54 protein-coding genes, 1 pseudogene and 1 riboswitch (2 of these 56 cut by a window edge) are annotated in these 57,671 nt (G+C 45.9%); of the genes and pseudogenes, 38 read left to right on the forward strand and 17 right to left on the reverse strand.

Going from position 1 to position 57,671, the window contains the following annotated elements:
- The 6 genes from MKY52_RS14195 to MKY52_RS14220 form a co-directional block, all read left to right on the forward strand.
- A protein-coding gene (locus MKY52_RS14195; protein ID WP_341051873.1) for a glycosyl hydrolase family 8 crosses the window boundary here: on the forward strand, window positions 1-1,440 show its end. Its footprint begins 3,720 nt before the window's first position; 1,440 of the gene's 5,160 nt are visible here — the last part of the coding sequence; its start codon lies beyond the left edge, outside the window; the stop codon is at window positions 1,438-1,440.
- Window positions 1,441-1,643: 203 nt separating this feature from the next.
- Window positions 1,644-1,931, forward strand: coding sequence for a hypothetical protein (locus MKY52_RS14200; RefSeq protein ID WP_042191504.1), 288 nt, complete (start codon window positions 1,644-1,646; stop codon window positions 1,929-1,931).
- Between the two features lie 24 nt (window positions 1,932-1,955).
- Window positions 1,956-2,300, forward strand: coding sequence for a hypothetical protein (locus MKY52_RS14205; RefSeq protein WP_042191502.1), 345 nt, complete (start codon window positions 1,956-1,958; stop codon window positions 2,298-2,300).
- Window positions 2,297-2,599, forward strand: coding sequence for a hypothetical protein (locus MKY52_RS14210; RefSeq protein ID WP_042130853.1), 303 nt, complete (start codon window positions 2,297-2,299; stop codon window positions 2,597-2,599). The genes MKY52_RS14205 and MKY52_RS14210 overlap by 4 nt, the downstream gene beginning before the upstream one ends.
- 4 nt (window positions 2,600-2,603) lie before the next feature.
- On the forward strand, window positions 2,604-3,020 hold the full coding sequence (locus tag MKY52_RS14215; protein WP_094876886.1) for a hypothetical protein: 417 nt from the start codon (window positions 2,604-2,606) through the stop codon (window positions 3,018-3,020).
- A gap of 206 nt (window positions 3,021-3,226) precedes the next feature.
- Window positions 3,227-3,754 carry a GNAT family N-acetyltransferase gene (locus tag MKY52_RS14220; protein WP_341051876.1) on the forward strand — a complete coding sequence of 176 codons (528 nt, stop codon included), beginning with the start codon at window positions 3,227-3,229 and terminating at the stop codon, window positions 3,752-3,754.
- Between the two features lie 61 nt (window positions 3,755-3,815).
- Here MKY52_RS14220 and MKY52_RS14225 read toward each other — a convergent pair whose 3' ends face one another.
- On the reverse strand, window positions 3,816-4,295 hold the full coding sequence (locus MKY52_RS14225; protein WP_341051878.1) for a DL-endopeptidase inhibitor IseA family protein: 480 nt from the start codon (window positions 4,293-4,295) through the stop codon (window positions 3,816-3,818).
- 258 nt (window positions 4,296-4,553) lie between these two features.
- Window positions 4,554-4,652, forward strand: a riboswitch (purine riboswitch).
- Window positions 4,653-4,719: 67 nt separating this feature from the next.
- Here MKY52_RS14225 and MKY52_RS14230 point away from each other — a divergent pair.
- From MKY52_RS14230 to wsfD, 3 genes are all read left to right on the forward strand, one after another.
- Complete coding sequence (locus MKY52_RS14230) at window positions 4,720-6,057, forward strand: 5'-deoxyadenosine deaminase (RefSeq protein WP_341051880.1); 1,338 nt, start codon at window positions 4,720-4,722, stop codon at window positions 6,055-6,057.
- A gap of 198 nt (window positions 6,058-6,255) precedes the next feature.
- Entirely contained in the window at window positions 6,256-8,148 is a 1,893-nt protein-coding gene (locus MKY52_RS14235) for an LTA synthase family protein (RefSeq protein ID WP_341051881.1), read from the forward strand.
- Between the two features lie 8 nt (window positions 8,149-8,156).
- Window positions 8,157-9,572, forward strand: coding sequence for a glycan biosynthesis hexose transferase WsfD (gene wsfD, locus MKY52_RS14240; RefSeq protein WP_341051883.1), 1,416 nt, complete (start codon window positions 8,157-8,159; stop codon window positions 9,570-9,572).
- A gap of 147 nt (window positions 9,573-9,719) precedes the next feature.
- On the opposite strand, the gene MKY52_RS14245 is transcribed toward wsfD, so the two are convergent.
- The gene (locus MKY52_RS14245) at window positions 9,720-10,481 is read right to left on the reverse strand and encodes an AAA family ATPase (protein WP_149644975.1); all 762 of its coding nucleotides are present in this window, start codon (window positions 10,479-10,481) and stop codon (window positions 9,720-9,722) included.
- A 436-nt stretch (window positions 10,482-10,917) separates the two neighbouring features.
- Here MKY52_RS14245 and MKY52_RS14250 point away from each other — a divergent pair, with 436 nt between their 5' ends.
- The 11 genes from MKY52_RS14250 (at window position 10,918) to MKY52_RS14300 (ending at window position 22,496) form a co-directional block, all read left to right on the forward strand.
- Window positions 10,918-12,012 carry a CgeB family protein gene (locus tag MKY52_RS14250; protein WP_341051888.1) on the forward strand — a complete coding sequence of 365 codons (1,095 nt, stop codon included), beginning with the start codon at window positions 10,918-10,920 and terminating at the stop codon, window positions 12,010-12,012.
- A gap of 51 nt (window positions 12,013-12,063) precedes the next feature.
- Window positions 12,064-13,179 (forward strand): CgeB family protein, encoded by a 1,116-nt coding sequence (locus MKY52_RS14255; RefSeq protein ID WP_341053421.1) that lies wholly within the window; start codon window positions 12,064-12,066, stop codon window positions 13,177-13,179.
- A 446-nt stretch (window positions 13,180-13,625) separates the two neighbouring features.
- Window positions 13,626-15,089, forward strand: coding sequence for a glycosyltransferase family 4 protein (locus MKY52_RS14260; RefSeq protein WP_341051889.1), 1,464 nt, complete (start codon window positions 13,626-13,628; stop codon window positions 15,087-15,089).
- 433 nt (window positions 15,090-15,522) lie between these two features.
- Window positions 15,523-16,617, forward strand: coding sequence for a non-hydrolyzing UDP-N-acetylglucosamine 2-epimerase (gene wecB / locus MKY52_RS14265; protein ID WP_341051890.1), 1,095 nt, complete (start codon window positions 15,523-15,525; stop codon window positions 16,615-16,617).
- Window positions 16,607-17,593 carry a polysaccharide biosynthesis protein gene (locus MKY52_RS14270; protein ID WP_076285977.1) on the forward strand — a complete coding sequence of 329 codons (987 nt, stop codon included), beginning with the start codon at window positions 16,607-16,609 and terminating at the stop codon, window positions 17,591-17,593. The genes wecB and MKY52_RS14270 overlap by 11 nt, the downstream gene beginning before the upstream one ends.
- A complete protein-coding gene (locus tag MKY52_RS14275) occupies window positions 17,590-18,429 on the forward strand; it encodes a dTDP-4-dehydrorhamnose reductase family protein (RefSeq protein ID WP_341051891.1) in 840 nt (279 codons plus the stop codon). Before MKY52_RS14270 ends, MKY52_RS14275 begins: the two co-directional genes overlap by 4 nt.
- Entirely contained in the window at window positions 18,426-19,409 is a 984-nt protein-coding gene (locus MKY52_RS14280; RefSeq protein WP_341051892.1) for an NAD-dependent epimerase/dehydratase family protein, read from the forward strand. Before MKY52_RS14275 ends, MKY52_RS14280 begins: the two co-directional genes overlap by 4 nt.
- The gene (locus MKY52_RS14285) at window positions 19,406-20,122 is read left to right on the forward strand and encodes a glycosyltransferase (RefSeq protein WP_341051894.1); all 717 of its coding nucleotides are present in this window, start codon (window positions 19,406-19,408) and stop codon (window positions 20,120-20,122) included. Before MKY52_RS14280 ends, MKY52_RS14285 begins: the two co-directional genes overlap by 4 nt.
- 7 nt (window positions 20,123-20,129) lie before the next feature.
- Window positions 20,130-20,705, forward strand: a complete 576-nt coding sequence (locus MKY52_RS14290) for a class I SAM-dependent methyltransferase (protein ID WP_341051895.1) — start codon at window positions 20,130-20,132, stop codon at window positions 20,703-20,705.
- Window positions 20,706-20,736: 31 nt separating this feature from the next.
- Entirely contained in the window at window positions 20,737-21,459 is a 723-nt protein-coding gene (locus tag MKY52_RS14295) for a glycosyltransferase (RefSeq protein WP_341051896.1), read from the forward strand.
- Complete coding sequence (locus tag MKY52_RS14300; protein WP_341051897.1) at window positions 21,456-22,496, forward strand: glycosyltransferase family 4 protein; 1,041 nt, start codon at window positions 21,456-21,458, stop codon at window positions 22,494-22,496. Before MKY52_RS14295 ends, MKY52_RS14300 begins: the two co-directional genes overlap by 4 nt.
- 66 nt (window positions 22,497-22,562) lie before the next feature.
- Here the strand turns inward: MKY52_RS14300 and MKY52_RS14305 are convergent, their stop codons facing one another.
- Complete coding sequence (locus MKY52_RS14305) at window positions 22,563-23,633, reverse strand: glycosyltransferase family 4 protein (RefSeq protein WP_341051898.1); 1,071 nt, start codon at window positions 23,631-23,633, stop codon at window positions 22,563-22,565.
- Window positions 23,634-23,834: 201 nt separating this feature from the next.
- Between MKY52_RS14305 and MKY52_RS14310 the strand changes: the two genes are divergently transcribed.
- Complete coding sequence (locus tag MKY52_RS14310; RefSeq protein WP_341051900.1) at window positions 23,835-24,938, forward strand: YhcN/YlaJ family sporulation lipoprotein; 1,104 nt, start codon at window positions 23,835-23,837, stop codon at window positions 24,936-24,938.
- A gap of 88 nt (window positions 24,939-25,026) precedes the next feature.
- Here MKY52_RS14310 and nagA read toward each other — a convergent pair whose 3' ends face one another.
- The 8 genes from nagA to MKY52_RS14350 all read right to left on the reverse strand — a co-directional run bounded on the left by nagA (window position 25,027) and on the right by MKY52_RS14350 (window position 34,145).
- Entirely contained in the window at window positions 25,027-26,214 is a 1,188-nt protein-coding gene (gene nagA, locus MKY52_RS14315; protein WP_341051901.1) for an N-acetylglucosamine-6-phosphate deacetylase, read from the reverse strand.
- Window positions 26,202-26,930: a glucosamine-6-phosphate deaminase gene (gene nagB / locus MKY52_RS14320; RefSeq protein WP_076119467.1), complete on the reverse strand. Its 729-nt coding sequence runs from the start codon at window positions 26,928-26,930 to the stop codon at window positions 26,202-26,204. The genes nagA and nagB overlap by 13 nt, the downstream gene beginning before the upstream one ends.
- Complete coding sequence (locus MKY52_RS14325) at window positions 26,930-27,808, reverse strand: MurR/RpiR family transcriptional regulator (RefSeq protein ID WP_341051903.1); 879 nt, start codon at window positions 27,806-27,808, stop codon at window positions 26,930-26,932. The genes nagB and MKY52_RS14325 overlap by 1 nt, the downstream gene beginning before the upstream one ends.
- 236 nt (window positions 27,809-28,044) lie before the next feature.
- Window positions 28,045-29,022 (reverse strand): LacI family DNA-binding transcriptional regulator, encoded by a 978-nt coding sequence (locus tag MKY52_RS14330; protein WP_341051905.1) that lies wholly within the window; start codon window positions 29,020-29,022, stop codon window positions 28,045-28,047.
- 290 nt (window positions 29,023-29,312) lie between these two features.
- Window positions 29,313-31,112 (reverse strand): FTR1 family iron permease, encoded by a 1,800-nt coding sequence (locus MKY52_RS14335; protein WP_341051906.1) that lies wholly within the window; start codon window positions 31,110-31,112, stop codon window positions 29,313-29,315.
- A gap of 58 nt (window positions 31,113-31,170) precedes the next feature.
- On the reverse strand, window positions 31,171-32,502 hold the full coding sequence (efeB, locus tag MKY52_RS14340; protein ID WP_341051909.1) for an iron uptake transporter deferrochelatase/peroxidase subunit: 1,332 nt from the start codon (window positions 32,500-32,502) through the stop codon (window positions 31,171-31,173).
- Between the two features lie 5 nt (window positions 32,503-32,507).
- On the reverse strand, window positions 32,508-33,413 hold the full coding sequence (efeO, locus tag MKY52_RS14345) for an iron uptake system protein EfeO (RefSeq protein WP_341051911.1): 906 nt from the start codon (window positions 33,411-33,413) through the stop codon (window positions 32,508-32,510).
- A 564-nt stretch (window positions 33,414-33,977) separates the two neighbouring features.
- Window positions 33,978-34,145: a hypothetical protein gene (locus MKY52_RS14350; RefSeq protein WP_179085837.1), complete on the reverse strand. Its 168-nt coding sequence runs from the start codon at window positions 34,143-34,145 to the stop codon at window positions 33,978-33,980.
- Between the two features lie 246 nt (window positions 34,146-34,391).
- On the opposite strand from MKY52_RS14350, the gene MKY52_RS14355 reads away from it, so the two are divergent.
- From MKY52_RS14355 to MKY52_RS14390, 8 genes are all read left to right on the forward strand, one after another.
- Entirely contained in the window at window positions 34,392-34,616 is a 225-nt protein-coding gene (locus MKY52_RS14355) for a helix-turn-helix domain-containing protein (RefSeq protein WP_019908812.1), read from the forward strand.
- 317 nt (window positions 34,617-34,933) lie between these two features.
- Window positions 34,934-35,923, forward strand: coding sequence for a LacI family DNA-binding transcriptional regulator (locus tag MKY52_RS14360; RefSeq protein WP_341051913.1), 990 nt, complete (start codon window positions 34,934-34,936; stop codon window positions 35,921-35,923).
- Between the two features lie 21 nt (window positions 35,924-35,944).
- Window positions 35,945-36,922: an N-acetylglucosamine kinase gene (locus MKY52_RS14365; protein ID WP_341051914.1), complete on the forward strand. Its 978-nt coding sequence runs from the start codon at window positions 35,945-35,947 to the stop codon at window positions 36,920-36,922.
- A complete protein-coding gene (locus tag MKY52_RS14370; RefSeq protein ID WP_341051916.1) occupies window positions 36,919-38,217 on the forward strand; it encodes a 6-phospho-beta-glucosidase in 1,299 nt (432 codons plus the stop codon). Before MKY52_RS14365 ends, MKY52_RS14370 begins: the two co-directional genes overlap by 4 nt.
- Window positions 38,218-38,241: 24 nt before the next feature.
- On the forward strand, window positions 38,242-39,168 hold the full coding sequence (locus MKY52_RS14375) for an ABC transporter permease (RefSeq protein ID WP_042191444.1): 927 nt from the start codon (window positions 38,242-38,244) through the stop codon (window positions 39,166-39,168).
- Window positions 39,169-39,263: 95 nt separating this feature from the next.
- Window positions 39,264-40,154: a carbohydrate ABC transporter permease gene (locus MKY52_RS14380; protein ID WP_042191442.1), complete on the forward strand. Its 891-nt coding sequence runs from the start codon at window positions 39,264-39,266 to the stop codon at window positions 40,152-40,154.
- Window positions 40,155-40,188: 34 nt separating this feature from the next.
- Window positions 40,189-41,835 (forward strand): extracellular solute-binding protein, encoded by a 1,647-nt coding sequence (locus tag MKY52_RS14385; protein WP_341051918.1) that lies wholly within the window; start codon window positions 40,189-40,191, stop codon window positions 41,833-41,835.
- A 37-nt stretch (window positions 41,836-41,872) separates the two neighbouring features.
- On the forward strand, window positions 41,873-43,606 hold the full coding sequence (locus tag MKY52_RS14390) for a family 10 glycosylhydrolase (protein ID WP_341051920.1): 1,734 nt from the start codon (window positions 41,873-41,875) through the stop codon (window positions 43,604-43,606).
- Window positions 43,607-43,864: 258 nt separating this feature from the next.
- Here MKY52_RS14390 and MKY52_RS14395 read toward each other — a convergent pair whose 3' ends face one another.
- Entirely contained in the window at window positions 43,865-44,185 is a 321-nt protein-coding gene (locus tag MKY52_RS14395; RefSeq protein WP_042191436.1) for a hypothetical protein, read from the reverse strand.
- 237 nt (window positions 44,186-44,422) lie between these two features.
- Here MKY52_RS14395 and MKY52_RS14400 point away from each other — a divergent pair, with 237 nt between their 5' ends.
- From MKY52_RS14400 to MKY52_RS14410, 3 genes are all read left to right on the forward strand, one after another.
- Window positions 44,423-45,448 (forward strand): helix-turn-helix transcriptional regulator, encoded by a 1,026-nt coding sequence (locus MKY52_RS14400; RefSeq protein WP_341051921.1) that lies wholly within the window; start codon window positions 44,423-44,425, stop codon window positions 45,446-45,448.
- 171 nt (window positions 45,449-45,619) lie between these two features.
- The gene (locus MKY52_RS14405; RefSeq protein WP_341053422.1) at window positions 45,620-47,401 is read left to right on the forward strand and encodes an ABC transporter ATP-binding protein; all 1,782 of its coding nucleotides are present in this window, start codon (window positions 45,620-45,622) and stop codon (window positions 47,399-47,401) included.
- Window positions 47,398-49,137, forward strand: a complete 1,740-nt coding sequence (locus tag MKY52_RS14410; protein WP_341051922.1) for an ABC transporter ATP-binding protein — start codon at window positions 47,398-47,400, stop codon at window positions 49,135-49,137. The genes MKY52_RS14405 and MKY52_RS14410 overlap by 4 nt, the downstream gene beginning before the upstream one ends.
- Window positions 49,138-49,372: 235 nt before the next feature.
- Here MKY52_RS14410 and MKY52_RS14415 read toward each other — a convergent pair whose 3' ends face one another.
- The 3 genes from MKY52_RS14415 to MKY52_RS14425 all read right to left on the reverse strand — a co-directional run bounded on the left by MKY52_RS14415 (window position 49,373) and on the right by MKY52_RS14425 (window position 52,389).
- On the reverse strand, window positions 49,373-50,542 hold the full coding sequence (locus tag MKY52_RS14415; protein WP_341051923.1) for a DUF4179 domain-containing protein: 1,170 nt from the start codon (window positions 50,540-50,542) through the stop codon (window positions 49,373-49,375).
- Window positions 50,529-51,062 carry an RNA polymerase sigma factor gene (locus MKY52_RS14420; protein ID WP_341051924.1) on the reverse strand — a complete coding sequence of 178 codons (534 nt, stop codon included), beginning with the start codon at window positions 51,060-51,062 and terminating at the stop codon, window positions 50,529-50,531. The genes MKY52_RS14415 and MKY52_RS14420 overlap by 14 nt, the downstream gene beginning before the upstream one ends.
- A 283-nt stretch (window positions 51,063-51,345) precedes the next feature.
- A complete protein-coding gene (locus tag MKY52_RS14425) occupies window positions 51,346-52,389 on the reverse strand; it encodes a helix-turn-helix domain-containing protein (RefSeq protein ID WP_341051925.1) in 1,044 nt (347 codons plus the stop codon).
- Window positions 52,390-52,660: 271 nt separating this feature from the next.
- Between MKY52_RS14425 and MKY52_RS14430 the strand changes: the two are divergent.
- The 5 genes and pseudogenes from MKY52_RS14430 to MKY52_RS14450 all read left to right on the forward strand — a co-directional run.
- Window positions 52,661-52,849 (forward strand): annotated as a pseudogene (locus tag MKY52_RS14430) (alpha/beta hydrolase); the annotation flags it as partial.
- Window positions 52,850-53,440: 591 nt separating this feature from the next.
- Window positions 53,441-54,085 carry a hypothetical protein gene (locus MKY52_RS14435; protein ID WP_341051926.1) on the forward strand — a complete coding sequence of 215 codons (645 nt, stop codon included), beginning with the start codon at window positions 53,441-53,443 and terminating at the stop codon, window positions 54,083-54,085.
- A 150-nt stretch (window positions 54,086-54,235) separates the two neighbouring features.
- Window positions 54,236-54,793, forward strand: coding sequence for an RNA polymerase sigma factor (locus tag MKY52_RS14440; protein ID WP_341051927.1), 558 nt, complete (start codon window positions 54,236-54,238; stop codon window positions 54,791-54,793).
- On the forward strand, window positions 54,790-55,737 hold the full coding sequence (locus MKY52_RS14445; protein ID WP_341051929.1) for a hypothetical protein: 948 nt from the start codon (window positions 54,790-54,792) through the stop codon (window positions 55,735-55,737). The genes MKY52_RS14440 and MKY52_RS14445 overlap by 4 nt, the downstream gene beginning before the upstream one ends.
- 103 nt (window positions 55,738-55,840) lie before the next feature.
- Entirely contained in the window at window positions 55,841-56,164 is a 324-nt protein-coding gene (locus MKY52_RS14450) for a hypothetical protein (RefSeq protein WP_076300430.1), read from the forward strand.
- 89 nt (window positions 56,165-56,253) lie between these two features.
- Here MKY52_RS14450 and MKY52_RS14455 read toward each other — a convergent pair whose 3' ends face one another.
- Window positions 56,254-56,976 (reverse strand): YheC/YheD family protein, encoded by a 723-nt coding sequence (locus MKY52_RS14455; RefSeq protein ID WP_341051931.1) that lies wholly within the window; start codon window positions 56,974-56,976, stop codon window positions 56,254-56,256.
- Window positions 56,977-57,212: 236 nt separating this feature from the next.
- Here MKY52_RS14455 and MKY52_RS14460 point away from each other — a divergent pair, with 236 nt between their 5' ends.
- On the forward strand, window positions 57,213-57,605 hold the full coding sequence (locus tag MKY52_RS14460) for a hypothetical protein (protein ID WP_042130783.1): 393 nt from the start codon (window positions 57,213-57,215) through the stop codon (window positions 57,603-57,605).
- A gap of 50 nt (window positions 57,606-57,655) precedes the next feature.
- Here MKY52_RS14460 and MKY52_RS14465 read toward each other — a convergent pair whose 3' ends face one another.
- Window positions 57,656-57,671, reverse strand: the 3' portion of a protein-coding gene (locus tag MKY52_RS14465; RefSeq protein ID WP_341053423.1) for a DUF421 domain-containing protein. The gene runs 677 nt beyond the window's last position; the window shows 16 of its 693 coding nt (coding positions 678-693); its start codon lies off the right edge, out of view; it ends in the stop codon at window positions 57,656-57,658.

Raw genomic sequence — 57,671 nt, forward strand, 5'->3', positions numbered from 1 at the left:
TTGTTGCCGGATTTTGTATTCAAGGATGATACGGATGGGCAATACAAACCAGTAAGCCAGAAGATATGGGATACCCCGGATGGATACTTCCTGGAATCGGAAAATGACGGGGATTACAACTACAACTCTTCCCGTATTCCCTGGCGGATCAGTACGGATTATCTCCTGACAGGTGATAACCGGGCTAAAGAGCAGCTCACCACGCTGAACCGCTGGATTCGGGCCAAGGCGGATAATGATCCGGCCAAGATCCTTGCGGGATATAAGCTGGACGGCACGGAAGCAATCAATGATTATGCAGACACATCCTTCTCCGCACCGATGATGGTCAGCGCCATGATCGATTCATCCAATCAGGAGTGGCTGAATAAATTATGGGATTATAATGCGGCCGTTTCCACTGAAGACGATTTATATTTTGGCAATAATCTGCGTCTGCTCAGCATGATTGTGGCATCCGGCAACTGGTGGACACCAACCATCGTTGATACTGAGGCTCCCATGGAACCAACAATAGAGAGAGCGGAAGCGGTATCCAGCTCTGCCATTGATCTAAAATGGACACCTTCCACGGATAATTTGGGAGTAACGGGATACAGGATTTACCGCAATGACGTTGAAATCAAGACACTGGAGGCAACAGAATACAGAGATAGCGGTTTATCTGCGGATACCCAGTACAAATACTATATTATAGCTGTTGATGCAGCAGGAAATACGTCCAAGATAAGCAATGTGAGAATCGTATCTACATTAAAGGCCAGCGGGGACGGTAGCTCGGGCAGCGGCGGAGGTGGTAACCCGACTCCAACGCCAACGCCGGCAGCTCCGAAGCCAAGTGAAGGTCCGTCGACAACACCGGCACCAACACCGGAACTGCAGCCAAAGAAACCTGTTTTCAGTGATATCGGCAGCCATTTGTGGGCCAAGGAGGCTATTGAAGCTCTGGCGGCTAAAGGAATCGTTCAGGGAACGTCGAGTACTTTCTTTGAACCGGGCGCCAAGATGAAAAGAGCGGATTTTATATTGCTTCTGGTCAGAGCGTTTAATTTAAAGGCTGGTTTTGAAGTGAGCTTCGCGGATGCCGATCAGGACGCATACTATTATGAAGCGCTGGGAATCGCCAAACAATTGGGCATTGCCAGCGGAGTCGGCGGCAACAGGTTCAATCCGGGAGCAGAGATTTCCCGGCAGGATATGATGGTATTCATCGTAAGAGCATTGCAGAAGTCAGGAAAATTAGCAGAGGCCGGTTCTATCTCCGACCTTGGCAAATTTGCGGATGCCTCTAAAGTGGCTGATTACGCCGTGAAGGCAGCAGCCGTACTGGTCAGGGAGGGCATTGTCCTTGGTGAAGGGAAATTGCTCCATCCAACGGGAGCTGCAACCCGCGCCGAAACGGCGGTTCTCTTTTACAGAATCATCAATAAATATTATTAATCCAAAAGGCCAACAGCCCGTTCCAATGGACCGGGCTGTTGGCCTTTTATTTTCCATTTACACGGCCTGTTGCAATTTTCTAAAGTATCCAGTGTCCGCCAATCCGCTTGTTTAGACACGTAACTTGCCTTTATATCCTCGGCACCGTCCCGGCTTCTGCCGCATATGCTGTAGCAGGGCGTTTGAGCAAAGGAGACATGAAGGTGCAGAATAAAATAACAAAAGTCCTGCAGCACATGGCCCATACGCACGAACAGATGGCGCGGATATTAGATGCCGAGCGCCACGTGGCTGTCCGTATGTCGCAAATTGTCCACGATCTGCCAGATGCAGATCCCGGTTTTGACGGTATCAGCGGGATGATCGAAAGCTCAACTCAAGTAAACAAGAATATTATTGCTTACTTGAACGCACTTGCAGATCTGGAAGAAGCGATGGCTGAAGGGGTAGGCAGAGTAATTAAGGAATTGAACGGCCAAGAAGAAGAGTAACGCTATAGGAGCAGGAGGCGGATGATGAGCAGAGAAAAGGCTTATCTGCAAATGCTGGAGTCGACCGCCACTATCCAGTGGAACATTGCAATGATTCTGGAAGCTAAGGCGGTTGAAGCTGAAAAGGTAAAACAGTGGGCACAACATCATATCCACGCTAGAGCTTTCGAATCTCATGAAGAGCAGCTGAAGGAATCCCTCTCCATTCACGAAGTTATCGTGGAAATGGTCGAAGGGCTGACTAAACTGGAGAATGGACTCTACAGCAATTTAAAAGCAGTGCTGGGCAGTGGTGAAGATGATGGTGGCGGGGAAGGTTTTGGAGACATGTCAGGTGATGGGTTCAGTTTTGGAGAAGACAGCAAATGAGCGGGGACCGTCTCTCTGAACATGCCGTCAAGCTGGAGATGATCCGCTCCATTTCGCGCAGTCAGGCTGCTTTGGCGGCCATCTTGGAGAGCATCGCCGAATTGACGGGGCAATCTGAGCTGACGGCCCGCAAATTGAGCGACAATATCAGAATCTTAAGTGGGTATCAGAGCGCGATGTGCCGGATGATGTCCGGGATTTCACTACATCAACCGAAACGGGGAATTCCTGCTGCGCCATGGCTGAGCAAGGCATACGCCGTAGGAACCTCCAGAGATCATGGAGCACAGGAGGAATAGAAGCATGAAGAAAAAGAGCCTTAGAACATTACGTTCAGGCAGAACCCGCAGACGCACACTACTTCTCTCGCGGAAAACGAAAGTGCGTAGAGGTCTAGCCCGCAAACCCCGCAGAGGACTTTCTCGGAAAATCGTTCGTTATGGAAAGACGAAGAAGGGTCTTTTGGTACGAAAGAAAAGAAGACTCCGCCGCAAGCTTGTTCGAAAGGTGAGGGTTATACAAGCACCAGTTCATGTAGTGCCGGTTATCGAGGCTCCACCTGCCCCGCAGGTCATTCCGCTCCCCCCGGATCTTGGCGTTTCGCCGGAAACGCCACCGGCAGACGCCTTTCAGCAGGGGTACACAGAAGCATACAACGTGGGGTTCGACGCCGGTTTCGCCAAGGGCTTCGAGGACGGGCATAAGCTGGAGTTTAATTGAGCAGCGGCAGGTAAGTTAAGAGGAAGGGACCCGGAGATCTAATCTATGACGTGTTATTCTGATCTTTCGTGTCCCTCAGCTTAGAGGGATTGCATCCTCTCTGGAATCATCCTACTATCGGAATTTGTCTCCGAATATGATAGACTTCTAAAACGAGAATCTATTCAGAGGTTTTCAGATGTCGATAAGAAAGAGGGGATAGCAGGATGCAAGTAATAAATGGGATCAGAAAAGCTAGACAGGATGAGATCGAAGAGATCATGGAATTGATCTCAAAATGTGTACAAGTTATGCAGGCCGCTGGAAGCGACCAGTGGGATGAGAGCTATCCGAATAAAGAGATTATCGAACTGGATATCGCACAGGGTACCTTATATGTATGTGAAGAAGATCAAGCTATCGCGGGTATTCTTGTACTGGATGAGAATGCTTCTGAGGAATATAACAAGATCGAGTGGAAGCAAAATCAAGGGCCACATCTGATTATGCATCGTTTAGCAGTTCATCCACATATTCAGGGAAAAGGGATTGCGACTAGGCTAATTGCTTTCGCGGAGGATTACGCAGCGCGTAATGGTTACACAAGTATTCGGCTGGATACTTATGCGAAGAATACTAGAGCATTGGAAATCTATCCTCGCCTTGGTTATGACCATAGAGGTGAAGTGGGTTTTCCGAACCGTACGGCGAACTTTCCAGTATTCGAGAAGGTGCTGAAACCGGAACATAGTTAGGAAGATTTAACATAAAAAAAGGTTCAGAGGGTTAACCTCTGGACCTTTTTTCTTTATTCCCTTAACGGCATGTCTGGTATCGAGTATCGGTATTTTTTTGATCCCGGTTAAGGATAAGAAGCCTTCTACCGGATACGCCGATCAGGTAACGAACGTTAACGATATCTTCATCGCTCATATCATCAATGGACAGAACTGCTGTAAGGCGTATCCTTGTTGATGTGCGACCCGTAACAGTGAGTCTTCTTGGGATAAAAGCAATGGTTCCTGTATCTCCCGATATTACATAAAGCCTGTTGTTTCTAAAAACGGTTTTTAAATTACAGAACATGGTGTTGCTCATTGTAATACCCCAGTACTTTCTAAAATACGAAATGACCTTAGCTCTGGTACTGAATCTAACCGGCAGACGATAATAATCGGCGCCATCAACGCGGATCACTCTGCGAGAATCGGCAGAATCGTAGACCTCGAACCATACTTTTTCAGCAGCGGCGATGAATGCTTGCAACTCATTTGGGGTTTGAGAAATTGTTGGCATTTGATCTCCTCCTCGCTATTACTTTATTAAAAGCGAAGCTATCGGTTCGGGTGATAGGACGAGTATAAAAGCGGAACTTAAGAAACATTGATAAGTAGTGTGGAAAATCATAATTTGAGTTAGGTTTTTTTACATACGAATAGAGATAATCATTGTTTTTAATTGTGAATAGATCTAATCAAGAAATTTGTGTTAGTTTAAGTAACTTTTGTTGACATTAAACCTGTCTTTGTCTTATGATTGATTTATTCAAATTTGGAATAGAATAGCTTCTCTTTTCGTATATCCTTAATAATTGGTTTAAGGGTCTCTACCGGAAACCGTAAATTTCTGGCTACGAAAATATGCTACGGCATATTTTTGTGGCCTTTTTGTGTTACACCGTGAAACGGCAAACGAATGAACAATGAGGGGGATAAGGACAATGGGGAGTATTCTGATCAAAGATGCTGAGATCATTACAATGAACAAACAGGAGGAAATTATTGTCGGGGATGTTCGAATTAAGGATGATATCATCGTAGAAATCGGCATTGGTCTGATCCCGCAGGGAGACGAAAAGGTCATCGATGCCACGAACCGTACGTTAATTCCCGGTTTTGTTCAGACGCATATTCATTTATGCCAGACGTTATTCCGTGGGAAGGGAGATGATCTGGAGCTTATGGACTGGCTGCGTAAACGGATTTGGCCGTTAGAGGCAGCGCATGATGAGGAATCCCTTTATTATTCGGCGATGCTCGGTATTGGAGAACTGATTTCCAGCGGAACCACTACGATTGTTGATATGGAGACTGTTCACCATACGGACTATGCTTTTCAGGCCATTGCTAAAAGTGGAATACGTGCTTTGTCCGGTAAGGTGATGATGGATCAAAAAGGAGGAGATGTGCCTGAAGCACTGCAGGAGGATACCGCTTCTTCTTTACAGGAAAGTGTGGATTTGCTTGAAAAATGGAATGGCTATGGCAATGGAAGGATTCAATATGCGTTCTCTCCGCGTTTTGTAATATCCTGCACCGAACCCTTGTTAACCGAGGTACGAGATCTCTCCGCAAGGTATGATGTGAAGGTGCACACCCATGCTTCTGAGAATTTAGGGGAGATTGAGATTGTACAGGCGATGACCGGGATGCGTAACATCGTCTATCTGGACCATCTAGGATTAGCTAATGAGCGCTTAATACTGGCGCATTGTGTATGGCTGGATGCTGAGGAGCGGCGCATATTGCGGGATCGTGGAGTTCATGTAAGTCATTGCCCTGGCTCAAATCTGAAACTAGCCTCCGGAATTGCTGATACACCGGGGATGCTCCATGATCATGTGTCACTAAGTCTGGGTGCAGACGGTGCACCGTGTAATAACAATCTGGATATGTTTAATGAAATGCGGCTCGCGGCAATTATTCAGAAGCCTCAACATGGACCTACAACGATGGATGCCCGCAGTGTATTTCGTATGGCAACTATAGGCGGGGCAAAAGCGGTAGGGATGGAAGATAAGATCGGCAGTATCGAGGTGGGTAAAAAAGCAGACCTAGTGCTCCTGAATCTCTTCAATTTCCATACCTTCCCCTCCTACGACGTTGATCCCATCTCTAGAATTGTATATTCTGCTACCCGGGCAGATGTGGAAACTACGATTATCGACGGGGAGATCGTGATGGAAAGAGGTCTGCTGAAGACTGTAGATAAGGAAGTTGTGTTAAATGAAGCGAACCGTTCTATTAAAAGATTGCTTAAGTATACTTCAATCGTCTGAAGATTGATCAACTCATAGTTAACAGGGATGTTCCAATGCCGAAAGAGCAGCGGGGCATCTCTTTTTTCGAGTGGAAGATAATTCTACCATTTTGATAAAAAAAGTAAGTATTGTTATACTAGAACAACCTGATATTTTACAAATTACTAGAATAGATTTGATATTTCGAACAAATGAACATGTAAGAGGGGATTATAAGTGAAAAAGCAAGGGCCGGATCGCGCCCATTTTTTTATCGTTGTTATATTGTTATGGTTAAAGCTGTTGCTTCTGAGAGTGTTGTTCTTTGATAGAATTGCTTGGGAATGGATTGCAGCGGATGTAGCGCCAGTCCTTTTTATTATGGGGATTTTAACGGTGATTACGCCATCTAGGGTGAGAACAACCGTCTATTGGATATTTAACGGCTTTTTATCGCTGTTGCTGTTCGCAGCCGCTGTATATTTTAATCACTTTGGTTCTGTTCCAACCTACCTGGCCTTATCTGAAATCAATCAGGTATTTCAAGTGAAGGCAAGCGTAGAATCTACCATAAAGAGTATTGATTACTTATTCTTTGCGGATTTTGTCATCTTCGCTATCTATGGTTTGATTCGCAGATGGAAACAAGGAAAGACCTACCCGCGTGAACGCTTTAGTTCCCGGAAGACAGGATTCGTGCAAGTGGTGGTGATTCTGGTATCCATTATTGGAGGTTTTTCTTTATCGGCATATTCTGTCCACTCTGCACGGGGGATTACAAATGAGCTTGTACAGGCGGAAACTGCCGGATTTCTAAATTATGAAGTCGTTGCTGCGATTAAGATTAATGAAGATAACAATCTCATTGGAACGGGTGATATTAAGGATACGATTGCGAAGGTTGACGCGCTGCAATCTTCCTATCCTTATAGTGACAAGCCAGCGGGTACGACTCCTGATTATTTTGGCTCACAAAAGGGTAAAAATGTAATTGTGCTACAATTAGAAGCTTTTCAGAATTTCCCACTACATCAATCCCTGGATGGTCAAGAATTGACGCCAGTCATGAATAAGTTAGCGGATGAGGGCCTTTATTTTCCTCATGTTTACCAGCAGATTGGTCCAGGGAATACATCTGACGCTGAATTCATGAGCAATACGTCTATTTATCCGATTGGTACTTTGGCCATGTCTACCGGATTCGGGGACAGAGAATTGCCAAGCTTACCACGACTGCTAAGAGATAAAGGGTATGAGGCATACACCTTTCATGTGAATAAAGTAGGGTTTTGGAATCGGAATGAGCTATATCCGGCGCTTGGGTTTAATGGTTATTATGACAAAGATTATTTTACGAATGATCATTTTAATGCGTTTGGTGCTTCCGATGAACAACTGTATATTACGGGTGTCGAGAAATTGACAGAGCTGAAGAAGAAGGGAACTCCCTTCTACGCACAGATGGTGACAGCATCCAGTCATCATCCTTTCAAAATCCCAGATTCCTTTAAGAAAATCACTGTGCCTGATAATTTGAAGGATACGATGCTTGGTGATTATTTGACCGCTATAAACTATACTGATTATGCCATAGGTACTTTAATAGAAGGTTTGAAAGAAAATGGATTGTGGGATAACACTGTTCTGGTCATGTATGGCGACCACTTTGGCCTGCAGCCTCAGGACGTTCCGCCAGAGCAAGTGGAAAGTGCACTTGGTGTTCCATATGATTCCCGGATCAGCCGCTTTAATATTCCACTCATTGTGCGTGTGCCGGGAATGGAGCAAGGGAAGGTAGTAGAGCGTACGGGAGGACAACTAGATATCCTTCCTACGATTGCTAATTTAATGGGTGTTTCACTACAACAAGAAGGTTATACAGCCTTTGGTCATGACCTGCTCAACATTGATCGTAATGTGTTAGGGATGAGATATTATTTGCCTTCCGGCTCCTTCTTTAATGATGACATTCTCTATGTCCCTGGAAAAGGATTTGCAGATGGTGAAGCTGTGTCGCTGGATACGCTCAAGCCGGTAACGGACTTCTCGAAATATCAGAGCGATTATGAGTATGTATTGAAGCTAATGAATTTGTCCGACGAATATGTGAAGCTGTTACCACAGAGATAGGGGGAATCATGAAAAAGTTCTGGAAACCGGAGTATCTCGTAAGCCTTGCCGGCTGCGGTCTCATTATTTATCTGCTATTCGTAGGACCTTTTATTGGGGTTGCTGATAATGGAGATTTCCTGCGTATGATGAATACCATCGGTCTGAACTACTATGATACTGCAGCATCGTATACCGACCAGTTTTTTAATTTTAGCCATTCTCGTTTTGCGTATGAGAATTTGTTTAGGGGCTTCTATCCTTCTTCACAGATTTTGATTGTGCTTGTACCGAGGTTGATCGGCGGGCTCATCCATGGCAGCTTTTTTGATGTTAGATTGCTCGGTGCAGTTTACGGTCTTCTTTTACTGGTGGCGACCTGGCTGCTGGTGAAGTACAATGCTCGCGGCTCTTATGTTACGGGGCTGCTGCTAGGTGCAGCTATTTTGTTTGTATTCTATGATATTGGGTATTTGGCATACTTTAACTCCTTGTTTGGAGAACCGGTATCGATGGTGTTTATGCTGTTGACCTTTGCACTGGGGTTAAGACTCACTAGCCAAGAAAAGCCTACGACTAAGGGGTTAACCTTATTTTTTATTGCGATACTGTTTCTGGTCACCTCCAAAATTCAGAATGCGCCGATTGGGATTGCCTTTGCATTGATCTTCCTGCGGTTTATGACGCTTGATGGTGAGCGAAAATGGAGAAAGCTGGCCTTACGCTTTTCGATTGCGATATTTCTGGTATCCATCGTTATGTACGTGACGGCGCCAAAAGAGCTGAAGCATATTAACCTGTATCAGACTGTGTTTTTTGGGATATTAAACGAATCACCAGATGTGAAGGGAGATTTGCAGGATCTCGGATTGCCGGAGCGGTTGGAGGTACTTGCGGGCACGAATTATTTTCAGACCGATACAGTGATCAAACAGGATGATCCTTCGCTGGTACCGGATTTCTACGACCGGGTATCCCATAAGGATGTATTGTTCTTCTACTTAAAACATCCAGGACGGTTAATAGATAATATGGAATATGCTGCTAGTAACAGTATGGCGATTCGTCCTTATTATCTAGGGAACTATGAGAAGAGTGAAAATAAGCCAGCAGGTGCATTATCGTACACTTACAGCGGGTGGAGCGAATTCAAGAACAAGCATATTCCGCATACGCTCGGATTTCTCACTATATTCTATCTGGTGTATTTTGCCGGGGCGGTGTTCCAATATTTCCGTAGTCGGGATGTTCAGGGAAGAGTTGCTGGTGAACTGCTGATGTTATTAGGACTGATAGGGATTTTCTCCTTCCTGGTTCCGATTCTTGGGGACGGAAGGGCTGACATCGGTAAGCATTTATTCTTGTTTAATGTGTGCTTCGATATGATGGTTGTAGTCATGTTCGGATGGGTTGTACACAAGGTAGTGGGAATTGTAAGACGTTAATTTATGGAACAATTCAAACAGCAAGTTTCCGATTATGGAGACTTGCTGTTTTTATTAAAATATAAGAATTTATATGTTCCATGTTGTAAATTATCCTTATATTTCTCGCTTAAACGCTTACCGTCCTTATAGGGACGTCGAAAGTGTTTATGCTTGTTCATCCTCTAATAGCTCACGCAGCATACCCTGGCGGTCATTCATAAATGCTTTGGTCACGGTGTAGTGCTCTGTTTCCTCCAAGGCGACAGACCTTATGCCCTCACCTTCTAGAAGAAAAATCTCAGCTCCGGGATAGGACATTAGAATGGGAGAATGGGTCGCGATAATAAACTGTGAATCCTGTTGCACTAGCTCATGCATACGCACCAGCAGAGACATTTGCCGTAGAGGAGATAGAGCCGCTTCAGGTTCATCGAGAATATAAAGACCACGTCCTCCGAAACGATGAACGAACGCTGCGAAAAAAGACTCTCCGTGAGACTGCTCGTGCAGGGACTTGCCTCCATAGGAGTTCTTGATTGGTGGACCAAAACTAGGCTGTTCATCTAATTCATCAATGTAGGAAGCCACATTATAATAGCTCTCCGCGCGTAGAAAAAAGCCGTCCTTCGGACGTCTAACCCCTCTAGCAATTCTGAAATACTCATAGAGACTCGAATGCGAGGAACGAGTGTTAAAAGAGAAGTTAAGTGTTCCACCTTCAGGATTAAAGCCCCACGCAGCAGCAATTCCCTCTAGCAAGGTAGATTTCCCTGTGCCATTCTCCCCGACAAGAAAGGTTACTGGCTTTTGAAAAATAAGCCGATCCAGTGTTCTTACGGCTGGCAGATGAAATGGATAGGTTTGGAATGATGGAACCTGATCACGAAGCAGTTCTGCATGGCGCAAGTACAACGTGGTGTTGTTCATAGTGTCCCCCTTGTGAATGCTATAAATAATCATTTCCGCTCAGATATGAAGAGATGTAAGTCTCAAGCTAGACCATTATAGTGCGTGTTCAAAAAGTACGGTTTTCAGCACCGAGAAGATTGAAAGAAGGTAGAAACTGAGGAGCGGAGCGTAGTGGAAGCTACGTGAGCACCGGAAGTTTCGCCTGAATTCAATATTCGATGTCGAGTAATCTTCTTGGGGTACTTCGTGATCAAAAGCGGACTTTTTGAACTACCTCTTATAGTATACCAGCATCCTGTGAGTGGATGAAATCATCTAAGGTTCGGGCAAGCCGGGCAAAAGACAGGGGACATCTGCCAATTTAGTTCTAGTAAAGACAGATGTCCATGAGGCGAGTGCTGACTCCGCATATAGTTATACTGTCTTGAGAATACGACGGGGCAGGGTGAAGGCCGTGAAAGCGAGAAAGAGAAAAAAACAAAAGCATCCGCGAGAATATCGCGACGGTTATCACGAAGGATATCGTCTTGGCATGTGTGAGGCTGTGCAGCGTCTGAATACTCCAGGGGTCGAAGCCAGCCGACCATTTAAGTTAATGTATGTTCCTCAAGGATTTCAGGCGATCGACACTGGCGTAACGGAGGCGCTGCAGCAGCTTGTAAGTGAGCTTGTAATAAGTACTCCTGAAACGATGCTAGAAACCGCGGCACGGGAAATGCCTGGGGCAGTGTTAGTGATGAATGGGCTTCATGTATTCCCGGAAAATCATTTAGAACAGATTTCGGAGATAAGAAAGCTAGGCATCCCAACCGCCATTTGGTTTGTGGATGATCCTTATTTTACAGAGGACACTTCAGTCATTTGCAAGCATTATGATCACGTATTTACACATGAGCTGGGTTGCGTAGAGTTTTATCAATCCCTTGGGGTGTCATCGGTTCATTATTTGCCACTATGTGTCAATCCAAAGATGTTCTACCCACGGCGTACCGGCCCGCAATATCAGTATGACATTGTATTTATTGGTAATGCATTTCGTAATCGGACAGAGCTGTTTGACGAACTGGCACCTTATCTTAAGGGGAAAAAAGTGCTTATCGCTGGGGGGTTCTGGGAACGCCTCGCAACCTATGATCAACTTACACCTTTTATCAGCAATGGCTTTATCCCGCCTGAGGAGACAGCGAACTACTACAGTGGTGCAAAAATAGTCATTAATATTCACCGCCCGTGGGAAGAGGGTCAGGATAACCGGAATAGCTACCGCCTTCCTTCTCGTTCTATTAATCCGCGCACCTATGAGATCAGTGCCTGTGGTACTATGCAGCTTACGGATGTTCGTGATGATCTGGGCAATTATTATCGGCCTGGTTATGATCTGGATACTTTTGGCTCCGCTAAGGAATTGCAGCAGAAGATTGAGTACTATCTGAAGCATGAAAAAGAGCGGCGAATCTATGCTTTACGGGGATTGCGGACTACCATGCGAAACCATACATTCACTGCGCGTTTGCCTCATTTGCTGAATGTAATTGCTTCACGTGTATGAAATCTATAACGGGATAAAGGAGCGAGGATTATGAACAATAATGAATTTATTATGCCTACCCCCCCATTACCTCTTACACCTCCGGAGGAAGAAAAGCTGCGTGGTCGTCTGAGTGGTTTTAAGGGTGGTTATGACGAGGGCTATTTACGGGGGCGCCTTGCGATCCTGAATGGTCGGTCTGAAGAAGTATTTCCTGTACGGAATATTCATGTCATGTATGTCGCTTCTGGCAAAGGCTACCCGTACTCTCCTTTAGATGATGCGGTTCTTTGCGCACTGCAAAAATTAACAGCTCAAGTCACGATTACGGATGTGCGTCAAAATCTAGTAGAGCTGGCTGCAGCGCAAAGACCGGATCTGGTATTGGTGCTAGACGGTATGGATTTACCTCTTGAGCAGATCGATGCTCTTCGCACTAGTGGCATTCGGACAGCTATTTGGCTTACTGATGATCCTTATTACACTGACTTTACGGTCAAGATTGTGGCTCACTACGATTTTGTATTCACACTTGAACGTAATTGTATTGATTTCTATCGGGGACTTGGTTGCCCTGAGGTCCATTATCTCCCTTTTGCTGCTCACCTGGAGCATTACCGTCCTACTACAACACGTTCGTCAGTCAATCGGGAAGTTAGCTTTATTGGCTCCGCCTATTGGAACCGGGTCAACTTCTTCCGTGAGATTCTCCCGGACCTGATGAACTATAACACGGTGATTAACGGAATCTGGTGGGATCGTCTGCCTGAGGCTCCGCTCTACGGTGACCGTATTGAAATTGGCAAATGGATGTCCCCACAAGAGACGGCGGTAGCTTACAGCGGCTCCAAAATCGTCATTAACCTCCACCGCTCGCACATTGATGAAGTAGTTAACAACAATACGCTCTCGATTCCCGCCGTTTCTCCGAATCCACGTACCTTTGAAATTGCAGCAACGGGCACGTTGCAATTAGTAGATGCCAGAGATGATATGGGATCTTTTTACAAACCGGATGAAGAAATTGTGACCTTTGCGAGTCCTCAGGAAATGATGGATAAGATCCGTTATTACTTAACCCATGAGGAGGAACGCCGGGCAATCGCGCTGCGTGCTTTTGAACGGACGCTCAAGGATCACACTTACGCAAAACGTATTCACCAGATGCTAACAGTAATCTACGGCTAGACTTTGGCCCAAACTGGATATGGAAATGTGCGCTTAGCAGGGGACAGGTGTCGTGCCGGCATCTGTTTTTCCTCGATATACTGTAGAACCGGACCTCAGCGTATGCCTGTAACCTGATGAAAAGAAGCTGATGGAGCGGCTTGGATAGCTGAGCGGAGGCGAAGGTGGGTTATGGGCTGAGAGGGCGAGGCTCAGGCTAAGCAAATGCTTCCGAAGCGAGTTTTACTACGAAGTAAGAAACTTGAGCAACACTTCGTAAAACTAAGCGAATGCTTCCGAAGCGAGTTTTACTGCGAAGTAAGAAACTTGAGCAACGCTTCGTAAAACTAAGTGGATGCTTTCGAAGCGAGTTTTACTACGGAGTAAGAAACTTGAGCAACGCTTCGTAAAACTTTTAGGGAGGTGAATGGCTGCTCCAGGCCCTCGTTAGGGAGCGCCGAAACGCCATGGCTGATAAAGCTACAATCGTCCTCTTTTCACATGTATCTAATACACGCAGTATTACCGGAGCGGAGAAGCTGTTGTTGTTTTTCGCTCAGGAACTTTCTCCGTACTTTAATTGTATTCTCGTTGCACCTCAGGACGGCAAGCTGACTGCTCAGGCTCGAAGCTTCGGAATAAGTGTACAACTGCTCTCGATTCCTCTTTTATACGGAATGTATACTCCTTATGCAGGGCTCGAGGCAGATGCTCGTAAATTCCAGGAAGGCAGGGAGTATCACGAATTAACAGACTGGCTAACCTCTCTCCGCCCGGCGTTTATTATTACAAGTACCTGTGTGCATGCTTTGCCAGCAATGGCTGCCAAGTCACTTGGCATTCCGGTGGTATGGAAAATATCAGAGACGATAACAGACAATGAATATACACCCATTAGTGTAGATCTGATTCATCGGAATAGTGATGAGATTCTGGCTATTTCACAGACGGTAACAGCTTGCTTTCCAGAGGAAGTCAGAGCGGAGAAAGTGATCCAGCTTCCGCCTTCTTGGAATGACAAAGAAATGATGATTGAGGCTTGGAGTAAGCTTCGGGGCGAACGACGGCGAGAGCTAAAGATTAAACCGCAGGAGCAGCTGGTCGGTTATATTTCTTCCTTTATTAATAAGGAAAAAGGATTGGAACATTTTGTGAAAATGGCTGTGCTTGTGTACGCAGTCCATCCTAGTGCGAAATTTGTTGTCATAGGTTCAGCTGGTGACAAAAGCTACTATGATCGCTGTGTCCGCAAGGTAAAGCTTGAGGGACTGTATACCCGATTTAAATTTGTTGGTTATGCTGAATGCCTTCCATCTGCTTATTGCGCTATGGATGTGCTGGTTGTTCCCAGTCTGGTCCGCGAAGGCTTTGGAATGACTGCTTTGGAAGGAATGGCTTTTGGAAAACCCGTAGTCGCTTACGACTCCGGGGGCTTGCGGGAAATCCTGTACGCAGCAGGCTGCGGCGAAAATCTCGTGCCCGCGTCGGACATTTCCGCGCTGGCCGAAAGAGTCAACGTCATGCTGGGGCAGCCGGGGCTGGCGATAACCATAGGCGCCCAAGCGCGGGAGCGCGTCGACGCCGTTTATGGTCCGGCGGCTTATCGGAGCCGCCTGCAGGGTCTTGCGGAGTTGTGGAGCCTCCGCTATTGCAGCGCACCGCCGGTGCGCGAGGCTGAAAGCGTGGTGGAACCACCCGCTGTCCTGCCTGAATTGCCCGCTGCGTCGCCGGCTTTGCCGCGAAGCAAGGGCCTGCCGAGCCGCGTCGCCCGCAAGCGACGCGGCAAAGCCCGGGCGCGCCGGCGAAGCGGGCGCCCGTTGGTTTTACGCCGCGCTGCTCGCAAGCGGCGTAAGGGTTCTGCCCGGCGGCGGAGCACCGCCGGGGGCAAGCGCCGCCGAGCCCGCCGGGGTGGGCGGCGGCGCGCTGCGTAAGTGCCTCGCTTGCCGCGAAGGTGGCAAGCTGAGCGGAAAGAGGGGCATTTACGCTCCAGATTATCGCGAATTCGGCTAAACGTGCAAAAAGAGGGGTATAAATGCCCCAGATTGTCGCGAATTCGGCTAAACGAGCAAAAAGAGGGGTATAAATGCCCCAGATTGCCGCAAATTCGGCTAAAAGAGCGAAAAGAGGGGTATAAATGCCCCAGATTGCCGCGATTCCGACCGAAACCGCCAAATAAACGGTGAAAATCCCGTAGATTGCCGCGAATCCGACCGAAACCGCCAAATAAACGGTAAAAATCCCGCAGATTGTCTCAATCTACTATTCTACCAATCCTGCTAAAAGCCCAAACCGCGCTTCTAGCAGTCTCAGTCCACCCGACTGAGCCAAGTCAGACCATCATCAAACAGGCAGGGGAGTGAACTCATGAAGATCATGACGATTTTAGGCACGAGGCCTGAAATCATCCGCCTCAGTGTTATCATTCCGCTTCTCGACGAACATGCTGAGCGGCACATCCTGGTGCATACCGGCCAGAACTTCACCGCCAGTCTCAGCGGCATTTTCTTTGCAGAGCTGGGACTGCGGGCGCCGGATTATGTGCTGCAGGATAAGCAAGCAGGACTCGGCGGCCAGCTTGCCGCCATGTTCGGAGGGCTAGAGAGCATTTTACAGAAAGAACAACCAGACCGTGTCTTACTTCTGGGGGATACGAATAGCGCGTTATGCGCGATTTTGGCCGAACGAATGGGTATTCCGGTGGTGCATATGGAGGCAGGCAACCGTTGCTATGACCTAAAAGTGCCCGAAGAGAAAAACCGCCGTGTCATAGATGCCGTTTCGACCATTAATATGCCATATACACAGCAGAGCAAAAGACATCTAATCAGCGAAGGCTTCCCAAGCAGACGTATTGTGTTAACAGGAAATCCGATTCATGAGGTCATGACTCATTTTGAATCGAAAATCCAGGCTAGCAGCATTCTGGAGCAGCTGAATCTTACCTCAGGGCAGTATTTCCTTGTAACAGCACATCGTGCAGAGAATGTAGATGATCCAGAGTCCCTTGTACAAATTATGTCAGGTCTTAACGCAGTGGCTGAGCATTTTGGAATTCGTTTAATATGCAGCATTCATCCTCGCACTCGCTCCAAACTAACTGAGCAATTTTCTCTTCCAATGAACCCTCTCGTTGAATTTCATGAGCCCTTCGGATTTTTTGATTTTGTTTATTTGGAACAGCACGCCTTGTGTGCCATCACCGACAGTGGGACCGTACAGGAGGAATGCTGCTTGATGAAAGTACCAACCGTTACGATTCGCAGAACAACAGAGCGTCCCGAAACGGTAGATTGCGGAAGTAACGTGGTGTCAGGTGTTGACCAGAAAAGTATTCTACGTAGCGTCAAGCTGATGGCGGCGCTCCGTCGGGATTGGGAGGCTCCGGAAGGTTACTTGACTCCGGATGTTTCGGTAAAGGTAGTTAAATTTTTGCTTGGAGGGAACCTGCATGTTCAATAATAAACGGATTGTGGTCACAGGCGGCACCGGTTCCTGGGGGCATGAGCTGATTAGGCAACTTCTGCCGCAAAATCCTAAGGAAATCATCGTATTCTCCCGCAGTGAGTCCGCTCAGGTGGCGATGAGCCGGGAGTTCGAGGATCAACGACTCAGCTTTATCATTGGCGATATCCGTGACAAGGATGCGCTGGTCGCCGCGTGCCGTGGCGTTGATTATATTTTCCATTTGGCGGCACTCAAACATGTTCCGGTCTGTGAAGATCAGCCCTATGAAGCGCTCAAAACCAATGTTGTAGGCACTCAGAATGTGATCGAAGCAGCCATTGTGAATGGCGTCGAGAAAGCCATTTACATTTCTACGGATAAGGCTGCAAACCCGTCGAACTTCTATGGAATGACCAAAGCGATTGGGGAAAAATTGTTCGTTTATGCCAATCTAATTGGCTCAAACACCCGTTTTGTAACCGTACGTGGAGGTAATGTGCTCGGAACGAACGGCAGCGTAGTACATTTGTTCATGAAGCAGATCAAGGACAAGGGACAGGTACGTATTACCGATATGAAAATGACCCGCTTCTTTTTCACACTACGCGATGCGATTACGCTGTTATTTAAAGCTTCTGAGGTTAGCTTAGGTGGAGAAATCTTTGTCATGACGATGCCTACTTGCCGGATTATCGACCTGGCTGAGGTGTTAATCGAGGCCTCTGGAGAGCCGAATGTAAGTATTATCGAGACCGGAATTCGTCCGGGGGAGAAAATACACGAGATTCTAATGAGCGATTTCGAAAGCTTAACAACCGTTGTCTACGATGAACAGTATCTAGTAATTCTCCCTACGCTGAACATGCCAGAGTTAAAGGCACATTACAGCGCTTATCCTCATGTCTCTTTTAATAGTTTCAGCTCCGAGACGAATCTAATGGATCAGGAAGAGATCAAAAGCATCTTGATTCGAGGAGGTTTCCTGCAATGAAGCTGCTTATCCTTGGTGGAAACGGTATGGCGGGGCATATGCTGGCGGATTATTTTCGCCGCCAGGGCAAGCATCACGTCTTCCATACAACCCGGGATAAGAGCGATCTTGGCGGGCTGTATGTAGATGCGAACGATATAGCCGGAGTAGAGAAGCTGGTCGATATCGTCTCCCCTCATTGCATCATTAATGCGATGGGGGTACTCAATCAATTCGCAGAACGTGACAAAATAGGGGCTTACCACGTGAATGGCTTTCTTCCTCACCACTTGTGGCGGATGGCGGAAGCTGTTCATGCAAGACTTATTCATATCAGTACTGACTGCGTGTTTGAAGGAACACGCGGGGGGTACACAGAAGAGGATGTTCCTGATGGAACCTCTGCCTATGCGATTTCGAAAAGTCTTGGCGAGGTGCGGCAACCTGGGCATCTTACGATCCGGACTTCGATTATTGGTCCGGAAATCCGCCAGGACGGCATTGGTTTGATGGATTGGTTTCTGGCACAGCGTGGTCAAGTGTCAGGATACCGCAGGGTGATGTGGAACGGAGTAACTACACTCCAATTAGCTAAGGCAATGGATACGCTGCTGGATTCCACGGTATCGGGGCTGATCCATTTAGCGCATCCGAAGCCGGTAAGCAAATATGAGCTGCTTCAGCATATTCAGGCTGCATTTCATAAAGAGGATGTGGAAATCATCCCTGAGGATGAACATGTTCAAGATCGAACATTAGTGAATACAAGAACGGATGTTGATTTGCCGTTGCCTTCGTACCCATTGATGCTGCAAGAACTGGCTGACTGGATGAAACAGTCAGAGATGTCCCCATGAAAGGTCAAAAACTACTGATTACCGGGGCGGCCGGATTCACCGGTCGACATGCCATTCATTTGTTCTTGGCAGGAGGCGCTGAGGTTACCGCTGTGGTGCGTCCGCCATCCACAGCGGGTGCCCTGTCTTCCGCTTTGTTTCCAGAAGGAGTGAAGGTTTACTACTGTGATTTAAGCAATCGGAAGGCTGTAGCTGAGATGATCAAGGAAACTACACCGGAGGCTGTCCTTCATTTGGCAGGAAACAACTCGGTGCCCGAGTCTTGGCGTAACCCTTTGCTCTTTATGGAGACGAATGTGATGGCTACTTTATATTTGCTAGAAGCCATGCGAAGTCTACCTACCAGTCGAATTCTTGTAGCAGGCTCGCGACTTAAATTCAAACCGGGTGTGGCGGCAGGACCCCCACACCCATATAGCCTCAGCAAAACAATAGAAGAGCTGGTGTCTCTGTCTTGGGGGACGCTGTTTAAACAACCCGTTCTGCTGGCTGAGCCCTGCAACCTAATCGGTCCCGGTCCTTCTACTGGTTTCTGCTCATTATTGGCACAGCATATTGTTCGTAGTGAAGTGCATGCAGGCGAAGAAATCCCTCCCTTTAAACTTTCTTCTCGCTATGCATTACGTGATTTTCTGGATGTACGCGATGCTGTAAGAGCTTATGATTTTATATTGCGCGAGGGAACTAATGGAACCATTTATCGAATTGATTCAGGGACACAGCGGCAACTTGGGGATATTGCGGAGCAGCTGATAAGCTGCTCCAGTGCCTCAATTCCGATGGACTGGGGACCAGAACAAGCTGCTCTCTCTATTCCGGTTAACGGAGTGGCGGGGGATAAACTAATAACTTCAGATGCCTCTGCAACACCTGAAGAAAATGTAACTTCATTAGGCTGGAAGCCGGGAATTGAGTTTAGCCAGTCCTTAACAGATATTTTGGACTATTGCCGCGTGAACTGGGAAGGACGGATGTTATGAGACCGAAAGTATCGGTAGTGATTCCTTTTTATAACTGCCCTTATATAGAGCATGCCTTGCAAAGTGTGCTTTCACAGTCTTGGGAACCTTACGAGATCATCGTCGTCGATGACGGCTCGACCGTTCACACAGATCTGATTAGACCGTATTTTCCGCGAATTCATTATTTAGGGAAAAGTAACGGAGGAACCGCCTCTGCACTGAATCACGGCATCTTGCATGCAAGCGGAGACTATGTGGCCTGGCTCAGCTCAGATGACTTATTCTATCGAGACAAAATCAATAATCAGGTGCTGTTCATGGAGCAGAACCATTTGTTGATCTCCTATACCAACTTCAATTTTATTAACGGTCAATCTCAACTAGTTCAGATGAACGCATCGCTATTGTTTCCTAGTCACCTCGATTATTTACGTTGCTTTTTACAGGGGAACCCAATTAATGGCTGCACGGTGATGTTCAAACGAGAGGTATTTGGAGCGATTGGGCTTTTTGATGAATCACTTCCCTATACACATGACTATGATTTATGGTACCGCGCGATTCTGAACGGGTATGCACCTGTGATGCTGAATCAGTCACTCACCGCTTACCGTAATCATGAAGGGATGGGGACGCTTAAATATTACGATGTCATTATGGCAGAGGCAGCTGCAACCAACGCTCGCTACAAGGGTCCGCTCCAACACTTGATCTCTTCGATGGGGGGGTAAGAAGGTTATGTATCGGGAAATTGAAGTGAATGACTTTCTACCAATCTTATTGGAGCAGTTGAAATTCTGTGAAAGTATACTGGATATCGGCAGCGGCACCGGTACCCTGCTTGAACGGTATGAAGCCGCAGTTGTCCTAGGACTAGAAATTCACAGACCTTACCTACTGCATCGTGAATATAAATCACCTCACATTATTCCAGTGCATGGGGATGCTAGTCATATGGATAAATTATTTCTTCCTAAGACGTTCTCGGCAGTCACTTTTATCGATTCCATAGAACACTTTGAAAGGAAAGAAGGACAGAGATTACTCGGAATGGCCGAGAGAATCGCCTATAATCGTGTAGTTGTGTTTACACCTCGGGGTTTTTTTCCTCAGGAGGGAATGGACCATTATCACTTGCAAGGAGAACATTATCAAAAGCATCGGAGCGGATGGGAGCCGGAGGACTTCATGGAGCTGGGGTATGCTGTAACTGTACTTAAAGGCTTTCATCATGCTCAAAACCCATCATTTCGTGAGGCGTATGGTGAAGACCATGCTCCGGTAGATGCCTTATTGGCTTGCAAAACAGTGTAAAGAGCGAGCTTCAGGTGAAGGAGGTGAGCGCATGAGTGAAGAACCTAAAGTGTCAGTGATCATTCCTTTTTATAACTGTCCATATGTGGATCTCGCCATTCAAAGCGTCTTGGAACAAAGTTATTCGAACATAGAGATCATTGTAATCGATGATGGATCTACTCTTTGGATGGAGAAGCTTGAGCCCTTCAGGGATAAGATTATTTATATACGAAAAAGCAATGGAGGAACCGCCTCCGCGCTAAACAAAGGGATAGGAGTAGCTACCGGAACTTATTTTGCCTGGCTAAGTGCTGACGATTTATTTCATCCGAATAAAATCAATCACCAGATGCAAATGCTCAAGGGCACAGATACTTTGTTTAATTATACAGCCTATTATTATGTAAACGAGCAGGGTGAGCGGATTTCAGAGACGATAAGTATGATTTTTGACAGCAGGGCACAGTTTATTGAGACCATGATGTTAGGCTGTCCGGTGAATGGAAGTACGGTTCTTCTCCATATGGATATCTTCCGCACAGTAGGGAAATTTAATGAGAAATTGTTGTATACTCAAGATTATGATCTATGGTTGCGTATTTTGCCGTATTATACATGGTCTTATATAGAGGAACCGCTGCTTGATTACCGAGTTCATAACGAAATGGGCTCAGTGATTCACAAAGAGGAGCAAAAAAAGGAGATTGAGCAGGTACAAGCAAGACATCGCCGGGTTCTATCACGCTTGTTGCAAAAGGAGAGAGGGAAATGAAATTAATATTTCCTGTTCTAACTCTAACTAGGGGCGGGGCGCAGCGTATGCTCACGGAGCTGGCTAATCGTCTGACAGAAATGGGTCATGAAGTGACGATCCTCTTACCCAGTGATGGTGTCGTAGAATACGAGATGAAATGTAAACTGATCTATGCAAAAGAAGGAGAACTGGCAGCAAGCGATTTTCCAGCAGGAGATGTGATTATCTCCAACTTCTATACCACAGTCGAGGTATCACAGAGGGCAAGTGAAGAGGGGAAAGGCATTCATGTTCGATTGGCGCTTTGTTATGAGCCTACCTTTTTACCTGACAATAGCCGTTCTTTTTCATCGTATAATATTGCATCTAACCTACTGGTTCTATCACACTGGCAACAAGGAATTGTCCAGATGAACCATGGGATTAAAGGGAGAATCGTACCGATCGGGGTAGGTCCTGTTTTTAAAAATACGAAAATCCGTGATCGTAATAAAAGGCTGGTAATTTCCGCGATTATGCGCAAACCAGAGGGCGGATTCTCAGCTCACCGTGAGCAGGATTATTTACTTCAGCAATTAAACAAGGTTAAAGCCCACCATCCAGAGGTTGAAATATATTTAATTTCTCCTCCCGAAGAACAAGCGGAGTCTGCAACGCTACAAGCCCTAGTGAACGACGAACGTTACCAAATAAGAACTCCAGCGAATGATACAGAACTCTGTTTCCACTATAGTGAGAGCGACATTTTTGTAAGTTCGAGTACGTTTGATACAGGTTCGTTACCAGGGATCGAGGCTATGCGTTGTGGTGCAGCGCTCGTTACGGTTTACGCCGGTGGGAATAAGGAATATTGTACACATGGTCATAACTGTTTAATGTCCTACCGGTTTCAGAATCGGCTTGCAGATGACATTATAACCTTAATCAGAGATCCGTCTTTACGCCAACGATTGGCTCGTAAGGGTGAAGAGGTTTCACAGGATTTCACTTGGGAAAAAAGTACACGAATATTTCAAAATATGTTATTTGAGATTGTATCAAGGAATCCATCTTAGTATGTCCCAGAATTATAAAAGAACCTTCAAATCCACAAAAAAAGTGGTTTGAAGGTTCTTTTGCAGTTAGAAGATGGCAAAGGAGTTCATCATTTCACGAAAAGACTGCGCATATTTTTCCGTACCGTAACGTGAAACCATATAATTTCTTCCTTGCTGGCGGAGTGCATTTCGCATTGGCATATTGTTCATTAGCTCTAGCCCTTCATTGACGGCCGTTTGGATGTTGCCAAGAGGATAAAATTTACCTGAAATATTATGCACAATAAAAGATCTAACGCCGTCGGAATCCGTGCTAAGTACGGGACAAGTGCAGCAAATGGCTTCCGCAACGGCATATCCAAATCCCTCTGTAACTGAGGTGGATAACAGAAACCCACCAGAATTGGCTATCGAGGAATAATAAATCGGCATCACATGATTTGGAATATTGGTAAAGGTACTCAGACGGTCATTCAGACCTAAGGTTTGCAATTCTTCTTGGAAGAGCTGCTTTTGATCCTCTGTGGCTAATTCAGGATCATGAAACATCCATAAATGAAGGTTTGGTTTGTGAAGGCGAATTTGATGGGCAATTCTCAAATATTCGCGCCAATTTTTGTTGCTTTCCAGACGCCCGACCCAAGCGATGACCGGATCATCGGGAGGCTCAGCAGGGATGTGCTGAAAGGACTGAACATCAACAATATTGGGAATGACATACCGATGTAGCCATGGACAGATTTCAATAAACAGCTCCAGTAAATGATCCGTTGGTGGGATTAAGACAGCGTTACAGTAGGAGCGGAAATAAGGAATAGCGTCTTTGATTAGATCTTCCGCATGACTCCGTTTTCCAAGTCCTTGAGATTCGTATATCAAAATACCGCCATAACCGAGCTCACGCAGACGCTTAAGCAATAAATAATCGGATGTAACAATAATGGCATCATAGTTATGTGTCTCAAGTACTTCTTTAATCTCCTCATCTATAGAGGAAATGAAGACCGGAAAGTTAGCCTTATTCTGGCTTCCTGAACCAGGCATTAGATATAAAACATGACATTCGATCCCATTACGCTGGAGACTCTCGCACCGCAGCTTATTTAAAGTCTCCACCCCGCCACTCGGTATATAAAACGTGAATAAAACTTTCATGCACGTGCCTCCTGACTTTTGCGGAGCAATGCCGACTCGTTAAAATACGGCTTACTGTTTATAAGATACGCCGATGTGCATTCGCAGGTGACGGTAAACAGACATAGTTCCAAATCCTTTCAGGATAGCTTGTTCTTCGGAAGGTCATGCTAACGACTGTTACGCTGCACACATACAACAATAGAGATGGAGGATGAATTCATGATGCGATCCAAGATCAGCATGTCAGTCTCAGCCGCATTACTTATAGGCTTGGTGAGTATTACAGGGTGTGGGACGAACACGGCAGGAAAGACTAATGTGCAAACTAATAGTGTCCGGGGGGTAAATGACGGACGTATCGGTGTAAACTCCGTGCGCGGAGGAACAATGGGTACGCATAATATTACTAAAATGGAGGTCAGTCAGGAGCTTGCTGATCGTATTGCTGCTATGCCTGAAGTTCGCACTGCGAACGTAATGCTTGCGGGTAAAAATGCGTATGTCGCCGTAACGTTACATGATACAACTACTGGTCTTCGGGCCAAGGGTACTACATCTTATCGAGCCAAATCGTCGACAGTTCCTCACAATTATGGACCGACTGGAGTAATGTCGGGTACAGGAAGAGTGAAAATAGGACGCGATGGAATGAATGATACAGGGGCCGTAACGAATGGAACGAACGGAGCTCTGAGAGGCACTGTGAATACAGTCCCTGGTACAACCAGCACTGGACCTGCAACACTTGGCATGGGTACTCACAGAAATGGAACAACCGGAATGGGAAGTCTGGGAACAGGTACAGGAACGACTGGGACAAGAACTCATACTTATAATAATGGACCTCTGCTGAATAGCAACGGTTCGAAACATGATGTCAATATGGGAATGGGTATTGGTAACGGAATGGGCATGGGAACCAGAAATACAACCGGAACCGGGACCGGAATGACAGATGGCTTGGGGACTGGGATGGGTATTCGCAGTACCACTCCAAACTACACCAATAGTACGCATGGTACGAATTACAGAAGTAATTCCACACACATGAACAGTACTCATTCGACTCACATGAACAGTACAAATAACACTATGAATATGAAAGAAACAGATACAGTAACTAAAGAAATTAAAGCGAAAATCGCTGCTGAAGTTAAAAAACATGATGCAACGATTAAGGATGTATATGTATCAGCAAACCCAGACTTTGTAGAGCGTGTTAACGTTTATGCAGAAGAGGCCCGTGCGGGTCATCCAATCAAGGGTTTTGTGGATGAATTCCGAACGATGGTTGAGCGAATTTTCCCGACGCGTAATTATTAATCAATAGTTCGATTTTATAAACAATAAAAAGCAACAGTCCTCACCTTTGTGGCGAGAATTGTTGCTTTTTTATTATATAACCACCTTATTAAAGGGTAACTGGGCGACCGCCAATCCATACGCCTCGCAAATTCAATTCAGCGTCAAGACGCAGGATATCACCACGTTTTCCGGCTTCCAAGGAACCGATCGAACGCTCCATTCCAATGGATATCGCCGGAGTAAGGCTTGCAGCACGGGAGGCTTCTTCTAAGCTGAGCCCTACTTCTTGTATGAGATAACGGAAGCCACGAATCATGGTAAGTGTACTACCCGCCAAAGCGGCAGGGTTATCTTTAAGTGTGGCGATGCCATCTTGAACCAGCACAGGTAAATCACCGATTGTATATTCACCATCACTAAGACCAGTTGCAGACATGGCATCTGTAATTAATAACAAATTGTTATCTTTTTTTAGATTAGCCACTAGAGAAATCGCTGCAGGATGAACATGTATGCCATCGGCGATGATCTCCGCACGTATGCGTTTATCGAATAGTACAGCACCAGCAGTTCCAGGCTTGCGGTGATGTAGCGGTGTCATTGCATTAAACATATGCACGGCTTGATTTAACCCGGCATCTGCCGCGGCAATAACCTCTTCAAAGGAAGCATCGGTGTGACCGAGAGCGGCGGTAATACCGTGCTTACGGAGCCAGAGGATAGCTTCTAGTGCACCTTCGCGTTCCGGAGCCAAGGTGACTTGCCGGATCATGCCCGGATAATCATTCTCCCATTGTTCCAGCCACTCAATATTGGCAAGAACAATATGCTCAGGGTTTTGTGCACCGGACCATTTTGGGCTGATGAACGGTCCTTCCAAATGCATGCCCGCGATTTGTGTGTATGGCATCTCAGTGGCGCGATATGCGTTTATTTCGGCAAATACTTGGTCAATGGCTGGCTTAGAGGCAGTCATAGTCGTAGCCAGCATGGTAGTTGTGCCTTGGGAGCTGTGAAATTTAGTGATGGTATTTAAAGATTCAGCATCACTATACATAAAGTCGTGGCCAGCTCCACCATGTACATGCACATCTACAAATCCAGGGATGAGCAGGTCTTCCGAAGCTTGACCATCAGCTGGCCAGTGCGCGTAAGCCTCTGGAAGCCATGCTGCCTCGCCGGCATAATGAATTTGCTCACCCGATACGGCAATCACGCCATGCTCAATTAATCCTTGGGGAGTCAGCACTTTACCAAACAGTAATTTTCCTGGTTCTTTCTTTATTTCAGCCATTTTCCTGCTCCTTCATCTACAAGGACGATTACATTCGGATGGCTCTGCAGTAAAGATGCAGGGCACTGGGTAGTAATCGGACCTTCAACGGCATTCCGGATGGCTTCAGCTTTGCCGGCACCGCGTACTAACAATAGAATCTGGCGAGCTTTCAGAATGCCGCCGATGCCCATGGTTATTGCTTGCCGCGGTACATCGTCCAAAGAGTCGAAGAATCTGGCATTTGCTTCCCGTGTGTCTTCAAGCAAATCAACGACATGGGTTTTGCTGCTCAGATTGGCATCTGGTTCATTGAACCCGATATGGCCGTTGCTTCCAATCCCGAGGATCTGCAAGTCAACCGGTCCGTTCTCTTCCAGCATTTTGTCGTATGCGAGGCACTCCGCTTCCATATCTGCTGCATTGCCGTTAGGGATATGTGTCTGTCCTGGGTCAATATCAATATGATTGAATAATTGCTCGTTCATGAAACTGCGATAGCTCTGCGGGTGATCAACAGGCAATCCGATATACTCATCAAGATTGAAGGAAGTGGCTTTCGAGAAGCTTACAAGTCCTTTTTGGTGCATTTCAACCAATTTGGCATAAACACCAACTGGGGAACTTCCGGTCGCTAGACCGAGCACCGCTTTTGGATTGCTTTGAAGCAGGCTGGCGATAAGATTCGCACCCGTTTGTACAAAATCTTCATCACTATTGAACTTAAGAATATTCATTAAGATTGACCTCCTCGTTTGTTTCGATAATGTTGGACATTCAAATAAGATTGCTCCAGTCTAGGAATAAAATCCCCAAAACGGGTGCTGACCATTCCAGTAAACAAAATATCAATGATGTGTAGCTGGGCAATACGTGAAGCCATATCTCCTCGGCGCATTCCTTTTTCCAGAGAAGAGGAGAAGAGTGGAATATCAGCCAGAGTTGCCAAGGTGCTGCTGCCGTAAGAGGTTAGAGCGATGGTGCTTGCTCCGCTGGCTTTGGCACAAGTTAAAGCGTCAATGGTCTCTGGGGTTTCTCCGGAATACGATACTGCGAATACGACATCGCCTTCAGATAGCGAAGAGGCAGATGTAATCTGCATATGGGAATCAGCGAAAGCGGTGCAATTCACGCCAATGCGGATCAGCTTCTGATAGAAATCTTGTGCGACAATGGAGGAAGTCGCCATCCCGTAAAGATCCACTCGCCGTGCTTGGCACAATAAATTAACGGCTGCTTGTAATCGTTCCAGATCTAGGAGTGAAGTAGTATCCCGGATGGATGTCAGGTGATTCGTTTGCATCGCTTCCACAATTACGGAAAGCGGGTTACCTGCAACGATATCCTGATAAGAAGAACTGCCATCCTGAGGCGCTGCATCGCTATGAGCAATTTCAGCCGCCAGCTTTACTTTGAAATCTGGGAAGCCTTTAAAATGTAGAACCTTACAAAAACGTGTGATAGTAGCAGGACTAATACCGCATTGCTCCGCGAGTTCTGTGATGCCCATATGAACGATTTCACCTGGTGATGACAGGATCCGTTCCGCCAGCTTGCGCTCCATTTGAGACAGCTTGGACTTTTCATGCTCAAGTGCATATAAAATTGGGGACATCAATCCACCTCGACTTCTAATGTAGCTTTTTAAAATTATTTTTAAAATTACTTCTTAAAATAAGAAAATTATTTTCATACTCAGAATAAAACAAAATCTATCCGGATGCAAGGGGTAAAAATGAATACAATAAGGATAATATGCGAGAATTATTAGTCTCTCTTCTATTTAAATAAAAACGGCCCACTCACAGAAGACTGCGAGGTGGACCGTTTTTGAACAATACTTGAAACGTGCTATACCGTAGAACGTTCAATAATGCGATACTCAAGCTTACGGTGTACAGGATGACTGTCATTATTTTGGATCTGATCATAGATGATCCGAAAAGCTGTAACGCCCATTTCGGGTAACTGGTTATCTATGGTGGTTAGACCTAAAAGACGTCCGATCGGCTGGTCGTCAAATCCGATGACGGCCAGATCCTCAGGAATACGGATACCGTTCTTCCACGCTTCGATGATTAGACCGGCTGCCACATGATCGCCTGAAATAATTAGGGCATTAGGCCGGTTCTTCATTTTCAGCAGTTGGTGCAGTACACGTCCACCGTCCTCTTCATTCATACAGTTATACATCATCCAATCTTCCTGAAAAGGCTGGCCTGTAGCGGCTAGAAAGTCACTAAAGGCAATTTGCCGGATAGAACTACTGCTGCCATGTTGTCTGCCTTCACAGTAACCTATCTGTTCATACCCCTTATCATGCAAGTACTGCAGGCCGGAGCGAAAAGCGGAATAATGTTCGATATACACAGAAGAGAAGCGGCGTTCACCTCTATCTTGGCAGATGACTATCGGGCCATATGCTGTATATTCATCAATGACTTCTGAGCTCATTCTCGTAGATACAATTACCACGCCGTCAATTTCTTTGTTGCGCAGCATCTCCAGTACCTTGAGTTCTTCTTCATGACGATAATCGGTCTGGCACAGAATCAAACGGTATTGCGCTAGCAACGCTTCTTGGGCTAAGCCTTCAATAATTACAGAGAAATAAAAAAGGTTGATATTAGGGATAATAACGGCAATGGCGTGGGTACGGCCGGTAATTAGATGCACGGCATTCATATTACGCGTGTAGTTTAACTTTTCAATCGTATTTAAAACAGCGGTTCGTTTGGTTTCACTTACATAAGGATGATTATTGAGTACTCGCGAGACCGTTGTCACGGAAACACCAGCCATACGGGCGATTTCTTTTATATTAGCCATTCGAGAACAACAGCCTCCCTTTGGTGCTTGTGTGTAGTGTCTAGTCTTTTTATTCTATCATATCGTCCGTAAATTACTTTGCAAATAAAAAGCTTGCTATGGAATCCATTTCATAAATTAGACTGTAGTTGCAAGGGATTACCGGACTAAACCGGCGTAACCTAACGGGCGTGACGGACCGGTACATCTAGTTTCATTTCTAATGTAAAGGTCCGAGGATCGGCTTCATTTAAAATCTACAAAAAACGGTTGTCATCGTTAAAAGATGACAACCGTTTTTTTCTTTGTAGTTATACAGTTTGTGACGCTTTTGGTGCTCTATTGCGCAGCATCTCCCACACAATAAACGCAAGGACAAGCAGCTGAGGCACTAAAGTTTCCCAAGTTGGATACATCCCGAGCCAGCTAATAGAAGGTAACCCATCCTGTACATGTGCGGGTAGTTTCCCTGCGACTTGAAGGGAGTGAATGCTCTCTCCGAGAAAGCGGAATACTAAATAGTAAATAAGAAGTGTAGCTGTACGGAAGAAGGCGGCAATCGGCAATTTCGCACTTAAGGCAATAATTGCGTAACCTACAATTGCTAGAATGACTAGAGCACTACCGATCCCTAGCAGCAATTGAGACACTTTAATGGAAGGGGCCATCCCTACATAAAAAATGGTGGTTTCTGCTCCTTCACGTAAAATCGCAAGCGCTGCTACGGAGGACAAAGACCAGAGATTGCCCTTGGCTAATGCTCCATCCACTTGCCGTCCAACATAGTTGTTCCAATTTGCGGTATTTGATTTACTATGCAGCCAGCGTCCAATGGTAAGCATCATAATGACGGCTACAAGACCTGTGATGCCTTCAATCATCTCGCGTGCTCCACCAGATGCGGCGCGGGAAATGGTATAGGTGAGTAGAACGGCTAATCCGATACTCGCTACAAGTCCTACAGCTGCGCCAGACCAAATCCACTTCTGTGCTTTTGTGTTGCCATCACGTTTAAGGTAGGCAAGAAGGGCAGACAATACGAGGATCGCCTCCAGTCCTTCACGCAGAAGAATTAGCGCAGCATCCCAAGCATTATAGGTTGTCTCACCAGCCAAAGGAGTCAGCTCAGTGACCATATTATCCATGATCTTTAAGGCTTGATCTAGCTTAGGTGGATTAGAGAGCAGATAGCCAGTGACTGCTGCACTTTCGTTCTCAATATTGGTATAGACCGCTGGAGATGCGATCTGTACTTGTCCTTCAGCAGAGGGCCAATCTACGATGAATTGCTCCATGATATTAGCTGCTTCTGCGCTGTTGCCTGCTTTGGCGGTGGAAGAAGCTTTGCTCAGATGGCTGATCAGTCCTTCAATAGATGCTGGTTTACCGGAAGTATCCCCAGCATCTATTGCTTTGCCTTCACTGTAATCAGCAAGCAGCTGATATAAGGCTTCTGCTTCTGATTTCGCCGACTCCTCGCGGAGCGGTTCTGCCTGCAGCGCAATGCGCAGCAGGCTGATCTTCGTCTCCAGCAAGCTGTAGACGGCGGAATTGTCGGCCCGGATGTTGCGCTCTGCCGGCTTCCATCCGCTGACGATGTCGCGGTACGCTGCCGCTGCCGCGCTCCAGTCGGCGCTGCGCACCGCATCCCGCGTGCGCTCCGCCGCGGGCAACAGCTTCGCCGCCGTCTCCTGGCCGGCGGCTCCAGAGTCACCGCCGTCCGTGCCGGAGGCGGCGGTGACATACGCGTCCACGCTTCTTGCGAGCGTGGATAGTGCCGTTTTGGCGGGAGCACCATCGCCCGCCGCAAGGGCCGCCGCCGCGTCTGCAAGCGCGGCGTCAACGGCGGCAGCCGGACCGGCAAGTGCCGGGTCCGGCGTGTTCGCGTTCGCGGTGCGCCACAGCGCAGCGAACGCTTCTACATCGGCGGCGGCCGCGTCCCAGCGGCTCTGGCCGGCTTCGACGAGCGCGCTGCCGACAGGCGGCAGCAGTTCGTCGACCGAGCCATCACCCTCCGCCCCTGCCGGGTTAGATAGCATCAGTATACATATGATGCTAAACAGAATCAGTATGGCTGCCTTCGATAGCAGCCGTTTATTAAGAGAGTACATCGGGATAATCCCCTTTCAATAATGGACAGGAATATTCGATTGGAAAATTAGGCCTGGCTTAGCCTAAAAGTGCTTCCCCGATGTAGCCGCCTTGGCGAATACCTGGGAAGCAGGCAAATACCGCACTGCCTGTATGCGTCATATATTCGTTTAGCCGATCACTTTTCGAGAGGCGCTGCTGGATCGCAACAAATTGCTTCATTAAATCTCGTTGAAAGCTGATGAATAATAATCCTGCATCGAGTTGACCTGTTGCGATATCTAATCCGCTGGAAATGGAGTAAGAGCGGCGCAGCATTTTGACTGTGCCGTCACCATGCGCTAAGGCTGAATGTGAATCCGGCGGAATGACGGGCTTCCCGGAAGCATCAGCCGCTTTCAGATTCAGATCATCGAATTCATCCTTTGCACCGATAGGTGCTCCGCTATGACGATAACGGCCGAAGGTGGCTTCTTGATCGCTCAGAGAGGAACGGTCCCAGACCTCAATTCGGAAACGTACACGGCGAACTGCCATATAAGTGCCGCCGCTCATCCATGAAGGACCGTCACTGCTGCTGTTCCAGACCACTTCGTTCATTTCTGCTTCGTTCGTAGTATCTGGATTTCCTGTGCCGTCTTTAAAACCTAGAAGATTACGCGGCGTCGCTCCCTTAGGATCTGCTGTTCCTGTGCGCTGGAAGCCTTCCTGTGTCCAGCGGAGTACGGCTGTGCCACGGGCGATACGTGCCAGATTTCGGATGGCGTGGAAGGCCACTTGCAGATCATCAGCACATGCTTGGACACAAATATCTCCACCACACCACTTAGGATCCAGGTTGTCTCCCGTAAATGCTGGAAGGTCTGCTAATAGGGTTGGACGCTTGGAAGATAAACCGAATCTGTTGTCAAAAAAAGAAGGGCCGACACCAAAGGTAAGCGTACAGCGTGAAGGGTTTAAACCATCCACTTCACCTGTATCGGAGGGTGGGAGATTAGGGTTGTCATTGACGTCGCCAATGAGGCTGCCAGTAGTAAGAGAAGCTGCGGCAGTTGTCCATGCTTGCATTAGCTTTTTTACATCGGATAGCTTCGTTGTGGTCAGATCAAAGGCTGCGAAGTAAATAAAATTTTGCGCAGGGGTTAGAATGCCGGCCTGATGACTCCCGTAAAAAGGAATGGAATCAGCATCGGAGGCTACTGTTGGCTCAGCTACGGCATTGCGCGCAGCCATAATTCCACCAACACCTCCACCACCTAATAATAGACCAAGGCTAGTGGCGCCAGTAAGCCGCAGCATATCGCGGCGGCTTAGTTTTTTATCTAATATAAGATTGCTGTTGGATTCTTCATTGAGAGGGGCACCCTCTGCATTCGCTGGTAAACCGGTAGATCTATTTTGCTTATTCATGATGATCACACTCCTAGAATAGTTCCCATGTTGGACAATGGCTCAGCCAAGGCATCCAAATTCTGACTCAACTTACGCACATCTTCTTCCTTCAGCTCTTCATAGGAAACATATCCATCTCCAGATTTGAAAGGAGCAAGCTCAGCTTGCAAGGCTGCAAACCGTTCACCAATCGTTTTTTCCAGCTCAGCATCTTTTTTCGCCAGTTCTGGCTTTAACAGCTCGTATATCTTTTGGGCGCCTTCAACATTAGCAACGAAATCGTACAGATCTGTGTGGGAGTAACGTTCTTCCTCACCTGTTACTTTAGAAGAAGAAACCTCATTAAGCAGTTCTACAGCACCAGTAACGAGCAGATTGGCATCGATCTCTACGGTCTCTACTTTTGCACGCAGAAGCTGGGCATCTTTCAATAATTGGTCAGCAACTTCGGTCATATCTTTGGTAGTGTTATCCTGCCAGAGTGCCTTTTCAAGCTTATGGAAGCCGCGCCATTCAGCAGCATCTACGTCATTCTCACGGGCATCAATATTCGGATCCAAATCACCAAGTGCTTCTGCAATCGGCTCAATTCGCTCGTAATACATGCGGGCTGGTGCATAAAGTGCCTTTGCATCCTCAATCTTTGCTTCTTTAACTGCGTTCGTGAAATTTTCTGTTTGCTTTACAAATTCATCACATTGCTCGATGACATATGTACGATATTGTTCAACCGCTGATGTAAAGTCGGCAGTAGTTGCTGTAGTAGTATCAGATGTATTTGTTGCCTTGGTACTGTTAGCAGCAGCATTTGCAGAGTTATTATTGCTAGTGTTGCTATTACTGTTATTGTTATTGTTGTTACTGGCACACCCGGTAAATAGTATGGAGGCTGCAAGTAGACCTGCAGGCACGGCATATGTGAATTTCATTGAATGAAGCACCCCTTTTTTTATATGTGAATGATAATCGTTATCATTTATGCTGGACTTATCATAAGTCCGTATACATTTACTGTCAATATAAAATTGTGATGTATTTCATAGTTATATTTTGCAAGATAAAAAAACTCCCGTAACTGGGAGTTGAGTTTGTAGAAATATATCTAATTACATCCGGGTATTAGCAAGTTAACACTTCGTTTGATTTGATCATTTATTTGCGCGAACGCAGCAGCTATCGGACCTCATAGTCTCTATTGACCTAAAAAACACCCAATATTACTCTCTTTCTGAGGAATAGCTGCACTGGAGTCCGAAACTTAGCTCAAAAGGAAAAATATACTAATAACGTCATCTGGGTCCGTAACCCTCTGAAGGAGATGATGAATACACTGTTGAAGCGGGCAGTCAACGACCAACAACACAAAACAGCGATTCTCCAATAATGTATGAATCGCTGCTATGTGTTGCTTACAGTTTTTATAATTAACCGGACCGTCTCATTTATAGGAAAAAGCTACTTATTCGACAGCCCCATTCTGTGTCGTCTTTATTTTATTGTTCATTATGGGATTCATGTTCCGTAGTGGGATGATTTTTGAATACTTCTGCGGCTTCCTCAGCAGAAAATTCCGGTTCGAATTTACCGACTAGTGGCAATTTGTTTAATTTCGTAGTTTGTACCTCTGCCTTAGTAGGTTGATTATTTTTCGAGTTGCTCATGTTTACACCTCCTTTTAATAAGAAACAACAAGTTGTAGCTTGCCCTGTAAGGAGATGATTCTATCCAAGAGATTTCAAGTTTTGCGGGTGAATGTCCTCACTAAAGCGGTGTAATAAGCTTCGGATGGTTAAGCCCATTTTGTAGTTATGACAGCACCATTAACTTCATCAATACATAATATGTTTTGACTGTATCCCTTTACCTTGTTATACCAAACAAACCCAGGGCAAGGAGGGGTGACACCATTGAAGGGGAACGAACACCACAGCAAATTTCTGTTGACTCATCGTGAGCGCGAAGTTTTCGAGCTTCTCGTGCAGGACAAAACGACTCGTGATATCGCTGGTTTATTATTTATCAGCGAAAAAACAGTTCGGAACCACATCTCCAATGTAATGCAAAAACTAAACGTTAAAGGCCGTTCACAAGCGGTTGTCGAGCTGATCAAGCTTGGGGAGCTGAAAATATAGCTGGCCATGTCTTCGGAAGTGACGCGTTTAAGCCTTCTCCACCTCTAGGGGTGAGGGAAGGTTTTTTGTAGTGTCCGGAATATTAAATTTGACTACATTTTATGGATTGACGGATATTGGGAATGGTTGTAAAATCATCTTAAAGTTAAAACCTTTAAACTTTTGAAATCATTTTGATACTTTCGATAAAGATGAAACTGACATTCAATGTTCGATTCTCAGTCAGGACGTAGTTGTGGCGAGAAGAGTTAGTCCTTTTTTATTTCCCTAAAAGTTATAACGTTTAAACTATTGAACTTGGAGGCATAGAAGCTTAGATGAACATTCATGATGTAGCCAAAAAGTCGGGGCTCTCTGTAGTGACCGTATCCAGAGTTCTTAACAATTCACCTTCTGTACGTGAAGGCAATAGGCGGAAAGTGCTGAGTGCTATGGAGGAATTAAATTATCAGCCCAATTCAGCGGCGCGGAGTCTCGTGCGTGGCAAGACGGGAGTCATCGGTATGTCGATTACCAACTTTAACGACTCTTTCTATGACCGCGTGATTCGTGTGGTGAACCGTAAGCTGGCAGAACAAGGTTACTTCTTGGCCCTGTCGATAGCCGAGAATGAGGATGAAGGCGTTAACTTCCTGTTTCAGAAGGACCGCGTTGACGGGATTATCCTGTTATCTCCGCTTGAGGAAAAAGAATATGTGGAGGAGCTGAAAAGAAAAAATATTCCGTTTGTCTTGCTGGATAACCAGCTCCAGCATGAGGATGTTCCCAGTGTCGTCGTCGATAACTATCAAGGGGGGTATGAAGCTACCAAGCACTTGATTGGTCTTGGACACACCCAGATTGCCTATATCGGTGGCCCTTCGGTGTTCCTGAGTGTAGCAGAGCGCAAGCGGGGTTATGTACAGGCGCTGGATGAAGCGGGACTAACGCCTTTCGGCACGGAATATTGCGGATTTACGGTAAGTAGCGGTTATGAGGTGGCCAAGAGATGGATCCGTGAAGATAAGCTGCCGACAGCCATTTTTTCAGGAGACGATTTTATTGCTTTAGGTGTTGTTCAAGCCCTACGTGAGGAGGGGATTCTGGTACCTCAGGATATCTCTGTGGTTGGCTTTGATGATCAGCAGTTCGTAGGTGAATTTTATCCCCGATTGACGACAGTCAGACAGCCTGAGGCGCAAATGGGCAGCATTGGTGTTGATTTGCTGATGAAATTAATCAATGGGGAGGTGATGCCAGCTGTTGTAACGAAGCTCGCTCCTCAGCTTCTCGTGCGTGAATCCACCGCATCTGTAAGGTTAACCTAAATATTAGGAGTGAAACGAACTGTGAAGTACTTTTTGGGAGTCGATGCAGGGGGCAGCAAAACTTATGCAATGATTGCAAATGAACAGGGAACGGTCATTGGTGTAGGCAAGGGAGGGAACGGGAATCATCAAAATAATCGTGAGCAGGCGGAGAACAGTTTGCACCAGGCTGTATCAGGAGCGATTATGGCGTCAGGGCTGACAAAGGATCAGATGGAGTATTCCTGGTTCGGTCTGGCTGGAGCGGACAGAGAATCCGATTTTCGAATTTTACGACCAATCATCAGCAGACTTGGCCTTCCCCGAACTGAGATTTCCTGCGATACCTGGATTGCCTTGCGATCAGGTACAGAGAGTAATTATGGAATCGTGCTGATCTGCGGCTCGGGAGTGAACTGCGCCGGTAAAAATCCGCGAGGCGTTACATACCAATGTGGTGGATTTGGCTATCGGTTCGGTGATTACGGCGGCGGCTATGATCTAAGTATTGAGGTATTCCGTAGCGTTCTTCGGGCGGATGATGGAAGAGAGAAAGAGACTGTCTTAAGCGAACGCTTAATTCATTTGTTGGGCTATTCCAGTGTTTCGGAGTTAAGGGAGGATTACCTGGATCATTCCAGAGACTTGCCTCCCCAGATTGCTGAGCTGCTGTTTCAAGCGGCAGATGAAGGAGACCAGGTTGCCACCCTACTGCTAACCAAGCAAGGGGATGAGCTCGGTTTGGCAGCGGTATCGACAATCCGCCATTTGGCTATGGAGGAGGATTCCTTTGACATCGTACTTGCAGGCAGCCTATTGACCAAGGGGGATCGCTCAGGCATCATCCGGCGGACCATTGAACAGAGAGTGAAGCACTCGGCTCCAAATGGCACTTTAAGGATTCTAACCCGGGAACCGGTTGTAGGCGCGGTCGTTTTGGCAATGGAAAGCAGCGGTGTGCGTGTGAATCAGGAGGTTCTTGATCGTCTATCACTGGGTAAGGAGGGGCTATTATTATGAAGGAGACTTTGAAGCTCGTTGTCATCGGAGCGGGTTCATCGTATACGCCTGAGCTTATCGAAGGCATCATCATGCACCATAAAGAGCTTCCCGTCCGCGAAGTATGGCTGGTGGATATTGAGGCGGGAAAGGAGAAGCTGCATACGATTGCGGAATTAAGCAAGCGTATGATTGCTGAGTCCGGACTACCGATTACCGTGACCCAGACGCTTGAGCGCAGGGAGGCCATCGCCGGAGCAGACTTTATCTGCACTCAAATCCGGGTAGGTATGCTGGAAGCGCGGAAATGGGACGAATTAATTCCGCTTCAATACGATGTCATCGGTCAGGAGACGACGGGTCCCGGAGGGATGATGAAAGGCCTGCGGACCATTCCGGTTATTCTGGATATTTGCAAGGACATCGAGGAGCTAGCTCCGGATGCCTGGTTGCTGAATTTTACGAATCCGGCCGGTATGGTAACTGAAGCTGTTCACAAATATTCATCGGTAAAAAGCGTAGGCCTGTGCAACTCGCCGATCGGTTTTCAAAAGTGGCTCTCTGAGTTCTTCGGACTTCCTATAGAGAAGATCTATGCGGAGTTTGTCGGCATCAACCACCTGCACTGGGTATCCGATATCGTAATTGACGGTAAAAGCAAGCTACAGGAGCTCATTGATTACCCCCAGAACTACAAGGCGAGTAATGTGCCGTTTGATTCCTGGGACCATCGGTTTCTGAATGCTTTGAAAGCCATCCCTTCTTATTACCTGAGCTATTACTACATGACGGACGCGATGCTTGCGGAACAGAAGGAAGCAGCAGCAACGACCGGATCGCGCGCTGAGGTAGTGAAGAAGGTGGAGGAAGAGCTGTTTGAGCTGTACCGGAACGTAGAGCTAAAGGAGAAGCCAAAGCAGCTGGAGCAGCGTGGTGGAGCCTATTACTCGGAGGCGGCAGTGCTGCTGATGCGCTCCATTTATAATGATTCCCGCGATATCCAGACGTTGAATGTAAGGAATAACGGAATGATTGACTTCTTGCCGGACGATGCCTCCATTGAGGTGAACTGTGTGGTAACCAAACAAGGTCCGCTGCCGATTCCGCTGCGCAAAATTCCGCAGCCCGTCAAAGGCCTGCTGGCCGCGGTCAAGCAATACGAGAGCCTCACCATCGAGGCGGCTGTGCATGGAGACCGGGATATGGCCCTGCAGGCTATGGTTCATCATCCGCTCGTGCCCTCGGTCACCGTAGCTGAACAGCTGCTGGATGAAATGCTGGAGAAGAACAAAGCGTTTTTGCCGTTGTTTCACTAGAATCGTCCAGAGGAGGAAAAACGGATGAACACGGCCGAGAAACCAAGTAGATGGAAGAAATTCACCAGTCAATTGGATTTACAGTCCATGGTTTGGCCGGGAATTATCTTTGTATTCATTTTTAGCTACATTCCGATGTATGGCGTGGTTATGGCGTTCCAGCAATACGATATTTTTGGCGGCATTATGAAGAGCCCCTGGGTTGGATTTATGCATTTCAGAATGTTCTTCGAGGCGCCGGAGTTCTGGAATGTGATGCGAAATACCATTGTGATTAGCTTGCTTAAATTGATTATCTCTTTTCCAGCACCGATTCTTCTTGCACTGATGCTGAATGAGATCGGGAATATGGGCTTTAAACGCGTTATCCAGACCGTCAGCTATTTACCGTATTTCCTGTCCTGGGTTATTGTATCCGGTTTTGTATTTTCGCTGTTATCTGTTGACAACGGAACGGTAAACTATGTGCTGGAGCGATTCAATCTGGTAGGGGAGCCAGTTAACTTCCTGGCATTACCCAAATACTTCTGGTCTATTCTAGTAAGTGTAAATGTGTGGAAGGAGGTCGGATTTGGGAGCATTGTCTATCTGGCCGCGATTGCAGGCATTGATCCGACTTTATATGAAGCCGCTTCCATAGACGGAGCAAGCCGATTTAAGCAAATTCACTTGATTACACTCCCCAGCATTACCCCCATTATCATCATCTTTATGATTCTTGCCATCGGCAGTCTGCTTAGTGCGGGCTTCGAGGACATTTTGCTGCTGGCAACCAATCCAATCCTGCGACCCTACTCCGATGTTATCGACACCTATGTGTACCGTGTGGGGATATTAAATGCCAGATTCTCTTATGCGACAGCGGTAGGGCTTTTCAAAGCGGTGATCAGTGTCATTCTGCTGGTGATGGCCAACAAAATCGCGCGCCGGGCAGATGTTAGTCTCTGGTAGGTACTACTACTCATAGCGAATGCTTCCGATGCAAGTTTTATTGGGATGTATCGACTGTAAGTAATGCTCCATAAACCTTTTAGGAGAGGTGAACAATGAGACTAAGCCTGGGCGACAAAATCATGCAGCGGACTATTTATATCCTTTTGACGCTGCTGGCGCTACTTATGCTGTACCCATTTTGGAACGCGCTGGTCATTTCCTTTAATCTAGGGAGCGATACGGCGCTCGGCGGTGTAACCTTGTTGCCGAGAGCATTTACCCTGGAAAATTATTATATTGTGTTTCAGGATCATCGCCTGCTGAATTCTTTTCTGATCACCATTCTTAGAACGCTCGGCGGCACGGCATTGTCCGTCTTCTTCACGGCGCTGTTAGCTTACGGAATGTCCAAGAAAACATTGCTTTTTCGAAAACAATATATGGTGTTCTTCATGATTACGATGTTCTTCAGTGGAGGGCTCATCCCTAGTTATTTACTAGTTCGCTCTTTGGGTATGCTGGACACCTTTTGGGTTCTGATTATCCCCGGCATCATCAGCGTCTGGAATATGATTGTCATCCGCACCTTCTTCAACGCTTTGCCGGAGGGGTTGGAGGAATCGGCCAAAATCGACGGTTGCAGTAACTACGGCATTTTCTTCCGAATCGTTATTCCCGTCTCCGGCCCGGTGCTGGCCACGATTGCTTTATTTACTGCGGTCGGTTACTGGAACGACTGGTTTACGGGAGCGATCTATATTACGAAAGACGAACTGCTTCCTATACAGACCCTGCTGCGGCAGGTTATGAACTCCAACATTATGACCCAAATTGGTTCATCGAATGCCATCGCGCTGGATCATATGAACCGAAATCGGACGATTACTACGAAGTCACTGACCATGGCTACGATGATGATCGCTACTATTCCGATTATCCTGACGTACCCTTTTCTCCAAAAGTACTTTGTTAAGGGCGTAATGATCGGTTCATTGAAAGAATAGCAGTCTCCATATTATGTAGAAAGAAGGGAAAAGAATGGGCAATCGTATGAAATGGGTATCGCTTCTGCTGACTTCACTGGTGCTTCTTCTCGCTGCCTGTAGCGGAGGGGGGAATTCTAACACTTCACCAAACACAAGCGAGAAAAATCTGAATACCGAGGTCGCCACGGATGACGGCAGCGGGATTAAGCCCGTCACCTTCAGCTTTTATGGAAATTACGACTGGCTTACGACATCACCATGGGGGGATAATGAGGCGACAAAATGGATTCAGGAGAACCGTAAGGTTACTGTTGAACCGATTCAATCGGGAGGTGCGGCCGGAGAAAAACTCAACACGATGATCGTCGGTGGTGATTTACCGGATGTCATTTTTACTGACCGGGGATCCTCAGTGGAACGGCTGGTGCAGGCAGGGCAACTTGTTGCGCTGGATGATTACTATGACAAGTATCCGAACTTCAAGAAATATGTGAAGGAATCCACCCTGAATTTGCTCCGTTCAGATGACGGAAAAATCTATCAAATTCCCAACTGGTATACATCTGGGCAATTCGGCAACGGCGGATGGATGGTGAATAAAGATATTTATAATGAGCTCGGCAGACCGGCGCTGGAGACCTTTGATGATTTGTATCAATATTTACGCTTGGTGCAAGAGAAGTATCCGGATGTTGTACCTCTGGAGGTTGGCGAGAAGGGGGCAGGTCTGGAAATTATGTATGGCGGTTTTAAGGAGAACTCCACCAGTAAGTTCATTTCACTCATGGGATATCCGGAAGGCGATAAGCTGTCATCTATCTTGGACGATCCCGCTTACGAGGAGATGGTGCTGTATATCAATAAGCTGTATCGTGAACGGCTGATTACGCAGGATGCACTGCAGCAAACCCAGGACGCGGTCAAAGAAAAGGTCAATACCAGCCGGGTAGCGGTCATGGTCGAATCCAATATCACTACGTATGGAGCCGAGGGACACCGTGCACTGACTGCGAACAATCCGGACAGCGGTTATGAAATTATTTGGCCGATTCATAAAGCCGGACTAGACAAAACGCAAGTATTTGTAAGCGGTTTCGAGACGCTGGGTTGGAACGTCAGTGTCATTACAAAAAAGGCCAAGGATCCGGAGGCCATCTTCGCTTACTTTGACTGGATTACGGGTCCGGAGGGACAGAAGGTGCTTTTCTTCGGTCCTAAAGGCTTGTACTGGGATGAGGAGGACGCAGACGGAGCACCAATTCCGAACGAGAAATACAAGACGACTCCTGCTAACGAGCGTACCGAAACGATGAGAAAATTCGAGGACTTTAACTGGGCGGGAAATACGACCTTTATTGATACGGCGAAAATGAGCTTAGAGGCGTTGCTTTCCGCGAACCAGAAATCATGGGAGACAGTGGCGCAGTCCACGGTGACCTGGAAAACCGCGCTGGACATTACGGAATTTGTGAATACCGATCCGCTACCGGATACGGAGATTGGCATCATTGCACAGAATGTAGGGGATATTTATACCCTTGCTTACGCACAAATGGTTCAGGCGAAGTCGGATGAAGAGGTATTGTCGGCACTGGAGACAGCCAAAAAGAACACTCAAAAAGCGGGGCTGGATAAGCTGCTTGAGTTCAGAACCGAAAAATGGCAGGAGAATGTCAAGAAAATCAACGCGACGAAATAAGACTTTTATAAAATCTTATACTTGTGGAGGCGATATTATGGCATTTGCGCTGAGGTCGAAATTCATAGCAATGTTAAGCTTCGTATTGGTTTCTTCGATAGCAGGTGGTTCCGTGCCGGCTAAGGCCGATGTGGAGAGTAATCCCCCTTTTGAAACGGAAGTGATTGTACGGACCGTAAACCAGTTTAAGAATACGGCGGATGTCCATAATTTCATCCAGCTGTCCACAAGCTACGGTGTCGATGTCATCAGCATGAACGTGAAGCAGGATGAAGATGATGAGGTTCCGTCTGGAAGTGTATTTTATCAGAGTGATATCGCTCCGATCGCGCAAGGCTACGAGAATTTCGATGCCCTGCAGGCTGTCATTACAGCAGCCCATGCTGCAGGAATTAAGGTTCATGCCTGGATTCCCCAGTTCCATGATCAGCAAGCCTTCCTTGCTCACGATGAATGGCAGATGCAAGCGCTGGTTAACGGGGTTCAGACTCCGTTCACAGGCTCTAACGGCAACGAATACTTCGTCAATCCGATTCACCATGAAGTGCAGCAGTATGAGCGTTCCATTATTCAGGAAGTGATCGAGAATTATGATGTGGATGGCGTTGTGCTAGACTGGATCCGCTTCGACAATTACAACATGGACGTCAGTGATTACACGGTTGCGAAGTATCAGGCGCAGTTCGGGTATTCCCCGCTCAGCATTGACTTCGATACGGATTCGCCTCAGCGTGAGCAGTGGAATGAATGGAGAACTGAACAAATTGGACAGTATGTAGGCGATATTCGTGAGGATATTTCCGAATCCTCAAATCCGGATGTGCAGCTCGGTGTGTATATTTTGCCGCCGGAATTTACAGAGGTTGGACAGAATGTAGCCAAATTCAAAGATGATATCGACTTTGTCGCACCGATGGCGTACTTTGATGACTGGGAGTTCAATAGTGATTGGGTATACAGCACTTCCTACGGAATCCTGAAGGATACGAGCGACCGGATTAGCGGCAGTGACGTGGAAATTGTTGCGACGCTGGATAATGACTGGACAGATGATCAATATCAGGAGATTTACAAGGGAATCCGCGAGAATTATCCAGGTGTGAAGCGCCTGTCGTTCTTTGCCTACGGGGCCTGGCCAGAAGATGAATTGGCCAATATCAAGGAACGTGAAACCTGGCCGACGCCAGGCTGGACGCCTCCGGTAGAACAAGACTATCCGGCTCAATTACCAGCAGGGTGGAAGGCTCGAAATATCGGTTCCATGCCGGGAAACGTTACCTACAATTCATCCAATAAGCAATATACACTCAGCAGCAGCTCTACGGATATTTGGGGAAATGGAGATCAACTGAATTATATATACCAGTCCGTGAGCGGCAATGCGGAGATTATTGTTAAAGTGCAGTCCACTAGCCGATTGGACGGCTGGGCCAAGGCCGGCATTATGATTCGGGAGTCGCTGGGTCATAATTCGAAGCACGTAGATATGATGCTTACCCCTGAGAATGGGGCAACCTTCCAGTATCGTGCAGAGACCGCGGGCAATATGGTCGATCATACTGCGGCTGCCTCGGCTCCAAGATGGCTAAAGCTGACCAGAAGCGGAAATACCTTCAAAGGGGCTATTTCGACGAACGGGAATAACTGGCAGACGGTTGGAACTGTTCAGATCCCGATGAATCGCAAGGTGTATATTGGCATAGCGCTCAGCAATCCGGGGGATGATTCGAGGAATAAGGCCGTATTTGGAAATGTGAAAATTACGGATTAAGTCTAATACAATTACAACTATACATCATCATTCGCTTTATTTTCTATGGGCAAAGCAAAGATATCAGAGGCTTGATTTGTATTTAGACCTCCTGGAAAGCACCCGAAGCCTGGGGATTTGCTGTCAGGGAGAGAAAGAACGGATTCCGGCTGACTTTGGAATCTGAGGATGTAATATAATCGGCAGAACACAGTGCAAAGCAGATTGGGTTAGAAGACATTCATCTCCGAAATACGGGTGAATGTCTTCTTTCTTTGCTCATAGTGTTCTGAAAATGTCATTTATCGTGTAATACAAAGCATTGAGTTCTTCCATATAAACTGTTTTTATTTTGGTTTTATCAGGATTGTCACTTATCATTTCCATAAAGACATCCGGATCATTAATGATACCATTAAGACTTGCGCGCTTTAACAATTCTGCATCGGAAATATCATCTTTAAACGACAGTCTTAAGATTTCCATAGTGTCGTTTACTATACCTTTGAAATTCTCTTCTTCCCCAAAGAAAGTTGCAATCTTATTCAAAAAGTCTGCATATTTATCTGGTATTTTTGAATTTTCTGAAAAAAATATCATTTATATCTTCCCCCCACCACCAATGTAATGTAAAAACTAAACGTTAAAGGCCGTTCACAGGTGGTTATGGAGCTGAAAATATAGCTGGCCATGTCTTCAGAAGTGACGCGTTTAAGCCTTCTTCACCTTTAGGGGTGGGAAGGTTTTTTGTTGTTTATGCATATTTGCTAAAAGAACATTCAATTGATAATCATTCTCAATACATATATAATTAATCCAAAGTAAGGGGAAGTAGGGATGAGCATGAAGCGTAGCGATGGTCTGAATGAAGCGGAAACGATTGATGCCCATAAGACGCTTAGATGCGAAGGGTTTAGTATTACTTACCAGTTGGACGGAAGCCACTTTGAGATAAAACCACCGGTCGAGTTAGGGGAGGGCAGCTGCCGGAGCCTGCTTACTCAGCGTTATCTTCAGATGACGGATTTTGATCTCCAATTTAATCGGGATATCGAAGCGAAGGGCGAGTTTAGAACACCTCGTACGGAGCTGATATTCTGTATGGGACATGGAATTGAATGGGGGACCTCGCTGAAGCAGGACTATTTTGCCATAGATACAGGAGAAAGTGTGCTGCTTCACGGCGGAGTAAGAAGTGAAAATTGTATATACCTTAGAGGAGCGGGCTACAGATTCCTCAGCATAGATATGAGTCCGGCACAATTTGAGCGGATGACCAGCGGACTGACCGAGGATACACGGCTCCAAGCCGGAGGAGGAGCTGGGTTGTTTTTTGGCAAAAACGCTATCACACCATCTATCCGACTCATTCTGTCTCAAATTGCGGATTGTTCCTATAGTCAGGGTATGCGGGAACTCTATCTGGAGGGGAAAATGCTGGAGCTAATGGCTGTCTATCTCAATGAATCTTTATTTGAAGCTGATCGGATTTCCCACACAGTCAAGCTATCTAGAGATGATATGGAGAGCCTGCGACTAGCCAAGGAAATTCTGCAACGTGATTATTTACATCCACCGACGCTAGCTGGGCTCTCTCGCATTATTTGCCTCAATGAGTTCAAATTGAAGAAGGGCTTTAAGGAAATGTTCGGTTATACTGTCCATGCCTATGTGATCGAACAACGGATGCAAAGGGCACAGCAGCTGCTAGAACATGGAAATATGACGGTAAGTGAAGCAGCATCCAGAGTCGGATACGTGAATGTCAGCCATTTCTCAGCAGCCTTTCGTAAAAAATTCGGTGTGCGTCCTGGAGAGTATCTGATCAGTGGCAGACAGCGTTCTTTAGGAACAAGGATGTAAGCTCGCATCGAAAACAGATGTTCCTGATTTGGTTGATTATAATCCCGGAAACGGTAGCAACCATGAAGAGCGTTCCTATACACTAGTGCACAGAGAATCATTCTCAGTGCACTTTTTTTGTGCGTAATTATAAAGAGTGGGGGAACAGCTGTGAGTAAAACCAAAACTGGCATGTCGAGACTGTTGGAGATTGCCGGAGAGAAGCGAGGCCTGCTGATCCTGTCTGGTGTATTGTCATCTGTCAGCGCCGTGCTAATGCTGGTACCATTTTTATCAGTTTATTTCATCTTGGCCGAGCTACTGCGGCATGCAGCATCTCCTGGACAGGTTGACGGTGATGCAATGATCCGCTGGGGATGGATTGCACTCGGCGGCTTGGTTGGAGGGTTGGTGACCTCATATTGCGGTATTATGTGTTCGCATATTGCGGCTTTTCGTATTCAGTATAATCTGCGTGTGCGAATGACCGAACATCTAGGCAGATTGCCGCTCGGCTTCCTGAATGGAACTTCGACCGGCGCAGTGAAGAAGACGCTGGAACAGAATGTTGACAAGGTGGAAAATTTCGTAGCGCATCAGCTCCCTGATCTAGTCAGCGCGCTGGCGTCTACGGTGCTGATGATTGTGGCGATGTTCTGGCTGAGTCCGCCGTTAGCTGTTGCCTGTCTTCTACCGATCCTCATAGGAATGGTTGTGCAGTCAGCACTTATGATGAGCGGTAAGGGAAAAACCAGTGTGAAGCAGTATCATGATTCTTTGGAGCAGATCAATGCTTCGGCGGTGCAGTATGTGCGGGGGATGCCAGCGGTGAAGGTGTTCGGGCAGACGGTGCATTCCTTCCGAAAGTTCTACAGTGATATGACCAGATACCGTGATTATTGTCTGGAGTTTACGGACCGTTATCAGTCAGGTTATGTTCTGTTCAAAACATTGCTGGCCTCCTCGTTTACCTTTATTTTACCGGTGGGTGTTTTTATGCTAAGCGGCCAGCCGGATTCCATGTCCTTTGCGCTTGTGTTGCTGTTCTTTCTAATTATGGCACCAGGCGTATCATCTCCGCTCTATAAGCTACTTATGCTGGCTTCGAGCACCCGGGATATCGGCGAAGGCGTAGAGCGGATGGATCGTCTTTTGGCACAGCAGCCTGTACCAGAAATTGCAAAGCCGCTATCACCGCAAGCTTTCGACGTTGAATTTATGGACGTAACCTTCTCCTACAGTGAAGAAGAGGGGGCTGTGGCTGCGCTCAGCGAGGTCTCTTTCCGGGCAGTACAAGGGAAGGTTACAGCGCTGGTTGGACCGTCAGGATCAGGTAAATCGACGGTGGCCAGCTTGGTGCCGCGGTTCTGGGACCCGCAAGAGGGTGCGATCCGTATCGGTGGAGTGGATATCCGTCATATGGCGATTCATGAACTGATGAATACAGTTGCCTTTGTATTTCAGGAGACCTTCCTGTTCTATGACACTTTGTATGAGAATATTGCCGTCGGCAAACCGGGAGCCACGCTGGATGAAGTCCAGGCTGCAGCAAGAGCTGCGCAATGCGACGAGTTCATCTCTCGGCTTCCGCAGGGATACGATACGTTAATCGGTGAAGGTGGCGTCTATCTCTCCGGTGGTGAAGAGCAGCGTATTGCGGTAGCCCGGGCTATCCTCAAAAATGCACCGGTACTTGTACTCGACGAAGCGACTGCTTTTGCCGACCCGGAAAATGAGCATCACATGCAGCTGGCACTAACGGAGCTTATGCGCGGGAAGACGGTAATTGTTATTGCGCACAGACTCTCCTCTATTCGTGAAGCCGCACAAATTCTGGTACTGCGAGATGGGCAAATCGTGGAGCGCGGAGATCACGATCGTTTGATTGATCTCGATGGACTTTACACTCAAATGTGGCATGCCTACAGTGACGCTGGAGATTGGCATTTGGAAAAAGGAGGGGAACAGCTATGAAGGTATTGCACAATATTACTGCTGGCAAACCGCAGCAGCTGCTGAAGCCTGTACTTTTTTCCTTACTGGCTAACATAGTTAGTGTGCTTCCGTTTGCGCTTGTAATTGAGGCGGTGCGGTTGATTTTTGCTCCTTATATTACGGTGGGTGCAGAGCTTCAGATAGAACGGCTTTGGTGGATTTGCGCGGGACTAGCCGCTGTTATGGTGCTGATGTTCCTGAGTGAGATCCCCGCATACCGCACTGCATACCGCGGGGCTTACAATGTTGCGGCACAGGGACGGGCGGAATTAGCAGAACATCTGCGTAAGCTTCCGCTAGGCTACCTGACGCGCCGGGATCCTGGTGATTTGGCCAATATGATGATGGGCGATTTCACGCTGGTTGAGACAGGAATTTCACATCTGCTGCCACAGCTTGCAGGGGCTTTTGTACTGCCGATATTCGCACTTGCGGGTTTACTATTCCTCGACTGGCGGATGGCGCTTTCCATGTTCGTGGCACTGCCGGTTGCCCTCCTAATTATGTACCTGTCAGGCAGACTGCGGCGCAGATTAGGGACGAATCATATGAAAGCTAAACTGAACGCCGCGAATCGGCTACAGGAGTATTTGAATGGTATTCGGGTGATGAAAGCCTACAACCTGACGGGAGAACGCTATGTCCGTCTGGATAGCTCTTTTCGAACTTTGATGAAGGAAAGTGTGAAGCTTGAAGGGATATTCGGACCGGTCATTCTAACGGCTATGGCTCTTCTTCGTGCGGGTCTGACCTTAATGGTATACGTAGGTGTGCATCTATTGTTAGGCGGGGAGCTCGGTATTTTGCAGCTGGCGGTATTCCTTATTGTCGGCACACGCATCTATGATCCACTGACGACGGCGCTCGCCAACTATGCTGAATTCCGGTACAACGAACAAGCGGGTGAACGCATCGTAGACCTGCTTCGCCAGCCGGTAATGACAGGGACTACAGCTCCACTTCCCGATAGCAGTACCATTCGCTTTGACAATGTTACCTTCAGCTATGGAGGTGAGCCTGTTCTCAAACAATTAAGCATAGAAATGCCGCAAGGTTCATTGACTGCAATCGTGGGTCCCTCCGGCAGCGGAAAGAGTACAGTGCTGCGTTTGATCTCGCGTTTCTATGATCCTGACGAGGGAAGTGTTCTGCTAGGCGGACGCAATATTAAAGATATTGATCCAGAACATTTGCTAGGGTCAGTGTCGGTTGTGTTTCAGGATGTGTACCTGTTCCAAGATACCATTGGAAGCAACATTGCCTTTGGGCGGCCGGGCGCGTCGCAGCAGGATATTCAACAAGCAGCAGAAATGGCCCGTTGCCATGATTTCATTATGAAATTACCGCTAGGTTATGACACGCCGGTAGGCGAGGGTGGCAGTACGCTTTCCGGAGGGGAGAAGCAGCGGATCTCCATTGCTCGTGCGATTCTTAAGAACGCTCCGATTGTATTGCTGGATGAGGCTACTGCATCGCTTGACCCGCAGAATGAAGCCGAAATCCAGAAGGGAATTGATGCGCTGATTACGGGCAGAACCGTTATTGTTATCGCGCATCGGCTGAAAACCATACGAGGTGCAGACAACATTATTGTGCTGGAAGATGGCCGGCTGGTGGAGCAGGGACGACATGAAGCTTTACTACTACGAGGCGGATTGTACGACCGTCTCTGGAAGCTGCAGCAGCAATCCGTCGGATTCCGCATCACATCATAGGAAACGTCATTCACATTTTTAGGTGGGCAAACGTATGACTATCACAAAGGATGAATCTAACTGGCCGATTATAAGCCTAAGTCTGAGAGTGATAAGGAAATGAGCTGTGCGGAGAAAATATCGAAGCTGGCTTCAGCTAAATAAACTACAAAAGACGAAGCCCATTATGGCTTCGTCTTTTGTAGTTTTGCATACCCTTTTCATCCTAGAAAATAAGGTCCCTTTTACAAATGAACTATTGCACCGAAAATACAGTCTCCAGCTCAGGGATATATTCCTTGACCATATTGTTGTCTTCCCACAGTCCTTCAGTCCCAGCCGGGGCTTGACCTTCGGAAACGACTAAGTACGGTTTGATGGTTACGGTACTCGGTATAGTCTTGAAGGGTTCAAAACGAATATTATAAGATTCGCTTATGGGGTGAGCACCGACAGGCTTCAGTTGAACACCACGTTCATCCACAATGTCAAACTGAAGAGCGATGACGCCCCCGTTAGCACCCTTATATTTCGAAGGGATAGAAGCGAGCATTTCTTCTTTGCTCTGGCCCGGTTTGGTTTTGTACTCAATGGATAACTGCGTTGTGATTGGGGTGATTTCCACCTTACTGATCTGCAAGTTAATGTTATCGTGATGCTTGGTCTCCTCTGAAGTTAGTGCGGTAACGGGCTTTGATTTTGTAACAGGCAGAACGAATTCGAACGGGACATCGTAACCCTTTAACGTCACATTTACAGTCAAGTCAAACTGATCAGGGAACTGGACAGTCTGTGTTGTTGTGCTCGGCTCATAATAAGTGTTCAAAACCTGAACCATTATGCTGGAAGCAGTCTCACCGTCCATATGTTCGTAACTCCAGAGCAGAGGTTGGCCTTTATAGAGAACCTCAAACTTATCCACCGCTCCTTTATTGGCATCTGAAGGCGGCGAATTGGGCTCCGAAGCCAGACTGTTTCCAGGAGTGGTTATGTTCATAAGAATTCGGGTCCCGTCAAATAACAATGTTGGAATATTCATAGTCACATCCCCATGGGTCACGCTTTGGTTTATGTTTGTGATTAAATCCTCGGCTTGTTGAACACCGGGATCTCCGTTGTTTTCGCCCCATAATGAATAGATTTGTCCCAAAACCGGAATTTGCTTGAGTGCATCAGCCATTGCGGGCGATACAAAGCCGGAAGCAAGGACTGTAACTCCAAGAATTGCAGCGGCTGCAGTGGAAATCAACCATTTATTAAAAGTTTTAGATACATTTTTCTTTTTCTGAACGGGGGAAATGGAATTATCGGTTTCCCTGATGATTTGGTAAGTCTCATTCAGCTTGGAGCGGGCAATATCCGATAACTGATCGGGAAGTAGGCTTTGGCAGTTCTTTAATTGTTCTTCTAACTTAGTGTTTACCATGTCGCAACTCCATTTCTTGATTGAATTGAGATGAATGCTTTAGCTTTTTGCGGGCGCGATGCAGCCGGGTCTTCACGGCTACAGTAGAAATTTCGAGAATGTCGGAAATTTGACTGATCGGCATGTCCTGTAGGTAATGAAGGTGAATGACAATCCGTAGATTCTCCTCAAGATGTTGAACGGCATCCCATATTTCGATTTTCTCATAATCCTTGGAAATGGAAGGGACTTCGGGAAGCTCTCCATAAGGGAGGGCTCTTGCGTTGTTTTTGATCATTTTGTTGCATTCATTAATCAGAATCCGGAAGATCCACGTTTTGAAAAAAGCGGGCTCTCTGAGTGTATGGATGGACCTAAAGGCTTTAAGCATCGTCTCTTGCAGGGCATCTGCACAATCTTCTTCTTTGTTGACGATGGACCTTGCAGTTCTATACAGAGGTAACTCTATCTCTTGCATCAACTGCACGAATGCTTCAGAGTCCCCAGCTTTGGCTTTGACGACAATAGGATTAATATGCAAAGATTTACCTGCTTTCTTGACTAAAAGTCTTAGGATGTTCGTAACGTTACTTAAATATTAGATCGGGTAGGTAGCTAGAAGGTTACAACGAAAGTAAACCTAAGATATCTGAGGATTGCACCGCTTGGGAAAATCAGCGCACACGGGATTCTCCAAGCATTCCGGGTTTACAAAAATAATGTAGTATCTGGTGGGGCAGTTTTGCTTACTAAAAGCAAAAGACCCCTCCGCCGTTTTGGCGGAAAGGGCCAGTCGTACATGCTATTTGGTATTTTTAATAATGTTAGGTTTGTTTATTCAGCATTATCTTTAAATTTTCTATTTCTCTCTTATAAAAATCAACGGTCTTACCCTCTGTGACTCTCCAGTCCCTTTCTAGTAGCTCAATTATTTCGTGATGCTTTTCAATAGACTTATCATATTCCCCTTTTATTATATATATATGAGAAATAGCTTCAAATGCATCTGTATACTTTGGACTTGGCTGTAGTTCGTAACCTTTGGAATAGTATTCTATAGCTTCGTCGTACCTGCAAAGTTTAGCCATACAGTCTCCTCTGGAGGACCATGCAAGCCAATCCTCAGGATACAAATCAGTCATTTGCTCCCAGAGAGCCAGCGCCTGAGAAAGGTCGCCCTCTTCCTTGCATATCAGCCCTCCATATTTTTGATATAAATGACCAGGATGGATTTGGTTCAATTGTTCCAGAATTTCTTTTGCTTCAATACATCTGCCGTCTGCGATTAAGTAGTTCATAAGCCAAACATAAGCCTGCCAGTAATCCGGGTGATTTGACACGAAATTCTTATAATACGCAATGAGTTTATGGTGATTTGAAAAGTTCCAATCAAAAATGATTCCATTCTCCGCATCTCGCAAAGCATTATGATTACTTTTGCTGTCCGGAGCTAGTAGCAGTGCATCCTTGGCATAATGGGAAGCCAATTCACGGTGCTCATCTGAACGATGAATGTGCAACTGAGCTAGCAGGGTGAGACATGAGGATTTTTTTTGCGCATCATTTAATTTTCCTTTTAAAAATTGTTCAGCATAGCTAAAGTCGTCTTCAGATATAAAATGTTCAGTACTAATCATATTTCCAATTCGTTCTAAATGGGTATCATCGGTTAATGCAAATAATTCATCAATTGTAACACCAAAAATCACGGATAAATCAGGAAGAATTTGAATATCAGGCATGGTTACATTATTTTCCCACTTAGATACTGCTTGGGATGACAGATTCAGTTTTGCTGCTAGTTCTTCCTGAGTCATTTCTTTTTGTAAACGAAGAGTCTTTATTTTTTTTCCTATCTCAACATTCATTTGGATAACCTCCAATTTGTATCATTTCGACTAGTCAATTGCAGTATAACTTTTTGTATAAAATATCCACAATGACCGCTTGGTTAAGCGAATTAACCTATCAGGTTACCTTGGTAGGACGTTGGTTCAATTTATAAGAAGGGCCATCCGTCAAAGGATGGCCCTAAAACTTACCGATATAGACAGTGCGGTGAATCGTATCATAAGTATCATCAGCTTAATAACGTGAGGCCATCGCGATATTCTTCTCCAGTAATTCTCCCACCTGTTCATTGTAGGTGATAAACAAGGTGCATTTGGTTCATACAAAGATGGTCAGGAGCTGTATAATAGAGCGGCGTCAACGAAAAAGGACTTGTTCATTCTTGAAAATGTAAGCCACTATGACCTATACGATCAACCAGAACCAGTTAGACAAGCTGTTGAAAAACTGAATGCCTTTTATAAAGAAAATCTTTAAAAATAAATGAAACAAAGTAAACACCTTACGTTGAAGTACGGGTATTATATACCTTTAAATCAACGTGGAGGTGTTTTCTCTCGTTATGCCATTGCTTTTCAAATAAAATAGGTGATGAAATATACGGTATAAGCAGGAAAAATAAAGCCTATTTGTCGATCAAATATTTTCATTTGAAGAAGCTCAAAAGGTGATGGAGTATTCTGAATCGGGAAATAAAAGTCTCATAGAAGTTACGCAATCATTGTAGAGGATCATTAAAGACACTTCTATTAGAAATATTAAATGGTACAATATACCATATGTAAACAATGACTGTTGGATGTGATTATACTGGAAAAGATAAGACTGCGCGCTGCTGTCTTATTCATTTGAAAAGGGTTCTATTTCACTAGTTAAGTTTGAGAACGATAATCTTGATGGTGTGCATTATACGCTAATAGGACTACCAACGCGTAGAATATAACTACTTGTGCCAAGAAAGGAGAATATCGATGTGTTTTCACTGTTATAGGAAGATAAGAATCCGCCACCTCTCCGAAACCAACGTGTTAAAGTAAGATACTACACAAAACATATGGGGTGTACCGGATGAAGATAAATAATAATTATTTGAAGGAACAATTAAAACATGTTTACTGGCTTAATGGAGGACCTTGTGCTGGGAAGACTACCATGACCAAGAAATTTGTAGAGGAATTAGGCTTTCAAACATTGGGGGATGATGTCTTAAAATATAGACCATTCACTAGTCCTGTTGAATATCCTGCCCTTCAATTTCCTAATCCAGATTTGGATTGGAATAAGTGGTTCAATAAACCGGTAGATGAGCACTGCGAGTGGCTATTTCAAATCGTCGAAGAGATGATGGACTTCTTTATCATTGACTTGTTAACAATGTCTAATGACAAACCAATAATAATTGATCTGGGAATAATGCCTGAGCGTATACTACCGTTTATCCCAGAAGAGAGAATGATTTGTTTTTATACGTCCGACGAAGAGATAGAGAGATTATATTACTTCAGAGAAGATCATAAGATGATTTTAGATTGTATTAACGCCTACACGATAAATCCAGAAGAAACGATTAAACACGGTAACAAATCTATGGTTAAGTTCTCCAATGAGATTAAGACTGCTTGTAATAAAATGGGGATCAAAACCGTTGAAAGAATACCAAGTATGAGCGTGGAAGAACAATTTAGGTTAGTTAGAGAACATTTTGGATTGTAGAGATGACCAAAAGGCAGATCTATTACAAAGACCCCTTCCTTGTTTAGGAGGGGGTTGTCTTTATATATTAGTGTAAATTTTAATATAAGTGCAACCCATTCTAAGAATTCTCTACTATATAGATAAGAGTGTTTAAAAGGAGAAAAACGAATGGAAGACCAAGGAATAATCCACCTATACTTACAGCGTTCACAGCAAGCCATTTTAGAGACTAAAAATAAATACGGGGCTTACTGCAGAGTCATTGCAAGAAACATTATTTCAAATTTCTCGGATGTTGAAGAGTGTGAGAACGATACATACTTAGCGGCATGGAATGCGATACCGCCTAGTCTGCCTAGGAATTTTTCGGTATTTTTAGGGAGGATCACCCGTAATATTGCGCTTGATAAGTATGGTTATAATACAGCGAAAAAACGTAATCGTGAGTTTGAAGTCATTCTAACGGAACTAGAAGAATGTCTAGCTTCGCCTGATACTGTAGAAACAGAGTATGAAGAAGGTGAGATCGCAAACTTAATAAATCAATTTTTATATGGCATAGATGAGCAAGCGAGAAACATGTTTATTGGAAGGTACTGGTATTCCTATTCAATAGATGAGCTTTCTATGAGATTTAATATGAGTAGTAGTAAAGTGAAATCTATATTATTTAGGACAAGAAATAAACTTCGAGTTCATCTAGACAAAGAGGGGGTTAACCTATGAAAAAAGAAGATTTATTTAAGGAGATCGGACTCATTGATGAAAACTTAATTGAAGCGGCTGGGCACAATGGAACAGAGAAAAGGAAAAAAGTAATTTCTAAAAAGTGGGTTTTTTTGGTTGCCTGTCTTGTCCTATATAGTTCAACCGCTTCAGCTTTATTAGCAACTGAATATTATAAAAATCAAAATTCAGAGCCTTACATACGTTATTTAAATGCTGAAGACATGGAGTTAGAGCCTGCTACTCAATATGATGCGGAAAAATTTCTACATGCTTTAAAAAGTGATAATAATGAATATGTATATATTGCTATTAATAGGCTGGTAGAAAGCTTTAATGATCCCACGTTGAGAGTAAAAGCGTTAAAAGAACTTCAGCCATTTATAAAAAATGAGAATCAAAAAATCGCTGATGCGGCTGCTTTTGCCGTAGATATTTTGTCGAAAAGTTATCGGAGCCCTTATATTGTTAAGCTAGCAGACGGAAGTATCATATTTACGTTGTTTAATAATTATTCGGATTATGGAAGTCAAAATGTCATTTGGAGAATAAAAGACAATGTGCTTAAAGAATATTTAAGTTTTTCTGCACCATCTATGTATATTACAAAAATAATCCCTTCTCCAAATCATAAGTTAGTTGCGATCGTAACATGCTCTAATAAAAGTAATTTCGTTCAAATTAGCAATATTGAAGAGGGAATGACAAGTCCAGAGTTAATAGAATCTGCTAGAGTCAAATATGGTGCACAAAAAGAATTAGATACATGGATTCGCACCGATCATGAGAATTATAGCTATGCTGATAACCTGGTGTGGAAAGACAATGATACATTAGTATTTGAAGGTTCTCTTGCCTACCAGAATACTGAGATTATTGAGAATGTTACTGTGAAGTATCAGTTTAGTAAAAAGATAATAGAAGTAAAAGAGAAGGGGTTGTGACCATCGGATAAACGTACTTTTTTTTCTTGTCCACATTTATACCTTACCAAAACGATGTAATTGCATTTAATGAATAATATCGATAATAAGGGAGGTTTTGAGGATGGGAAATAGAAAAGCTGGCGGTTATGACCCCGTACAGATCTTTAACTCCACATCGTTTAATGCATTTGGAAAAGTTGAATATGCATCCATCTTATGTAGTGATGACAATTATAATGTTCAGCGTGACGAGACTTGGAAAGCTTCTAGCCGTGGAGTCTGTTTGGTGACTAGAATCACTGCAACGGTTAGAACGCCGAGTGGAAATATTCAAGCGGAACCTTATACGTCTTCCGGCACTTCTTACAGCCAGTTTGCCATTATACAGGTAGGGGTAAATAAGTTCCAAGTGACGCGTGTTGTAAGTAACAAAAGACGTAAGTAAAATTGCAAGCGGGGGATTATCAAGGATACGCACCAAACATGAAAAGACGACAGGCCAAAGATAAGAGGCTGGTCGTCTTTTTTCTCGTTTTAATGGTTCTTATACCATAATATTCTGCGATGCATTGAGGAATCTTTCAAGAGCCGGAATGGGCGTAAGTCTGGTTGATAATTGCCTTCAATGATCCAAATCCGGCAGTTCCTGTCGATGCCTATATCGAACCCGACTTGTCTAAGCTTTGGGTAACGCTCTCCCAGTCGTGTGGCTGCCAATAATGCGATCTGTTCCGCTTTGACAAGCAAGCTCCGATCTCCGATTCGGGCTAATTTGAGTGCCTCAAGGACTGGAATGGTGCGGCTAGCCACATTCGTGACTAGATATCCTTGCGCCGCAACTTTCGCGTATGAACCTGTCACATTCCAAGGGGATGAAGAGCTCTTTTGTCGCTGAACCATTATCCGAATGTCGAATGGCTTATGTTGAATTTGGGCAAGCTGCAGACGCCTTTGGACAATATATCCACGACCTCTGTTTTTTTTACGGAACAATTTAAGTAACTTATCGCTGTCTGTCATGGTGAAGACTTTCTTTTCGTTATGAATACGATAGGCGTTTGCACCGTTTCGTTTAATGAACAGGATATCCCTTCCGTAACTCCCGTTGCGGGGTTTCAATACGACGCTTTGATAGTGAAGCAGCATATTCGTTAATGCGTTCTTCTTAAGCAACTGTGTCTCTGGCAGCCGTCCGGCGAGAGAGGAACCTTTGCGAAGGATGCGATATTGCAACCATTTGTCTCTTTTGATTAACATTAGAATCACAGCCTTTTTTAAACTTCTACGGTAATTCTAAGACAAATTAGGAATCAGCATAAGCGGATATTCGTCCATATTTATGAGCCGAAGCAGGTGAAAAAGGCTTTTAGGCGGCTAAATTTCATTACTGTTCAGCTTCGGCAGGCGCGGATTATTTATTGGCATTCGCCCAAACACTCTTTCCGCGAATGCATATGATGATTGTGCCTACTCATTGAAAGGAGTGATCATATATGGGATTTTTTCCAACGCCGGGAAGCGGCCAATTCCCAGGGTTTCCGGGTGGACCAGGAGGACCAGGAGGACCGGGTGGACCAGGTGGACCAGGTGGATTTCCTGGGACTCCGGGACCTCCAGGAGCTGCACCGGGAGGCGTTCAAGCGCCGACGGCACCTCCACCGCAATTCGTACCGCAAATGTCGGCCACTGCATTTGCCATCGACCCCGGTGCGATCAGAGGCTGTTTGTTCCGCAACACATACATTTGGCTGAACAACGGCGAGCAATTCTGGTTCTTCCCGGTATTCGTCGGGCGTAATTCTGTTGCAGGGTTCAGATGGTTCGGTCTCTTCTGGGGGTACTTCGGTATTGATTTGAATCGGATTCGCTCGTTCACCTGCTTCTAAGGCAGACAGCGAAAGAGAACAGTCTGGGGGCTGTTCTCTTTGAGGGTCTTTTATGGATTTATATCC

The organism is Paenibacillus sp. FSL P4-0184 (assembly GCF_038004625.1).
Lineage (GTDB): Bacteria > Bacillota > Bacilli > Paenibacillales > Paenibacillaceae > Paenibacillus_AQ.

What these genes read in the sequence shown, in the direction of transcription:
- MKY52_RS14205 (WP_042191502.1), top strand. Translation starts at nt 1,956, where the DNA reads ATGAGCAGAGAAAAGGCTTATCTGCAAATGCTGGAGTCGACCGCCACT.
- MKY52_RS14210 (WP_042130853.1), top strand. Translation starts at nt 2,297, where the DNA reads ATGAGCGGGGACCGTCTCTCTGAACATGCCGTCAAGCTGGAGATGATC.
- MKY52_RS14215 (WP_094876886.1), top strand. Translation starts at nt 2,604, where the DNA reads ATGAAGAAAAAGAGCCTTAGAACATTACGTTCAGGCAGAACCCGCAGA.
- MKY52_RS14220 (WP_341051876.1), top strand. Translation starts at nt 3,227, where the DNA reads ATGCAAGTAATAAATGGGATCAGAAAAGCTAGACAGGATGAGATCGAA.
- MKY52_RS14225 (WP_341051878.1), bottom strand. Translation starts at nt 4,295, where the DNA reads ATGCCAACAATTTCTCAAACCCCAAATGAGTTGCAAGCATTCATCGCC.
- MKY52_RS14230 (WP_341051880.1), top strand. Translation starts at nt 4,720, where the DNA reads ATGGGGAGTATTCTGATCAAAGATGCTGAGATCATTACAATGAACAAA.
- wsfD (WP_341051883.1), top strand. Translation starts at nt 8,157, where the DNA reads ATGAAAAAGTTCTGGAAACCGGAGTATCTCGTAAGCCTTGCCGGCTGC.
- MKY52_RS14245 (WP_149644975.1), bottom strand. Translation starts at nt 10,481, where the DNA reads ATGAACAACACCACGTTGTACTTGCGCCATGCAGAACTGCTTCGTGAT.
- MKY52_RS14255 (WP_341053421.1), top strand. Translation starts at nt 12,064, where the DNA reads ATGCCTACCCCCCCATTACCTCTTACACCTCCGGAGGAAGAAAAGCTG.
- MKY52_RS14260 (WP_341051889.1), top strand. Translation starts at nt 13,626, where the DNA reads ATGGCTGATAAAGCTACAATCGTCCTCTTTTCACATGTATCTAATACA.
- wecB (WP_341051890.1), top strand. Translation starts at nt 15,523, where the DNA reads ATGAAGATCATGACGATTTTAGGCACGAGGCCTGAAATCATCCGCCTC.
- MKY52_RS14270 (WP_076285977.1), top strand. Translation starts at nt 16,607, where the DNA reads ATGTTCAATAATAAACGGATTGTGGTCACAGGCGGCACCGGTTCCTGG.
- MKY52_RS14275 (WP_341051891.1), top strand. Translation starts at nt 17,590, where the DNA reads ATGAAGCTGCTTATCCTTGGTGGAAACGGTATGGCGGGGCATATGCTG.
- MKY52_RS14280 (WP_341051892.1), top strand. Translation starts at nt 18,426, where the DNA reads ATGAAAGGTCAAAAACTACTGATTACCGGGGCGGCCGGATTCACCGGT.
- MKY52_RS14285 (WP_341051894.1), top strand. Translation starts at nt 19,406, where the DNA reads ATGAGACCGAAAGTATCGGTAGTGATTCCTTTTTATAACTGCCCTTAT.
- MKY52_RS14290 (WP_341051895.1), top strand. Translation starts at nt 20,130, where the DNA reads ATGTATCGGGAAATTGAAGTGAATGACTTTCTACCAATCTTATTGGAG.
- MKY52_RS14295 (WP_341051896.1), top strand. Translation starts at nt 20,737, where the DNA reads ATGAGTGAAGAACCTAAAGTGTCAGTGATCATTCCTTTTTATAACTGT.
- MKY52_RS14300 (WP_341051897.1), top strand. Translation starts at nt 21,456, where the DNA reads ATGAAATTAATATTTCCTGTTCTAACTCTAACTAGGGGCGGGGCGCAG.
- MKY52_RS14305 (WP_341051898.1), bottom strand. Translation starts at nt 23,633, where the DNA reads ATGAAAGTTTTATTCACGTTTTATATACCGAGTGGCGGGGTGGAGACT.
- MKY52_RS14310 (WP_341051900.1), top strand. Translation starts at nt 23,835, where the DNA reads ATGATGCGATCCAAGATCAGCATGTCAGTCTCAGCCGCATTACTTATA.
- nagA (WP_341051901.1), bottom strand. Translation starts at nt 26,214, where the DNA reads ATGGCTGAAATAAAGAAAGAACCAGGAAAATTACTGTTTGGTAAAGTG.
- nagB (WP_076119467.1), bottom strand. Translation starts at nt 26,930, where the DNA reads ATGAATATTCTTAAGTTCAATAGTGATGAAGATTTTGTACAAACGGGT.
- MKY52_RS14325 (WP_341051903.1), bottom strand. Translation starts at nt 27,808, where the DNA reads ATGTCCCCAATTTTATATGCACTTGAGCATGAAAAGTCCAAGCTGTCT.
- MKY52_RS14330 (WP_341051905.1), bottom strand. Translation starts at nt 29,022, where the DNA reads ATGGCTAATATAAAAGAAATCGCCCGTATGGCTGGTGTTTCCGTGACA.
- MKY52_RS14335 (WP_341051906.1), bottom strand. Translation starts at nt 31,112, where the DNA reads ATGTACTCTCTTAATAAACGGCTGCTATCGAAGGCAGCCATACTGATT.
- efeB (WP_341051909.1), bottom strand. Translation starts at nt 32,502, where the DNA reads ATGAATAAGCAAAATAGATCTACCGGTTTACCAGCGAATGCAGAGGGT.
- efeO (WP_341051911.1), bottom strand. Translation starts at nt 33,413, where the DNA reads ATGAAATTCACATATGCCGTGCCTGCAGGTCTACTTGCAGCCTCCATA.
- MKY52_RS14350 (WP_179085837.1), bottom strand. Translation starts at nt 34,145, where the DNA reads ATGAGCAACTCGAAAAATAATCAACCTACTAAGGCAGAGGTACAAACT.
- MKY52_RS14360 (WP_341051913.1), top strand. Translation starts at nt 34,934, where the DNA reads ATGAACATTCATGATGTAGCCAAAAAGTCGGGGCTCTCTGTAGTGACC.
- MKY52_RS14370 (WP_341051916.1), top strand. Translation starts at nt 36,919, where the DNA reads ATGAAGGAGACTTTGAAGCTCGTTGTCATCGGAGCGGGTTCATCGTAT.
- MKY52_RS14375 (WP_042191444.1), top strand. Translation starts at nt 38,242, where the DNA reads ATGAACACGGCCGAGAAACCAAGTAGATGGAAGAAATTCACCAGTCAA.
- MKY52_RS14380 (WP_042191442.1), top strand. Translation starts at nt 39,264, where the DNA reads ATGAGACTAAGCCTGGGCGACAAAATCATGCAGCGGACTATTTATATC.
- MKY52_RS14385 (WP_341051918.1), top strand. Translation starts at nt 40,189, where the DNA reads ATGGGCAATCGTATGAAATGGGTATCGCTTCTGCTGACTTCACTGGTG.
- MKY52_RS14390 (WP_341051920.1), top strand. Translation starts at nt 41,873, where the DNA reads ATGGCATTTGCGCTGAGGTCGAAATTCATAGCAATGTTAAGCTTCGTA.
- MKY52_RS14395 (WP_042191436.1), bottom strand. Translation starts at nt 44,185, where the DNA reads ATGATATTTTTTTCAGAAAATTCAAAAATACCAGATAAATATGCAGAC.
- MKY52_RS14400 (WP_341051921.1), top strand. Translation starts at nt 44,423, where the DNA reads ATGAGCATGAAGCGTAGCGATGGTCTGAATGAAGCGGAAACGATTGAT.
- MKY52_RS14405 (WP_341053422.1), top strand. Translation starts at nt 45,620, where the DNA reads ATGTCGAGACTGTTGGAGATTGCCGGAGAGAAGCGAGGCCTGCTGATC.
- MKY52_RS14410 (WP_341051922.1), top strand. Translation starts at nt 47,398, where the DNA reads ATGAAGGTATTGCACAATATTACTGCTGGCAAACCGCAGCAGCTGCTG.
- MKY52_RS14415 (WP_341051923.1), bottom strand. Translation starts at nt 50,542, where the DNA reads ATGGTAAACACTAAGTTAGAAGAACAATTAAAGAACTGCCAAAGCCTA.
- MKY52_RS14425 (WP_341051925.1), bottom strand. Translation starts at nt 52,389, where the DNA reads ATGAATGTTGAGATAGGAAAAAAAATAAAGACTCTTCGTTTACAAAAA.
- MKY52_RS14435 (WP_341051926.1), top strand. Translation starts at nt 53,441, where the DNA reads ATGAAGATAAATAATAATTATTTGAAGGAACAATTAAAACATGTTTAC.
- MKY52_RS14440 (WP_341051927.1), top strand. Translation starts at nt 54,236, where the DNA reads ATGGAAGACCAAGGAATAATCCACCTATACTTACAGCGTTCACAGCAA.
- MKY52_RS14445 (WP_341051929.1), top strand. Translation starts at nt 54,790, where the DNA reads ATGAAAAAAGAAGATTTATTTAAGGAGATCGGACTCATTGATGAAAAC.
- MKY52_RS14450 (WP_076300430.1), top strand. Translation starts at nt 55,841, where the DNA reads ATGGGAAATAGAAAAGCTGGCGGTTATGACCCCGTACAGATCTTTAAC.
- MKY52_RS14455 (WP_341051931.1), bottom strand. Translation starts at nt 56,976, where the DNA reads ATGTTAATCAAAAGAGACAAATGGTTGCAATATCGCATCCTTCGCAAA.
- MKY52_RS14460 (WP_042130783.1), top strand. Translation starts at nt 57,213, where the DNA reads ATGGGATTTTTTCCAACGCCGGGAAGCGGCCAATTCCCAGGGTTTCCG.